This window comes from Streptomyces sp. NPDC051907, from assembly GCF_040681075.1.
Taxonomy (GTDB): domain Bacteria; phylum Actinomycetota; class Actinomycetes; order Streptomycetales; family Streptomycetaceae; genus Streptomyces.
Window position 1 is genome coordinate 1 of record NZ_JBFAYB010000066.1, and the last position, 50,970, is coordinate 50,970.

A 50,970-nucleotide genomic window follows, 5' to 3' on the forward strand; every position below is an offset into this window, starting at 1 on the left:
GTCCGCGACCTCGGCGGCCAGGGCCTCGTCGGGGGCGTCGACGGCCAGCGCCCGGTGCCGTACCGCCTCGACCGGATCGTCGACCGCGGCGGCGAGCGCGGCGTGGCCCGCCGAGCGGTCCGGCCACCCGGCGTCCGAGGCCAGCACGGCGGGCAGCACTCCGGCGGTGAACTCCACCGAGCCGTCCTCGCCGACGGTCACCAGGCCCGTCTGCTCGGCGGCGGCGAGCTCGGCCTCGGCGGCGGGCCGGCCGGCCCGCCGGAGCAGCGCCGTCGTGGGCCGGGCCGCGAGCGCGGCGAGCAGCAGGGTGCCGTGCGCGGGGGAGGGGGTCTCGGCCAGCAGCCGGCGGGCGACCTCGCGGGCCTGGCCCGACACCGGGAGCGTGGCGGCGTGGTGGACGGGCTCGCGCGCCTCGGCGAGCGAGCGGCCCAGGGCCAGGGCGAGGCGAGGGTTGCCGCCGCTGGCCCGGTGGATGCGGCCGGCCAGCCGGGACGGCAGACCGTGCCGTACGAGCAGCTCGGCCACCTCGTCGGCGTCCAGCGGCGGCACTGGGACCGGCTGCACGCCGGGCCCGCACAGGGCCTGGGCGGACAGCGCGCCGCACTGGACGTGCTCGGATGCCAGGACCCGGACGCCGGGCGGCGCCAGGCGCAGTGCGAAGCGGAACAGGTCGGCGCTCTCGTCGTCCAGCCACTGGGCGTTGTCCACGACCAGCAGGACGGGGTCCGTGGCGGCGAGCGCGCGCAGTATCTCCACCAGGGCGAGCCGCAGCGCGATGCGGTCCCATCCGTCGTCGGGGGCGTCCGTCTCGCGTCGGAACATGGCGACGGCGGTGCGCTGGGGCCCGGAGAGCGGGTCGAGGGCGGCGCGGGGCACGGAGGCGAGCAGCTCGGCGGCGGCCGCCCCGGGTATGCGCCGGTCGGCCGCCTCGGGGGCGACGTAGAGCACGGACTCCCCGCGGGACTCGGCGACCGCGGCGACGGCCGCGGCCACCGCCGTCTTGCCGACGCCCGCGGCGCCGGTGAGGACGGCGCGGCCACTGGCGCTCAGGGCGCGGTCGAGGAGGGCGATGAGCTCACCGCGCCCGACCGGCGCTTCGGTGTTCGCCGTCGTCCCCACGCACAGTCACCCGCCCCTCGGTCCCCGTCGCTGTGCATCTCTTGTGCCCGCGAGAATACGAGGTCGTCCGAGGAATGGCGCCCGAGTGTGACGCAGGCGTCAGTCCCCGGCCCCAGACGCCCGTCGGACCTGCCGAGATTCAGCATGTCGGCAGGTCCGCGGGGTCTTGGTCCGGACTTTTCGCTCCGTCTCAGAGGGTGAGACGTCCAGGGAGGCGGAGAGCTTGCGAGAACGTCTCGGAGAGCTGGTCAGACTCTCGCGAGGAGGGCTGAGCCGACTCTCGGGGCGAGCGCATCACAGCGCTCGGCGAGTCTCGGCAGACCGAGCCTCGGCAGACCGAGTCTCGGAAGTCTGAGCCTCGGCAGACCGAGTCTCGGAAGTCTGAGCCTCGGCAGACCGAGTCTCGGAAGTCCGAGTCCCGAAAGGCGTCTCGGACCGAGTCTCGGAGGCCCGAGTCTCAGAAGGTGAGGCTCCAGGCGTTGATGTAGCCGGCGTCGGCCGCGGCGACGTCCTGGACCCTGAGCTTCCAGGTCCCGTTGGCCGTCAGCGCCGAGGCGTCGACCGTGAAGGTGGTGACGAGGTCGTCGCCGGCGTCGTCGGACGAGCTCTGCAGCCGCTTGACGGCGCCGTCGGGGGCGACCAGGTCGACGACGAGGTCGCCGCGGTACGGGTGCTTGACGTCGACGGCGACCTTGAGGGCGGCCGGTGCCTTCCCGGCGACGCCCGTCACCGAGATCGACGAGGTGACCGCGGAGCCGGCGTCGGGGATGGCGACGTCGGAGGTGTTCTGGAACGTCTTGCCCCCAGTGCCGCCGCCCACGACCGCGGCGACGGTCGCGGCCGCGTCGGCGAGCCCGGCGCCGCAGCCGCCGGTGCACGTGCCGGCCAGCGGACGGGCGTTGGCCTTGATCGCCGACTCGATCTGGGCCGGGGTCAGCGGCTTGGCGGCCGCCAGCAGCGCGGCGAGCCCGGCGACGTGCGGGGCGGCCATGCTGGTGCCCTGGTAGGGCTTGTAGTTCTCGCTCGACGGGGTGGTCTTGCCGGCGTTCACCGTCGAGAGGATGCCGTTCTCCGGCGTGGTGATCGTGCCCGGGGTGTCCGTCGCGCGACGCGTCTCGCCGCCGGGGGCGGCGATGTCGATGATCGTGCCGTAGTTGGAGTAGAAGGCACGGTCGCCGCTGCGGCTGCTCGCCGCGACGTTGATCACGTTGTTGCAGCTGGCGGGGGAGTGGGCGGCCGCGTCCGCGTTGCTGTTGCCGGCGGCGACCACGACGGTGGTGCCCCGGCCGACGGCCGCGTTGATGGCGTTCTGGTAGCTGGTTCCGCAGGCGCCGGGACCGCCGAGGCTCATGTTGATGACCTTGGCGGGCGTCTGGTTGGCGGGCACGCCGGGGACCGAGCCGCCGGACGCCCAGGTGATGGCGTCGACGATGTCGGAGGTGGAGCCGCCGCACTTGCCGAGCACGCGCACCGGCTGGACCTTGGCGCCGTACGCGATGCCCGCGACGCCCTTGCTGTTGCCGGTCGCCGCGGCGATCGTCCCCGCGACGTGCGTGCCGTGCCACGAGGAGTCGCTCGCCTTGGAGCCGACGCCGCACTCGCCCGCCGCGGTCCAGTCGCCCTGGTCGGCGGGGTTGCTGTCACGGCCGTTGCCGTCGCGGGCGTAGCTGGCGCTGGAGATGAAGTCATAGCCGGCCACGACGTTGGACGCGAGGTCGGAGTGGGCGACGTAGCCGGTGTCGATCACGGCGACGGTCACGCCGGAACCGGTGGTGGTGTTCCACGCCCCGGGGACGTTCATGCCGGCGGTGGGCTCGAAGAGGTCCCACTGCTTGGCGTAGTCGGTGTCGTTGGGGCCGGCGAGCGCGTACGCCCGGGTGTCCGGCTCGACGTAGGCGACGTCGGGGTCGGCGCGGAACTGCGCCATGACGTCGGCGGCGTCGCCGGGGGCGAGCTTGCCGCCCAGGTCGACCAGAGCGGCGCCGGTGCCCAGGCGCCGCTCGAACTCGACGCTCTCGCCGGACTTGCGGCCCTTGGCCTCGGCGTCGTCGGAGGCGGCGGCGTTGGAACGGGCCTCGGTGGCAGAGGACTTGTAGCCGACGATCAGGTTCTCGACCGGCGCGGTGGGGGCCGGGGACGCCGTCGCAGATGCGGCGGGGCCCGCGGGAGCAGAAGGCTGGGCCGCGGCCACGGAGGTGGTGGCAGCGGCGCCGATGAGGGTGGCGGAGACTGCTACGGCGGATATCAGTCTTCGTCTAGAAGCGTGCAAGGTTCTCCCCTTCGAAAGCCGCGTCCGGACATGCCGGAGCGGCACTTGACGCACTTCATGAGCAGATGCGGCACTGCAGAGCTGCGAGAGAGAGGCGTTGCCATGCGGGCCGAGGACGTATGGGGGGCGTCCTCGGCCGACGCACGCCTGATGCGCCTCCGACGGGTCAGTGACGGAGGCAATTGGGGTGTTGCCGGGATCCGCCGTATTTGAGCGGATTCGCGCCACCTTGGGGACGCGAACGAGCCGTTCAAGGCTGGAAGATCGCCGGTGGGGAGACAGTAGGCAACGACCAGATGAAGCCGATACGGGGAAAACCCTTGTCTACGTCCTGCGGCCCCGCTGCGGGCCCTCGGACGACCGGTGCGCCCGCTCTCATCGGCTGACGGGGGGCGCGGAGGACGGGCCTTGCAAGGGGATCAATCTGGTGAAACCATGACAAGTAGAAATCGGCCTGTCTTACGCCCCGATGGGGCGGCTGGGTAGGTGCGGTATGCCGCTGGCCGAAACGGAATGGGATCTCGTCACCGGGTGGGCGCGGGAGTACCTTCTCGACACCCCGGAGCCGTACTCCCGGCTTGACCAGGCAGGATTCCCTCCGGATTTCGTACGCGGGCTGCGGCTGACGCCCCTGAGCGCACAGAACGCGCGCGTACTGGTTGATTCTTGTAGGAAGAGCGTCGACGGCCAGGAGCGACTGCTGGCGGCGCTGGCCGCCAGCCATGAGCTGCGCGAGGCGCCGCCGGAGGCTGCCAAGGCCGACGAGTTCCTCGGCAGGCTGCGCGAGGACATTCGGGCCTCCGCCTCGAAGGACGTCTTCCGCTCGTCGGTCGTCGGGGACGGAAGCGAGGTGTTCCTCGGCCGCGAGCGGCTGCGCCGGACGCTGCGGCGCATGGTCGCGGATCCCCAGATGTCGGTGCTGGCAGTCGACGGCGATCCGGGCAGCGGAAGGTCGTACACCTACCACCTCGTCCACCATGTCGGCCTGCACGTCGGATTCCAGTCGCCGCTGGTGACGCTGTCGGCGACCGCCACCGCCGAGAGCCTGATCCGGCAGCTGGCCGAGTTCGTGGCCGATCCCTCGACGGACGGCTCGCCCAGCGGGCCGCCGCGGTTGAGCGATCTCCCGCCGCGGCTCGACGACGCCCTGCGCTGGGTGGTGAGCAGGGCCACCGCCTCCGACGAACGATTCTGGTTCGTCCTCGACGAGTGCGACAGGGTCGGCCTGGGCTCCGATGTCTGGGACTGCATAGGGCGGTTGGCCCTGGCCGTCCATGGGCACGCCGTCGTCCGCCCGGAGGAGGCGCCCCGGCTGGTGCTGCTGGGCTACGGGCCCCAGCTGCCCCAACTCCCCTTCGAACTCAGGGGACATGTGTGCTGGGACACGGCCTCTCTTCCCGGCCCGGACGACCTCCGCGCCTTCTTCGAGCAGTACTTCCATGAGAGCCCGCCCCCCTCCGCCGCCGAGGTGACGCGGCCCGATGCCCGGACCGCCGAACTGGTGGAGGTGGCCGTGCAGGAAGTGCTCCTCGCGGCGGAGAGGGACACGGCCGACGGCCGGAGCTACATGGAGAAGATCGGCACTGCGGCGGAAGGAGCGATCCGTGTCATCCAGTCGCTCTAGAGCCGCTGACCTGTTCGCCGCGAGGCTGCGCGAGGAGCTGGGCACCCAGGACGTCTCGCCGCAGGCGGTCTCGGACAAGCGGCGGGCCTTCCGGGAGGCGGCCTGCCTCCTGACCCGGTTCGATCCCGGAGAGCTGCGGCGGCTGGGAGACGACACGCCCGGCGGCGCGTTCCTGGAACTGGTCGACGACTGCAAGCCGTTGAAAGTGAAGGGCAGATGCTTCTGGGTCCTCGAACCCGAGGTCAGGCAGGCAGCGCTGCGTGGGCTGGACGGTCCCGACGCCGCGCTGAGAGCCCTGGTCAGAAATGTCGCCGCCCTCCCCGCGGCCGGGCCGGAGCAGATCGCCCTGCTTCAGCTCACCGACAGGAACTCCCTCTCCGTTCCGCCGCCGCTGGAGGAGAGGCCGGTCCAGGAACTCGCCGACACGCTGCGAGCGGTCGAGTGGCTCTCCCAGATCCCGGGGATCGAGGGACTGCCCGACGTCCCACGCGTACTGCACGCACTGGAGCGGGCCAGGCTGCTGGAGCCGCTCGAGCAGCTGTTGAGGAACCCCTTCGAGGGGCGCGACGAGAAGGTGGCGGAACTGCTCGCCTACATCGCACCGGACGGCGACGAGGAGAGCACATCGCCGCTGCCCCCCATGCTCATCCATGGAAACGGGGGAGTCGGCAAGAGCACTCTGCTCGCCAAGGGCATCCTGGGCAGTCTCCACCGGCGGACGCCTGACATGCCCTTCGCCTACGTCGACTTCGATCGCCCCACGATCTCGATCACCGAACCGATCGGCCTCGTCGCGGAGACCGCCCGGCAGCTCTCCATCCAGTGCCCGGACTGCCGCGGCGAACTGGACGCGCTGGCGAGCGAGTGCGAGCAGGCCGCGCGCGACCTGCGTGAGGAGCAGGTCAAGGCGGTCGAGCTGCAACGGCTCGCCACGACTCGGCCGACGATGGGCCGTAAGGCGTCCCAGGAGTTCCACAGGCGAGCCACCGAGCGCGAGACCGATCTCGTGAAACGGGTCGCCGAAGTGGTGGTGGCGCGGACTCCGGCCGACGGGGGCCCGCCGCTGCTGATCGCCGTCGACTCCCTCGAGCCCGCCCAGTACGTCGGATCGCCTGTGGTCGGCAGACTGTGGTCCATTTTCGCAGCCCTCAAAGAGGTGTGCCCGCGGTTGCGGTTCATCGCCTGCGGCAGCGCCCCCGTGGGGCATCCCGGGGAGAAGGCGGCGACCCGCACGATCGAACTCGGCGATCTGGACATGGAGTCGGCTGTGAGCGTGCTGTCCCTGTGCGGGGTCACCGACCCGGACACGGCACGGAAGCTGGCGGACCGGGTGGGCGGCCATCCGCTGAGCCTGAGACTCGCCGCCAGGGCGGCCGAGCTGGCGGGGAACGAGCCCACCGCCATGGAAGCCCTGATCGACTGCCTGCCCCGCCGGCGCAAGGTCTTCTTCCGGAAGGTGGACCAACTGCGTGTCCAGGGCCTGCTGTACGACCGGATCCTCAGCCGCGTCCCGAACGAGGAGGTGCGCCGCCTGGCACGGCAGAGCCTGGTGCTCCGGACCATCACACCCGAGATCATCAAGGACGTCCTCGCGACGCACTGCGGGCTGAAGGCGGACTCCGTCGACGAAGCCCGTCACCTCTTCGACGAGCTCTCCCGCCTCGACCAGGTCGTGCCGACGGGACCCGGCGCCGTGGGGCTCCGCGCCGAGATCCGCGCCGTCATGCTGCATCTGTCGGACAGCGGCCGGGTCGCTGCCATGCGGACCATCGAGCAGAGCGCGGTGACGTACTACGCGGGCCAGGCCGGAGCGGAGGCGCGCGCGGAGGAGATCTACCACCGGCTGATGCTGAAGGAGAGCCCCCGAAAGGTCGAGGAGCGCTGGATGGACGGCGTCGAGCCCTTCCTGGTGGGGGCGAGCGAGGATATGACGCCCAACGCGGCCGCCTTCCTCACCGCCCATCTCGGCGGCGAGGCGCCGGAACGGGTCAAGGACGACGCGGACAAGGAGGACTGGGAGCAGATCACCGCCCGTGAGGTCGAGGACATGCTCGCGCAGGAATTTCCCGAGCAGGCGTACGTACTGCTCCAGGAGGGCCGGCCCTGGACGCCGTGCAGCCGCCTCTATCCGCTGCTGGTCGAGACCCTGGACCGGACCGACGCGCCGGAGAAGGCCAGAGCGGTCTGTGCGCACGCCGTCGAGTTGGCGCAGCAGAGGGGATGCGCCGAGCAGCAGTTGGAGCTGCTGATGCTCTCGGCCCGTCTCGCCGGGAAGGCAGGCGACGTGCAGAGCGCCGGCCAGGACTTCCGGGCAGTCGAGGAGATCGCGACCGGTCTGGGGCACTATCGCGCCGCGCTGGGCGCGCTGGCGGCCCGTGCCCGGATGGAGGAAGGCACGCCACAGGGCGCCGCGGCCGAGAGCGAGCTCGCCAGCAGCCTGCTGCGGCGGACCGGCGAGGAGTTGGCGGACGATCCGACGCTGGCGCGCGTCGCGGCGGCCGAGGCGGGCGCGCAGGATCCCGACGCGATCGCTCATACGCTGGACGCGGTGGGGCTTCCGCATGCCGACGACGGCGTCCTGTACGCGCTCGGCGACGCGATCGACCGGGCGGTCGACCAGCAGCCTCTTCTGCGCGTCACGGTGCGGAACTATCTGAACCACGCCGTTCCGCGACCACGTGCGGACGCGGAGGATCCCATCGCCTTCGACGTGCTGCGCGAGGCCCGGCGTCTGGGAATCCTGGACGACGTCGTACGAAGGCTGTTCCGTCTGCGGGACGCGAGCGGTGAGCTCCGGTCCGGCATTCGGCAGGCCATGGCCGCCAGCACAGGGCCTGGCGCCGAACAGCCGATGCGGTATCTCAGCAGCGAGGAGATCCGAAAGCTGCGAGACGCCGCGGTGGCGTCGGGACTGGACAGCCCCGATGCCCGACGCCTGCTGCTGAGCGACGTCCCGGCCGGATTCCGCAGCGACCTGCCGACCGCCCATTCGCCCCTTGGCCAGCTGTACTCGGACCTCGTCGCCATGAACGAAGCGCCGGGGCTGAAGGACGGCGCCGTGCCTCTGCGGAGCTGGCTCCACAGCGCCGTCGATCTGACGACCGTCGCCAAGCCGCTCGCCGTCTTCCAGCGGGCGCTCGACAAGGTCGCCCGCGCCGCCGAGGGGGAGCCGGACATCGCGGCCGACATGCCCGCGAGAGAGATCAGGGAGGAGATCGTCCACCGCGACGACACGGTGCCCTTCGACTTCCTCCGCGGCGGAGAGGTGGCTGGAACGGGGGTCGCCCGGATCACGGTGCCGTCCTATGAGGCGGGTGCGCCTCTCCCGGTGAACGGCGGCAGGCTGGCGGGGACGGGCTGGCTCATCGCCCCGGACCTGCTGATCACCAACCACCACATCGTGAACGCGAGACCCAAGAACAGCAGGCGGCCTCTCCACGTCCAGCCCGACGATCTGCAGACGCAGGCCCGGCATTCGAGGTCTCGTTTCGGCTTCGACGCCGACGACGCGGAGACCGACGACTCGACCGCCGGCGAGCTGGTCGCCTATGACGAGCACCTCGACTACGCGATCCTGCGGCTCACCGCCGAGCCGTGCAGACCCGTGCTCCAGGTCGCCACCGGGCCCTTGGCAGTGGCCGAGAACGACTATGTGGCGGTCAACATCATCCAGCACCCCGGCGGTCAGGCGAAGCGCGTCGCCCTCCGCAACAACCTCGTCTATCAGGCGGACGACGATGAGGTGCGCTACTTCACGGACACCAGAAGCGGCTCCTCCGGATCACCGGTGCTGACCGACGACTGGACAGTGGTCGCGCTCCACCGGGCCACGAAACGCGTCGAGAACGTCGCCTTCCACGGCAGGAGCGCCGCGTTCGTCAACGTCGCCACGCAGATGAGCAGCATCATGCGCCATATCCAGGAGCACCATCCGGCGATCTATCGGGAGATCAGCGCGGCGCAGGAAGATGTGCGGGCCGAGGCGGAGGCGAGGCAGCACACTCAGGCGGCTTGACGGGAGCGGACTCCAGGCGGCCTGAGGCGGCGCAGGCTCCAGGCGCCCTGAAGCGGCCGCAGGCTCCAGACATCCTGACGCAGAATCAGCCCGCCCTCGCCAATCGCGGAGTCACCCCGCCCCTGCCCCCGCCCTCGCCGTGCTCTCCCGTTCGATCAGCCCCGGCAGCGGAACCTGTACGGAACGGGCCCGGCCCCCGTCCAGCAGCGCGGTCAGCTCCTGCGCGGCGATCCGCCCGAACGCGACGGTGTCCCGCGACAGCGCCGTCAGCCAGGGGTGGACCATGCGGCACAGCACCGAGTCCTCCCACGAGACGATCGACACGTCGCCGGGGACTGAGCGGCCGAGCCCCGCGGTGACGGCCGCTCCCGCCGCGGCCATCACGTCGTTGTCGTAGATCAGCGCGGTCGGCGCGTCCGGCCCCTTCAGGACCCGGCGGGTCACCGCGGCGCCCTCCGTGTCGGAGTAGTCGGTGGTCACCGAGCGGACCTCTCTCAGCCCGCGTCGCTCCGCCTCGGCGTGCAGGGAGCGGATGCGCCGGTCGGTGTGGGCGAGCGAGGACAGGCCCGCGATGTGCACGATGCGCCGGTGGCCCAGCGCGTGCAGCCGGCCGACGATCGAGGCCATCGCCCCGGTGTCGTCGGCGTGCACCTGGGAGAGGTTGGGGTGGCGGTCGGGCAGCCCGCCGATGACCACGCCGGGCAGCCCGAGCTCGTCCAGCAGCGCGGGGCGCGGGTCGTGGGTGCGGGGGTCCACCACCAGGACGCCGTCCACCCGGTGCTCGGCCCACCATCGGCGGTAGACCCCGCACTCGGCCTCCACGTCCTCCACCACCTGGAAGAGCAGGCCCAGATGACGCTCCGCCAGGACCTCCTGGATCCCGGAGATCAGCTGGAGGAAGAACGAGTCCACGCCCAGCGTCGCCGCGGGCCGCGCCAGCACCAGCCCGACCGTCGCCGAGCCCTCGCCGGACAGCGCGCGAGCGGCCGTGCTCGGCCGCCAGCCCAGCTGCTCGGCGACGCGCCGGACGCGGTCGCGGGTGATCTCCGAGACGCCGGGGCGGTCGTTGAGCGCGAAGGAGACGGCGCTCTCCGACACGCCTGCCCGCCGGGCGATGTCCTTCATCGTCGGACGGCGCGCGGGGGCGCGCCTGGCCGGCGAGGCGTCCTGGCCGGACGGAGTATCGGCTGCCACGGGAGCCCCTTTCACTCCGCGCACTAATGCGCTTGAGCAGAAGAACTCTAAAGCGCATTAGTCGATCAGGGCAAGCAATCGTGCAGGGCGCTTCTGACCTGCACTAATGTTATGCGGATCGCATTAGTTGCGGCGAATCTATTGACTTTCTGAGCCGGCGACTTGCAATGTCTGCTGACGTAACGAGCCGGCGGCCCGCAGCTCCGGCTTTCCGTCCGTACGTCTGACGTGTGCCCGTCCGGTCCCCGCCTGCCCTGGGCCTCCGCGACGCCGTTGAGCTCCGCGCCTGCACCACGACCGCGCAGCCCGACAACCGCGCAGAGCGACAAGCGCACCGCCCGACGACCGCACCGTCCGACGTCCGCACGTCTGGTCCGAGCAAAGGAGCCGTTCACCGTGCGCATCCCGACAAGGGCAGTCGCCGCTGCCGCCGTCCTCGCCGCCGTTCTGCCGCTCAGCGCCTGCGGCGGCGGTTCGGACGCCGGCGCGTCCGACGCCTCAGGCAAGGTCGAAGGGAAGATCACCTTCCAGACCTGGAACCTGCAGGCCAACTTCAAGGACTACTTCAACGGCGTGATCGCCGCGTTCGAGAAGAAGTACCCCGGCGCCGACGTGAAGTGGGTCGACCGGCCCGCCGAGGGCTACGCCGACAAGATCAGCGCCGACGCCGCCGGCGGCACCCTGCCCGACGTCGTCAACGTCTCCCCGGACCTGGTCGCCCCGCTGGCCAAGGCCGGACTCGCGCTCGACCTCGACAAGGCGGCCGCCCAGTACAAGAAGGAGTACCTGCCCGGCGCCTGGCAGAGCCACGAGATACCGGGCATGGACGGCACGTACGCCTTCCCCTGGTACCTCAACACCGGCCCGCTGTTCTACAACAAGCGCCTCTTCACCGAGGCCGGACTCGACGCGGAGAAGCCGCCCACGACGTACGACGAGGTCTTCGCCTCCGGGCTGAAGCTCGCCGAGAAGAGCGACGGCAAGATCGCGACCCTGGCCAACGTGCCCACCGTCGAGGACTTCGGCCGCTACGGCGTCCGCCTGATGAACGACGAGGGCACGGGCTTCGCGTTCAACGAGGCCAAGGGCGTCGAACTGCTCACCCGCTACAAGGAGTTGTACGAGGCCAAGGCGCTGGACTCGCAGGCGCTGACCGCGACGCCCGAGTCCTCCGGCCACAAGTTCCTGACCGAGTCGGTGGCCATGAACCCGGGCAGCGCCCTGGACCTGGCCAACTTCAAGAAGCAGGCGCCCGGCCTGTACAAGAACATCGGCATCACCGACCAGGTCAGCAGCACGGGCAAGGCCAACATGTACGTCATGGGCGTGATGGTGAACGCGCAGACCAAGCAGAAGCCCGCCGCCGTCGCCTTCGCCCACTTCGTGACCGACGCGACACGGCAGATGGAGTTCGCGAAGAAGGTCGCCATCTTCCCCAGCACCGCGGGCTCCCTCGACGACCCGTACTTCACCAAGGAGGACGGCAGCGACGAGACCCGGGTGCGCATCGCCGCCGCCAAGTCGCTGAAGACCGCGGTCAACTACACGCCCGTGCTGTTCAGCGAGCAGATGAAGACCGAGCTGCGCAACGCGGTGGCCCGTGCGCTCCAGGGCAAGGAGAGCCCGCAGGAAGCGCTTGACAACGCTGTCAAGGCGTGTGACCGGCTGCTCCGGCAGAGCTGAGCCGAGTCCGCGATGAAGACCCCCACCGTCTCCCGGACGATCGCGCCGGCGGGCCCGGCGGCCCGGAGCCCCCGCTCCGAGCGCCGCCGGCCCGCCCGCGGGATCAGCCGCCATCTGCCCACGAGCCCCTGGCTGTTCGCGGCCCCCGGCCTGCTGATCGTCGGCGCGTTCAGCCTGTACCCGTTCGTCAGCACCCTGGTCAACGCCTTCACCGACCGGCGGACCCTGGTCGCCGGGAAGTACGTGGGCCTGGCCAACTTCGAGGAGCTCCTCCACGACGACATGTTCTGGATCGGGCTGCGCAACAGCACGCTGTACGTCCTCGGAGTCGTGCCCGCCCTGGTGATCCTGCCGCTGCTGCTGGCGATGCTCGTCCAGCGCCACATCCCCGGCATCACGTTCTTCCGCTCGGCCTTCTACACCCCCGTCGTCGCCTCCATCGTCGTGGTCGGCCTGATCTGGGTGTGGATGCTCGACGACCGGGGGCTGGTCAACGCGGTGCTGGAGGCGGTGGGCGTCGGCAAGGTCGGCTTCCTCAGCGACCAGTGGCTGCTGCTCGGCAGCGCCATGGCGGTCACGGTCTGGAAGGGCCTCGGCTACTACATGATCATTTATCTGGCCGCGCTGGCCAACGTCCCGCGCGAGCTCCACGAGGCCGCCGCGGTCGACGGGGCGGGAGCCGTACGCCGGTTCTTCACCGTCACCGTCCCCGCGGTCCGCTCCACCATGGTCCTCGTCGGCGCGCTCTCCTCGGTCGCCGCCTTCAAGGTCTTCTCCGAGGTCTATCTGATGGCCGGCCCCAGCGGCGGCCCGGCGGGCGAGGACACCACGCTGGTGATGCTCGTCCAGCGCGTCGGCACCGGGCTGACCGGCCGGGTGGGATACGCCTCCGCCATCTCGGTGGTCGTCTTCGTCGTCACCGTCGCGCTGATGCTGCTGGTGCTGCGCGCCGACCGCAAGGAGGACGCGTGAGCGTCGTCAACGTCGCCGACGACAACGGCAGGCGCATCCCCGGCTGGCAGCTCGCCCTGCGGTACGCGCTGCTGCTCGCCGTGCTCGCGCTGACCGTCGGGCCGTTCCTGTGGCAGCTGTCCACCTCGCTCAAGGGCCCGCACGAGGACATCTTCAGCTCCCCGCCGAAGTTCCTGCCGAGCGATCCGACGCTCGACAACTACACGCGCGTCGCCGAGACCATCCCCGTCTGGGACTACGCTCTGAACTCCCTCAAGGTCGCCGTCGCCAACGTGCTGACCAACTGCGTCGGCGCGGCGCTGGCCGGCTACGCCCTGGCCAGAATGCGCTACCGCGGACGCCGGGCCGCCACGCTGGCGTTCATCCTGGCGATGCTCGTCCCCGTCGAGGGCATCATCATCGCCCAGTTCACCACCATGCGGGACCTCGGCCTGAACAACACCCTGCTCGGCGTGCTGCTGCCGGGCTGCGTCGGCGCCATGAACGTGCTGCTGATGCGCAACGCCTTCCTCAACCTGCCGCAGGAGGTGGAGGAGGCGGCCTTCGTCGACGGCGCCAACGCCTGGCAGCGGTTCCTGCGGATCTCCCTGCCCTCCGTCAAGGGCACCCTCGCCGTCGTCGCGATCTTCGCCTTCATGGGGGCCTGGGACGACTTCCTGTGGCCGCTGATCGTCCTGAGCGATCCGGAGAACTTCACTCTGACCATCGGACTGAACTATCTGCACGGCACCTTCGCCAACGACGAACGCCTCGTCGCCGCCGGCACGATCATCGCCGTCCTCCCGCTGATCGTCCTCTTCGCCTGCCTCCAGCGCTTCTTCTTCCGCGGCGTCGGCGAAGGCGCAGTCAAGGGCTGAAACCCGGCCGCCCCGCACCCGAGAACAAGGACCCCCTTCCCGTATGAGCTCTCCCGCGCCCCGCTCGGCAGCCGCGTCCGGAACCCCCGACCGGCCCCGCTTCGGCGTCAACTACACGCCCAGCCAGGGGTGGTTCCACCACTGGCTGGACTTCGACCTCGACGCCGTGCGCGCCGACCTGGACTCGATCGCCGCCCTCGGCCTCGACCACGTCCGGGTCTTCCCGCTGTGGCCGCTCTTCCAGCCCAACCGCACCCTGATCCGCCCCCGCGCCGTCGAACAGCTCGTGGCGCTGGCCGACGCGGCGGCCGAGCGGGGACTCGACGTCAACGTCGACGGGCTGCAAGGACATCTGTCGAGCTTCGACTTCCTGCCGTCCTGGACGCAGACCTGGCACCGGCGCAACATCTTCGCCGACCCCGACGTCGTCGCCGGGCAGGCCGCGTACCTGCGCACGCTCGCCGCCGCCCTCGCCGACCGGCCGAACTTCATCGGCATGACCGTCGGCAACGAGGTCAACCAGTTCGCGAGCGGCCCGCACCCCGATCCGGACCGCGTCACCCCCGACCAGGCGGGCGACTGGCTGCGGCGGCTGCTGGCCGCCTGCGAGGAGGGCGCGCCCGGCAGGCTCCATCTGCACGCCGAGTACGACGCCGCGTGGTACCAGGACGACCAGCCCTTCACGCCCGCCCACTGCGCCCGCATCGGCGCGGTCACCGCCGTGCACTCCTGGGTCTTCAACGGCACCGCCCAGCGCCATGGGCGGACCGGCACGGCGACCGAGCACCACGCCGCGTATCTGATCGAGCTCTCCAAGGCCTGGGCGCTCGACCCGGGCCGGCCGGTCTGGCTCCAGGAGGTCGGCGCCCCCGCGCCCGTCATCCCCGCCGAGCACGCCGCCGCCTTCACCGAGGCGACCGTGGCGGGCGCCCTGGACTGCCAGGACGTCTGGGGCGTCACCTGGTGGTGCTCCCACGACGTGTCCCGCTCGCTCGCCGACTTCCCCGAACTCGAGTACAGCCTCGGCCTGCTGACCAACGACCGGCAGCTCAAGCCGGCCGGCCGCGCCATCGCCCGCGTCGTCGCCGAGCAGCGCGAGCGCGAGCACCGCCCCGCCCCGCGCACCACCGCGCTCGTCGTCGACGCCGGAGACGAGGAGACCGCGCCCGGCCGCTCGACGTGCGCGCCCGGCGGCCCCTTCTTCGAGGCCTTCGCCCGGCTCACCGCCGACGGCGTGCGCCCCGCCGCCGTCCTCGCGAGCCGCGCGGACGACAAGCAGCACCTCGCCGACCGAGGCATCACCGAGACGATCCACCCCGACCAGGTCCCGTAAGCCGTCCCCGAACGAATACGGAGCACACCGTGAGCCAGCACACCGCCCCCCGCCCCACCAGGCGCGCCGTCGTCCTGGCCACGGCGGCCGCCGCCCTGGCCCCCGCACTGCCGGCCGCGGCCGGCGAGCAGGCCGCCGGGAGGGGCCCCGGGAGCGTCGCCGGGAGCCTTCAGCCGTACGCCTCCTACTGGTACCCCGACTCGCTGCCGCCCGGGACGCCCGGCGAGGGCATCGCCTGGCGCAGCCTCAAGACCTGGCGCGCCGCCGACGACGCGGACCTGCCCTTCAACACCTCGACCGTGCCGCTCGCCGAGCGCTTCACGCCCACGCCCGCGAACACCGCCGCCCGCGCCGGCCAGGCCCGCATCGCCTCCCTCGTCTCCTTCGGCAGCACCGCCGGCAACCCCTCCCAGGGCGCGGCCGTCGCCGACTACTACACCCTGGCCCACTGGGCGTACATCGACGAGCTGGTCTTCTGGGGCGGCTCCGCGGGCGAGGGCCTGATCCTCGCCCCCAACGCGCCCATCGTGGACGCGGCCCACCGCAACGGCGTCCGCGTCCTCGGCAACGTCTTCCTGCCGCCCGTCCACTGGGGCGGCGACCTCCAGTGGACCCGCGACCTGATACAGCGCGACACGCTCGGCCGCTTCCCGCTCGCCGCCCGGCTCGTCGAGGTCGCCACCGCCTACGGCTTCGACGGCTGGTTCGTCAACGCCGAGACCGAGGGCGGCGACGCGGCGCTCGCCGCCGAGATGCTCGCCTTCGTCAAGGAGCTGAAGTCGCGCAGCGAGTCCGCCGGGCTGCGCGTCACCTGGTACGACGCGCTGACCGTGGGCGGCCAGGTCGGCTGGCAGGGCGCGCTCAACGAGCAGAACAAGGCGTTCTACCTCGGCGCCGACTCGATGTTCGTCGACTTCCGCTGGTCGCCCCAGAAGCTCGCCTCCTCGGGCGCGCTCGCCGAGCGGCTCGACCGCAGCCGCTACGAGCTCTGGGCGGGCGTCGACGTCGAGGCGGGCGGCTGGAACAAGAGCGTCGACTGGGACGCGATCATCCCGACCGGCCGGCCCCATGTGCTCTCCTACGGCTTCTACCGGCCCGAGTGGACCCGCAACCACCTGCCCGCCGGCCGTACGCCCGCGCAGTTCCACGCGGCCGACGACCGGTTCTGGACCGGCCACTCCCTCGACCCGGCCAAACCGGACCTCGCCGGCAGCTGGCGCGCGCCCGCCGCCGCCGTGGCCGACCGGTCCACGGTCGCCGCCCTGCCGTTCGCCACGACCTTCAACACCGGCCACGGCCTGCGCTGGTACGAAGGCGGCAAGACGACCTCCACCGCCGAGTGGAACCATCTGAGCCTCCAGGACCGGCTGCCCGGCCGCCGCTGGGTCGTGCGCACCCAGGGCCGGCGCCCGTCCGTGGCCTTCGACTTCGCCGACGCCTGGCGGGGCGGCAGCAGCGTCCTCGTCTCCGGCGACCTCGACGCCCCGGTGACGCTCGACCTGTACCAGACCCGGCTGCCGCTGACGAAGAACACCGTCGTCGAGCTCGCCCACCGCAGCGACCAGGGCTCCGGGCGGATCGCCGTCGAACTGGCCGTCGCGCTGCGCGAGCCGGACAGGGCCGGGGACCCGATCCCGTACGCCTACCTGCCTGCGGGCGCCCTGCGCGCCGGAGGCGCCGGCTGGACCACGGCTGCTCTGCGGCTGGGCGCCCTCGCGGGGACCGTGCGCGCACTGGGCGTACGGCTCACCGCGACCGGGACCGCCAGATGGCGGCTCGGCGGGCTCGCCGTCCGCGACGCCGTCGTCAAGCCCGCGGCCCCGGCCGCCCTGCGCATCACCGACGCGGCCGTCGGCGCGGACGGCACGGCGCTGCGCCTGGCCTGGAGCCGCGCCGCCGGGGCCGTACGCCACTACGAGCTGCACCGGGTGCTGCCCGACGGCAGCCGGCGCTTCCTCGGCGGCACCTGCTCCCACGCCTTCTTCGTCTCCCGGCTCCGCCCGGAACAGGGCGAGGGCGCCGCACGCTTCGAGGTGCGCGCCGTCGGGGAGCTTTATACGACGTCCGGCGCGGCCTCGGCCGTGCACCGCTGGTAACCCCTACCGACACACACAACGGAGCTGCCCCTCATGCATGACGACCGCAGCCTGGTCGAGGCCCGTCTCAAGCGCGTGCTCGACGAGCGCATCCGCCCGGCCGTGTACCCCGAGTCCGTGCCGCTTAAGACGGCGGTGTGGAACGCGCCCGGCGAGCCCGTCCCGGTCGCCGAAGGACTCGCCGGCGTCCCCTCGCCGATCGCGGTGGGGGACATGTGGGGCGCTCCGTGGGGGACCAGCTGGTTCCGCGTCACCGGCACGGTCCCCGCCGCGTGGGCCGGCAGGACCGTCGAGGCGGTCTTGGACATCGGGTTCGACGAGAACATGCCGGGCTTCCAGTGCGAGGGCCTCGTCTACCGCCCCGACGGCACGCCCGTGAAGGGCCTCAACCCGCGCAACCAGTGGGTCCGTATCGGCGCGCCCGTCGCGGGCGGCGAAGAGGTGCGGCTGCACATCGAGGCCGCCTCCAACCCGGTGATCCTCGACTACCACCCCTTCCTGCCGACCCGGCTCGGCGACAGGGAGACGGCGGGCACGGCTCCCCAGTACCGGCTGACCCGGATGGACCTCGCCGTCTTCGACGAGACCGTGTGGCAGCTGGTGCTCGACCTGGAGGTGCTGGGCGAGCTGATGCAGGAGCTGCCCGTCGACAGCGCGCGCCGCTGGGACGTGCTGCGCGCCGTCGGCCGGGCGCTGGACGCCGTCGACCTCCAGAACGTCAACAAGAGTGCGGCCGCGGCCCGTTCCCGCCTCGAAGAGGTCCTCGCCACGCCCGCCGGGCCGACCGCGCACCGGATCAGCGCGGTCGGGCACGCCCATATCGACTCCGCCTGGCTGTGGCCGCTGCGGGAGACCGTGCGCAAGGTCGCGCGAACGACCTCGAACATGACGGCGCTGCTGGAGGACGAGCCGGACTTCGTCTTCGCGATGTCCCAGGCGCAGCAGTTCGCCTGGATCAAGGAGCACCGTCCCGAGGTCTACGCCAAGGTCAAGAAGGCGGTGTCGGAAGGCCGGTTCGTGCCGGCCGGCGGGATGTGGGTCGAGTCCGACACCAATATGCCGGGCTCGGAGGCGATGGCCCGCCAGTTCGTCCACGGCAAGCGCTTCTTCCTAGACGAGTTCGGCGTCGAGAACGACGAGGCGTGGCTGCCCGACACCTTCGGCTTCGCCGCCGGACTGCCGCAGATCATCAAGGCGGCGGGCGCCAAATGGCTGCTGACGCAGAAGATCTCGTGGTCGCAGACGAACACGTTCCCGCACCACACCTTCCAGTGGGAGGGCATCGACGGCACCCGGATCTTCACCCACTTCCCGCCCGTCGACACCTACAACTGCTCGATGAAGGGCAGCGAGATCGCCCACGCGGCGCGGAACTTCAAGGACAAGGGCGCAGCCCGGCACTCCCTCGCCCCGACCGGCTGGGGCGACGGAGGCGGCGGGACCACCCGCGAGATGATCGCCAAGGCGGCGCGGCTGCGCAGCCTCGACGGGTCGGCGACCGTCCAGTGGGAGACGCCCGCCGCCTTCTTCGCCAAGGCCGAGGCGGAGTACGCGAATCCGCCGGTGTGGGTCGGCGAGCTCTATCTGGAGCTGCACCGCGCCACCCTCACCAGCCAGGCGGGCACCAAGCAGGGCAATCGCCGCAGCGAGCACCTGCTGCGCGAGGCCGAGCTGTGGGCCGCGACCGCGGCCGTGCGCACCGGACTCCCCTATCCGTACGAGCAGTTGGACCGGATCTGGAAGACGGTGCTGCTCCACCAGTTCCACGACATCCTGCCCGGATCGTCCATCGCCTGGGTGCACCGCGAGGCGGAGAAGACGTACGCGGCCGTGGCGCGGGAGCTCGGCGACCTCGTCGACGCGGCCCAGCGCGCCCTCGCCGGCGACCCGTCGGCAGGCGTCCAGCTCGTCTTCAACGCCGCCCCCCACGAGCGCCACGGCGTCGCCGCCGGCGGCGCGGCCGTGCGCAGCGCCGGCGGCAGCGCCCGGCTGTCCCCGCGCGACGGCGGCGGCTACGTCCTCGACAACGGGCTCCTCCAGGTCGAGGTCGACGGCCGCGGGCTGGTCGTCTCGGCGTACGACGTCGGCGCGGAGCGCGAGACCGTGGCCCCCGGCCAGGCGGCGAACCTGCTGCAGATCCACCCCGACTTCCCGAACATGTGGGACGCCTGGGACGTGGACGAGTTCTACCGGAACACCGTCACCGATCTGACGGACGCCGACGAGGTCGCCCCGGTCGTCGGCGAGGACTTCGCCGCGGTGCGGGTCGTGCGCACATTCGGCGACTCGAAGGCCGTCCAACTGCTGACCCTGGCCGCGGGCGCCAAGCGCCTCGACATCGACACGGAGGTCGACTGGCACGAGACGGAGAAGTTCCTCAAGTCGGCCTTCCCGCTGGACGTCCACGCCGAGCGGTACGCGTCGGAGACCCAGTTCGGGCACTTTCACCGGCCCACGCACACCAACACCAGCTGGGAGGCCGCCAAGTTCGAGGCCTGCAACCACCGCTTCGTCCACTTCGAGGAGCCGGGCTGGGGCGTGGCGCTGGTCACCGACTCGACGTACGGCCACGATGTGACCCGCACGGTCCGCGCCGACTCCGGCACGACGACCACGCTGCGCGTGTCGCTGCTGCGGGCCCCCCGCTTCCCCGACCCGGAGACCGACCAGGGCGTGCACCGCTTCCGTCACTCCCTCGTGCCGGGCGCGCAGATCGGCGACGCGGTGCGCGAGGGCTTCCGCGTCAACCTGCCCGAGCGGCTGGTGCCCGGGGACGCGGAGAGGGTGGCGCCGCTGGTGGAGGTCGACGACGACGCGGTCGTCGTCAGCGCGGTGAAACTCGCGGACGACGAGAGCGGCGACGTGGTCGTACGCCTCTACGAGTCCAGGGGCGGACGGGCCCGCGCCCGGGTCGCCTTCGGGTTCGAGGCGGCCGGCGCGGTCGCGACGGACCTGCTGGAGCGGCCGCTGGCCGACGCGGCCGCCGTCGAACTGGCCGACGGCGCGGTACGGCTCAGCCTGCGGCCCTTCGAACTGGTCACGCTGCGCCTGACGCGGGCGTGACCGGCGGGCCCCTGCCGCCCCTTCCCGGGAGGCGGCAGGGGACGCACCGCCCGCCGGTCAGCCGGCCGGTTCAGCCGGCCGGGGCGGGCCGGCTCACGCCGCCGGGATGCGGGCGAAGCGGCCCGCGATCCGGAGGTCGGACTCGATCCGCTCGGCCGTGGCCCGCAGCTGCGGCAGCACCTCGCGCAGGCACTCCTGCGTCGTGCGGCGGCTGGTGTGCATCGCCACGTTGACCGCCGCCACCGCCCGCCCGCTCCGGTCGCGCACCGGCACGGCGATCGAGCGCAGCCCCTCCTCGAGCTCCTCGTCGACCAGCGCGTACCCCTCGCGCGCCACACGCTCGAGCGACGCGGCCAGCTCGGCGGGCCGGGTGATCGTACGAGCGGTCAGCGCGGGCAGCTCGGCGCGGGCCAGCAGCGCCGAGCGCTCGTCGGCCGGCAGCTCCGCCAGCAGGACGCGGCCCATGGACGTCGCGTACGCCGAGAGCCGTGTGCCGACGGTGATGTTGACGCTCATGATGCGGCTGGTGGCGACCCGCGCGGTGTACCGCACCTGATCCCCGTCCAGCACCGCCAGCGACGCCGACTCGTGCACCCCCTTCACCAGCGAGACCAGCGAGGGCTCCGCGATCTCGGGGAGCGTCGTGCGGGAGAGCGGCGGATAGCCGAGCGCGAGGACCTGAGGGGTGAGGCGGAAGCTCCGCTCCCGTGCGCCCGAGGAGACGTATCCGAGGTGTTCGAGGGTGATCAGTGCCCGCCGGGCGGTGGCCCGGGCGAGGCCGGTCGCCTCGGCCACGGCGGAGAGCGGCAGTTCGGCCCGGCCCTCGCCGAAGGCGGTGAGCACGGTCAGGCCCCGCGCCAGGGACTCCACGAACTCCGCGCCCAGCTCCTGCTTGGAGGCCGACGTCCAGTCGGCGAGCCCGGCCGCGCGCGCGTGCGTCGGCTGAGGCTGCGGCGGGGGACTCTGCCGCAGCCGCTCCTCCATGGCGGCGACGGCCCTGCGCACCCCGGGAAGCAGCGACCGGCTCAGCGACCGGGCGCTGTGCCGGCTGGTGTGGCTGACCACGCTCACCGCGCAGGCGGGCTGCCCGTCCGGCGCGCGCACCAGCAGGGCCAGCGCGATCAGACCGGGCTCGATGAGCTGGTCGTCCACGCCCCAGCCCGTCCTCCGCGACGCGGCGATCCGGGCCCGGAAGCTCTCCTCGTCGACGCCTCCCTGCGGCAGCGGGGGGATGGCGGCCCACTCGGCGAAGTCGCCCGCCCGGCGCGTACGCCACCTCGCCCACTCCTGCTCGCTCCAGTCGGCGGCGAACAGCGGCCCGGGCGCGGTGCGTTCGGCGGGCAGCAGGTCGCCAATGCGGAAGGTGAGCGACATGGCGCGCCGCCGTGTCGTCTGGTGGATGAACCGGATGCCGTCGCGGTCGGGCACGGCGAGGGACACCGACTCGTCCAGCTCCTCCGCGAGGCGCTCGGCAAGCGGACCGAGCGGATCGGACAGCTGGATGGCGCCCAGATAGGCGTTGCCCAGCTCCATCAGCCGGGGGGCGAGCACGGCGGCGTGGCCGTCGAGACGGAGATAGCCCATGCGGGCCAGGGTCGCGGTGACCCGGTCGACGGTGGAGCGGGCCAGTCCGGTCGAGCGGACCAGCTCGCTGACGCCCATGCGCCCGCCCGCCTCGCTGACATCGCGCAGCACGGCGATGCCGCGTATCAGCGGGCCCACCGCCTCGGCGGGAGTCCCGGTGTCGTTCGGCGTGCTGACGGCCATCGGCTCTCCGGTGTAGGTGTTCTGGCAGCAGGGCGTTGACAGGCCCGTCGGGTGTCCGCACACTCAGGCGCGCAGTGATGTGAACTGTAGTTCATCTGGCGAACATGTCCATCCCCTGTTCACCGCCTCACAGCCTCAGCAAGGAGGAACCACCCGATGCACACCACCGTCGGCATCATCGGCGGCGGCCCCGCGGGCCTGCTGCTGGCCCGGCTGCTGCACAACGCCGGCATCGACAGCGTGGTCCTGGAGAGCCGCGACCGCGCCTACGTCGAGCGGCGCCAGCGGGCCGGGATCCTTGAGCAGGCCACCGTGGACGCCCTGCGCGCCGCCGGAGCGGGCGAGCGCATGGACCGCGAGGGCATGGTCCACGACGGGATCGAGCTGCGCTTCGACCGCCGCTCCCACCGCGTCGACTTCCCCGCCCTCACCGGCGGCCGGAGCGTCATGGTGTACGCGCAGACCGAGGTGGTCAAGGACCTGATAGCCCTTCAACGCGCTGACGGCGGACCGCTGCTGTTCGGCGCCGAGGTCCGCGCGGTGACGGGCGCCGACGCCGACCGCCCCGTCGTCCACTACCTCCTCGACGGCCGCGAACAGACGCTGACCTGCGACTACGTCATCGGCTGCGACGGCTTCCACGGGGTGGCCAAGAACGCCGTCCCCGAGTCCGTGCGGACGTCGTACGAGCGGACCTATCCGTACTCCTGGCTCGGCATCCTCGCCGAGGCCCCGCCGGCGTACGAGGAGTTGGTCTACGCGCACTCCGAGCGCGGCTTCGCCCTGGCGAGCATGCGCTCGCCGTCCGTCAGCCGCCTCTACCTCCAGGTCCCCAACGGGACCGACCCGGCCGACTGGTCCGACGACCGGATCTGGGACGAGCTGGACGCCCGTCTGGCCACCGACGCCGACCCGGGCTGGAAGCTGGAGCGCGGCCCGGTCGTCTCCAAGGCCGTCCTCCCGATGCGCAGCCAGGTCACCGAGCCCATGCGCTACGGCCGGGTCCTCCTCGCGGGCGACGCCGCCCATATCGTCCCGCCGACCGGGGCCAAGGGCCTCAACCTCGCCGCCGCGGACGTCGTCGTGCTCGCCCGCGCGCTGATCAGCCTGCGCGACACCGGCTCGGTCGAGCTGCTCGACGCCTACTCCGACACCTGTCTGCGCCGGGTGTGGCGGGCCGAGCACTTCTCGTACTCCATGACGACCCTGCTCCACGCCGACCCCGGCCAGACGCCGTTCGAGACCCGCCTCCAGCTCTCCCAGCTCGACCGCATCGCGACCTCGCCGCACGCCGCGGCCGAACTGGCGGAGAACTACACGGGGCTTCCGCTGCCGCGCTGACCGCCTCGACCGCGGTCGCGCGGTGGCGCGGCGGCGTGGGTCAGCCGAGTTCGAGACTGGTGACGCCGAAGAGCCCGGACTGGTCGATCGCCGGGACGGGCCCGGTGTACATGCGCGCCGTCTCGAAGGACGGCGCCAGGCCCAGCTCCTCCACCAGGCGCACGGCCGCCGTGTTCACGTCCGGCACGTCGACCGCCATGGGCGTGCCCGGCGCGCTCGCCGCGAGAGCGCCCAGCAGCGCGGAGGCCACCTCGGCCGAGTCGGCGTACAGCGGCCCGACGCGCGAGGCCGTGCTGCCCGCGCGCAGCACGGAGAATCCGCACAGCTCTCCGTCGCGCACCGCGGCCAGGGCGGTGCGCTGGGGCAGGGAGATCCAGGAGGCGAGGAAGCCGTCGCGGGCCTCCGGGAAGAAGCGGCGGTCGTACGCGGCGAGCCGGTCGAACGGCAGCGTGCGCGCGTCGACGAGCGAGACGCCGTCGGGCGCCGCGCCGGCGCCGGCCGGCACGCCCTCGTAGCGGATGTTGTTCCAGGCCGAATGGAAGCCGGACTTGCGGTAGTTGTCCTGCTGCTCGACCACCCCGTCCAGGCCGACGTTGCGGCCCTCAAGCCGGGCCATTCCGGCGCGCCAGACCTGAATGCCGTAGCCCTGGCCGCGCAGTTGAGGGCGGGTGATGTAGAAGCCCAGGAAGGCGAAGCCGGCGCCGTACCGCACGACCGAGATACAGGCGGCGGGCTCGCCGTCGAGCCGGCCGATCAGAAAGCCGTGCGGGTCGGCGGCGAAGAAGGCCGTGCCGTCGGTCCGGCCGGGATTCCAGCCCTCGGCATCGGCCCACTCTCCCAACAGCCGGATGTCGTCGGCGCTTGCGACCGTGATCTCAAATGCGGGCACTTCTCACTCCTGGGGTGCTGTGCGTCGGGAGAGGGTCGGGTACGTGTCTACCCCAGGAGTGATCGTTGTGTGCCGCGTATTTCGGCCATGCGCTCCGCCGGTCCTGCCGGGCGGAGCTCCGTCTGCCGGTCGGGGCCCCGAGGTGCTGGGGCGGGCCGCCTGGCGCACTCTGGAGACATGCCCGGACACGCGCCTGTGATCGTGCTTCCGCCCCTGACCACCGGAGGGCGGAGAGTGACGATCCATGGCCAGATCGCGGGGCTGGCGCACGGGCGCGGAGACGTGGCGGAGCTTGTGCGCAGGGCGGGGCTCGGGTCCGAGGGCGCGGTCATAGACCTGCTGGACACGGCGCTCGTGGAGTGGCGGGGCGGCGGCGTCGACGACTGGCCCGCGCCGGCCGCCTGACCCGGCGCGGGCGCCTCACGTCGTACGGGATGTCGTCGGCGTGGTCGTCCGCGGCCGTCCGCGCGTCGTGCGCGACGAGCGCCTTCCTGCTGTGTGCGTGTGCGTGTGCGTGTGCGCGTGCCGGGCGCCGTGTGCCTCGTGGCGAACCGACGGCCGGACGGGCCGGGGCGTCGGGGGAGTGCGTCGCAAGGGTCCTCGGGGGAGTGCTCAGCGCCGGCAGGGCCCCGAGCGCACGTGCCGGGCGCTGAGCTGTCCCGCGGTGGACCCTTCGAGCGACGGGCCCCGCGCTCACTCGCCGACGCGCTGCGCGGCCACCGCCGGCGGCCCGGTCGGACTCGCCGGCCCCACCACGCCCTGGAAGTACGCGGGCATGACGATCTCCGCCGCCACCACGCTGCCGGCCTCCAGCCTCCGCGTGCTGGTCGTGGTCGCGAACGCGTCGACCAGGCGCAGCCCGTGGCCGCAGTCGGCGTGCGCGTCCAGCGGCTCCTTGCGGCGCGCCGGGCGGTGCTTCCACACGCCGCCGTCCCTGACCTCCGCGATCAGCGTGTTGCCGCGGACCTTGATGGCCACGGCGACCCAGGGGCTGCCGCTGTGCAGCACCACATTGCTCACCAGTTCGGTGACGATCACGGAGAGCGCCTCATGGTGGTCGTCGTTCAGCCTCCAACGCTGTGCCACGGCACGGGCGAAGTGCCTCACCGTGCGCGCGGCCTCTGGCGTCGCCGCCATCGCGCACTGTGCCAATCCCGAGGTACCGCCCCATGGCCCAGGGGTCGTGGGCATGGGGCGGGCAGACTCCTCTGATGCGATCACTTCGGCTCCTTCGGCTCGGGCCACACCCGAGCAGCTGTCCCGGCGGTCTCGGGCCCCCGGCCCGCCGCCAAAACCTGGGGGCGGGCGTTCAGCCCACCTCCGGCAGCACAACACTCACGCCGGGAGGTGACCGGCGCAATCAGGGAGACTGAAGTACGGATACGCAAAGAAATGAAATGTAGGTAAATGTCTAAGAGGGTGATCCGGTGAGCACGCTCAGTGACGCGACGTGGGAGAGGTGGCTCAAGCAGTCGCTGGCCCACGCCGGCCAGCAGCCCGCTCTGCTGCTGGTCGAAGGGGTGGCGGGGGTCGGCAAGAGCCGGCTGGTACAGCGGCTGCTCGAGGCCGCCGAGGCCGGGTCGCGGCCGAGTGTTCTCCTCACGTTCGCCTCCGCCGGCGTCACGCTCGCCCACCGGCCCGCCCCCGAGGCGGCGCGCCCCGCCGCGGCCTCCCCGGCCGCCCGCGTCGGCCGCGTCACTCCGCCCCCGCCGCCGCGCGTCCACAGCGACGCCGTCGCCCTCGCCGAGGACCTCGCGCCGCTCCTGGAGGCCGGCGGCCCGGTGCTGCTGGTCGCCGAGGACGTCCACCGGGCCGACGGCGACAGCCGGGAGCTGCTGCGCCGCCTGCTGGAGCAGCCGCCCGCCGGGCTCGCGACCGTGCTCGCCTACCGCCCCGAGGAGCTGCCCGAGCCCGGACTCGTGCTGGGCGGGACCGTGCACTACCCCGCCCGGCTGTCCGTGCTGCGTCTGCGGCTGGCGCCCCTGGACCCGCAGGAGGTGCGCGAGCTGGTGGAGGAGCGCCTGGGCGCGGAGGCCTGTCCGCCCGAGCTGGTCGCCCGGATCCACGAGCGCTCCGGCGGCGTGCCCCAGGTCGTGGTCGACCTGGTGCGGCAGCTGGAGGACGTCTGCGGTCCCAGGGAGCGCTACACCGCCAAGGACGTGGACGCCACCGGCCCTCCCGTGCGCCTCGCCGAGCTGGTGCTCGGCCGCCTCGCCGCGCTCGCCGACGACGGGCGGGCCGTCGTCGCGGCGGCCGCGGTCCTGGACGAGCCCGCCGCGGCCGAGGATCTGTACGCGGTGGCCTCGCTGCCCCCCGACTACGGACGCCAGGCCCTCGTCGCCGCCCTGGCCGGGGCCGTCCTGCAGGAGCGGGGCCAGGATCTGTACGGCTTCCCCGCACCGCTCGCCGGGGACGCCGTCTACCGCGAGCTGCCCGGACCGCTGCGGCAGGCCATGCACCGCAGGGCCGGCGACGTGCTCGCCCACCGGCAGCCCGTGCCCTACCCGCGGCTCGCCGCGCACCGCCGCCACGCCGGACAGCTGCGCGGCTGGCTGCGAGCGGTCGAGCAGGCGGCGCAGCAGTGCGCGGAGGCGGGCGAGCACCAGAGCGCGATCGACCTGCTGGAACAGGCGCTCTCCCACCCCGCGGTCCCGCAGCAGATGCGCGCCCGGCTCGCCCCGCTGCTCGCGCACAGCGCGGTGCTCGCCCTCCACACCGAGCAGACCGTGCAGGTGCTCCGCCAGATCCTCGACGACGAGTCGCTGCCCGAGGCCGTCCGCGGGCAGATCAGGCTCGACCTGGGGCTGGTGCTGTACAACCAGGCGGGGATGGGCCTGCAGGGCTGGGTGGAGCTGGAGCAGGCCGTCGACGAGCTGGCCGAGCGGCCGCCGCTGGCCGCCCGCGCGATGTCGGCGCTCGCCATGCCCGTCATGTCCTCCGTCCCGCTGGAGCGCAATCTGTACTGGCTGGAGCGGGCCCGCAGCACCGCCGCGGCCAGCGGCGACGCCGAGGTGCGCGCCGCGGTCGCCGCGAACTGCATCGCCGTGCTGCTGGAGACCGGCGACCCCGAGGCCTGGGACGTGCTGGAGGAGCTCCGCGCCGACACCGCCGACCCCGACCGCCTCCAGCATGTGGCCCGCGGCCTGGTGAACGCCGCGGACGCCGTCCTGTGGCTGGGCTACCTCCCGCGCGTGGGGGACCTGCTGGAGGAGGGGCTCGAGCTCGCGGCCCGCAGCGGCGCCTCCTATGTCGAGCAGGACGGCCGGGGCTCCAGCCTGATGCTGGACTGGGTGAGCGGGCGGTGGGAGGGCCTGGCCGCCCGGGCCCGGGCCTTCGTCGCCGAGACCGCAGTCATGCCGGGACCGGCCGCCGACGCCCGGGTCGTGCTGGGGCTGCTCTCGCTGGCCCAGGGGGAGTGGCAGCAGATGGCGGCGTGGCTCGCGGGCGAGGGGCGACCGCTCTCGCACGTCGCCCCGCTGCCGCACGCGGCGACGGCCTCGGGCGCGCTGATCAGGACCGCGCTGGCCCGCGACGACCTGGAGACCGCGGCGGCCGAGGCGGCGGCGGCCTGGGACCGGCTCCGCGACAAGGGCGTCTGGGCGTGGGCGGCGGAGCTCGCCCCCTGGGCGGTGGAGGCGACCGCCCGCGCGGGCCGCCGCCCGGCGGCCGAGGAGATGATCGCCGAGTACGAGGCCGGGCTCAAGGGACGCATGGGCCCGGCCGCCGAGGCCGCGCTGCACTGGAGCCGCGGGGTGCTGGCCGACGCGGAGGAGGACCACGCCCAGGCGGCCGAGCACTACCGCCGGGCGAACGCGCTCTACGCCGAGATGCCCCGCCCCTACGCGCAGATCCTCACCTCCGAGGCCGCCGCCGAGGCTGCGCTGGCCTCAGGCGACGACGTGGAGGCCGCCGTGGAGGAGCTCGTCGGGTGCGTCCAGCTGCTGAGCGACCTCGGCGCGGGCTGGGACGCCGCGCGGGTGCGGGCGACACTCCGTGCCCATCAGCCCGCCGAGACACAGCGCCCGCGGGGCCGTCCGAGCTACGGCGACCAGCTCTCCCCGCGCGAGCAGGAGGTGATCGATCTGGCGTCCTCGGGGCTCACCAACCGAGAGATCGCGACCACGCTCCACCTCTCGCCGCGCACCGTCGAGCAGCATGTCGCCCGGGCCCGGCGCAAGCTCGAGTCGCAGTCCCGGCAGGAGCTCAGCAGGGGCCGAACCGGCCGCGCCCGCTGATTGATTACGTATCCGTAGGTCACAGCTCTCCGAAGCCCCTCATGCTCAGAGCGCGCACGGCGTCCGCCGTACCCGGGTCACGCACGGTCACGATCTATAGGCCGTCTCGACGTCCTCGACGCGAGGCCGCCTGCTCCGTGCGCGGGGGTCGAGGAGCAGGCGCGAGAACGCTGCTTCTCGCCGTGCTCGCAGACAGCTCGGCAGGGCGGCACCCCGTGCATCGCGGACGCCAGGGGCCCGCAGATCCGGCGTCCGGGCCGGCCGCCATGGCCCCGTCGGCCGCCCCCTGCGTTGAACGCCGCCCCGGCCTCGTCCGTATACCTGGGCGGCTCGCGCGCACCCGTGCGGGCTGTCCAGGCTGGGGAGGCACGTCTATGGCCGGCAGCAATGTCACCGCACTCTTCCGCGCGTCCACCGCGCACAGCCCGTCGTTCTTCACGTTGAGCCGGGCAGGCGGTGGCGCAGCAGGCCAGATCACCGATTTCTGCATCCCCTGCAACCCCTACTTCCCCACCCCCGGCATGTTCGACCAGCTCGGATCCCAGCTCCGCGAGATCCTCACCTACTACCCGAGCAGCGCCGACACCATCACCGCCGAGCTCTGCCAGGTGCTGGGCCTCAACCCGCAGACCGTCGCCATGGGCAACGGCTCCACCGAGCTGATCACCTGGATCGACCACCTGCTGGTCCGCGAGTCGCTGGCCGTCCCCGTCCCCACCTTCGGCCGGTGGACCGACCAGCCGATGGAGACCGGCAAGCGCGTCGACATGCTCCTGCTGCCGGAGGCCCACGGCTTCGGCCTCGACCCGGAGGCATTCGTACGGTTCGTACGCAGCCGCGGCTCGCGCGCCGCCGTGATCTGCAACCCCAACAACCCCGACGGCGGGCTGCTGCCCAAGCAGCAGGTACTCGCCTTGATCGACTCGCTCCAGGACCTGGACCTGGTGGTCGTCGACGAGTCGTTCCTCGACTTCGCCGACGCCGAGCAGGAGCCGAGCGTCGCGGCCGAGGCGGTGCTGCGCACCAATGTCATCGTGCTGCGCAGCCTCGGCAAGAACTTCGGACTCCACGGCGTGCGCTTCGGCTACCTCGTCTCGAATCCGGGCATCGCCGGGAAGATCCGGGCGGCGCTGCCCAAGTGGAACCTCAACTCCTTCGCCGAGACCGTGGTGTTCATGCTCAAGGAACACCGCGAGGAGTACGCCGAGAGCCTCCAGCAGGCGCGCCGCGACCGGCAGGAGATGACCTACCGCCTCTCACAGCTGCCGGGGCTGACGGTCTATCCCTCGCAGGGCAACTTCCTCTATGTGCGCCTGCCGGAGGGCGTCGACGGCGCGATCCTGCGCGACCGGCTGCTCGAGGAGCACGGGGTGCTCGTCCGCGAGTGCGGCAACAAGATCGGCAGCTCCAGCCGCTTCCTGCGCCTTGTGGTCCGTCCCCAGCAGGACGTGCTGCGGCTGACGGCCGGAATGGAGCAGGTGCTGTACGGCCAGCAGGTCCCCGCGCCCCAGCCGGTCGCGCAGCCGCTGCCGCCGATGCTCGCCCAGGTCCCCTCGCAGCAGCAGTTCCCCTCGCCCCAGCAGTTCGCGGCCGCGCCGCAGCGGATTCCCGCGCCGCAGCAGATCCCTGCGGCCCAGCAGATGCCCGCACCTCAGCAGATCCCCTCGCCCCAGCGGCAGCCGCTCCCGCAGGCGCAGGGCCCGGCGCTCACCCTGGCGCAGGAGCCCGTCTCCGCCCGCGGCCTGGGCCCGGTCCCCGCCCCGGAGCGACCCACGGCGGCGGCCGCCGCGCTGCGCGGCGCCATGGCCCGCGGCTACTCGTCGGGAACGGCGGCCGTGGACCGGCTGATCGCAGGCGCCTAGAAGACGCCGGTGGCCGGCGTCCTGAGACGCCGGCCACCGTCCGCTCCGCGGCTGACGCGCCGGGGGCCGAACCCGGCCAGGCGGCTCATCGAGCCGACGCGAAGGCGGGCAGGCCGTTCTTGAGGAGCGCGGCGACCACGCTCAGGGCGATCACGATGCCGAGGAACCAGAGCACGAACCGGCCGACCGTCTGATAGGCGCCGTACTCCGGGATCCTGCGGTCCGTCGTGGCGTGGGCGAAGACCAGGAGGGCGCCGATCGCCGCGATCGAGACCTGGAACAGGACCCACGCCCAGGCGTAGAGGTGCATGTCCCACAGCGCGGCCTCGGGCCCCGCCGCGCCGGGCGGCAGCTGCTGCAGGGTCTGCCGCCATGCGGCGAAGGACCCGCCGGCGCAGGCGACCAGGGCCAGGCCCCAGCCCATCATGTAGTCGCGCCGGGCGATCGCGCCGTTGAGGCCTTGGCGCACGATATGGCTCGCGCCGATGCACGCGAGCGCCATGAACATCCGCTGGACGACGCAGAGCGGGCACGGGTACTGCGCGCGCGTGTACTGGAAGTAGAGCCCGCCGCAGAGCACGCCGGCCCAGCCGGCGACGAAGAGACAGGCGGCCCAGTACTGGATCCGGCCGCGGACACCGTTCCGCGTGGCTTGTGGCAGTGTGCTGCTCAGAGGGGCCATCGGTCAGAAGCTCAGCTTCAGGCTGGGGCCGGCGGCGATGTGGTGGGTCATCAGCAGGAACACGATGATCAGCATGCTCCACCACACGCCGAGCACGACGGTCCGGGACGCGCGCCGGCACACCGCCAGCATGGTGGCCAGCAGCCCGCCGAAGATGAGGGTGTCCATGGGCCCGGACAGTACAGAGACCAGCGCCGATGCCGGACGAATGCGGACCGGACGCGCCCGAGGTCCGCGAGAAGGGAGCAATCGCGCGGCCTGTCGGGCGTGCCGAAGGGGCCGGCCAGCGGGCGTCAGGGGTTGGTGAGCGACTGGTTCCGCTTCGCCCGGCGGCTGAGGACGCGGTGCCGGCGGTGGTGCGCCTGGTCCAGCAGCTCGTGGATCTGCGCCCCGGCCTGGTCGGCGTCGTCGATGGGGGAGGGGAAGGGCAGGCGTACGTCCTGGTGGCCGACGGGGCGCTCGATGCGCAGCGTGATGCCGTACCGGTCGATGGCGAGCGGCATCACCCGGCTCGCCCCCCGCAGCAGCCGCCCGTCCACGAGCTCCACGAGCAGCCCCACCACGTCCTGGTGGTCGTCGACCAGATGGGTGAGCATGCTCGCCTCGCAGGAGGCCAGCGGATCCTCCGGCGCCGCCGTCAACTCGTCGAGCTCGACCAGGACTTCGCCGTCCGCCGTCTCCAGGACGGCGTGGGAGAACTCGAGGCACTGGTCGGTGTCGGTGGCGCTCTCGCCGGACGCGGCCAGCCACCCGGACACCGTGAGCCGGGCGCGCACCCGGTCGCGGACGGCGGTCGGCGCGATGTCGGTGAACTCCAGCCGGGCGGCGACGCACGCCCACGGCGGCGGGCCGTCGGCCCCGTCGTCCGCTCCGTCGGGGAGCGCGTCCCGCCGTGCGGACGCCGAGGCGCAGAGGTGGATCCGCCCTCGTGCGCCGGTCCCGGCCGTTCTCGAGACCTCGGTGCGGCCGTCGTCGGTGACCACGGTCATCGACTGGGCGGCGGCGAGGATCGTGCGAACGCGTTCGCCGCTCGTCGGCTCGGTGGGAGGCACGTCGAAGAGGGCCATACGGAACTCCACATTCACGAGGTTAGGTGTGCCTAACCTAACCTGAATCGTGGGCGGCGCGCCAGACGGGCGCGCCCACGACGGGAGAGGGGCGGGCGCCCACGGCGGGAGCAGGCGGCAGGAGAGCGCGGCGGGAGGGTGCGGCGGAGTGCGCGGCAGGGGCCTCGGCGAGCGGCGAGGCGACGGACAGTCAGCGCGGCGCGTGTCGCCCCTCGTCGGTCGCCGCTCGGCGAGCCGCGGCACAGCCCGGCCGAGCGGCTGGCGCCCGTCGCCGCCCGAAGGCGTGCGGGCGCCGGCCTGCTTCTTCAGCCGGGCTGTGCGGTGTCCGGAAGAGTCGCGCTGCCAGAGGTCAGGGCTGCGGAGGCCGGTTCTGGTCCGGGTTGGAGCGGTACTGCTCCTTCATCTTCTCCTGGGCGGTGTCGACCTGACCGCTGTGCTTGGACTGGGTCTTGTCGTCGGCGTAGTCGCCGGCCCTGTCCACGCCCTTGTCGGCCTGGGACTCGTGGCCCTTCAGCATCTGCTTGAGCTTGTCCATTACGGACATGTTCGTCCTCCTGCTCTCGTTCCCCCTCCCCTCCAGGGTCCTCGCACATCGAGCGATGCGCATCTGCGGGCGGGCGGGGCCGTGGGAGGGCGCCCCGAGGGCGCCGCGGGTCACTCCAGCAGGGGTTTCGGGGCGCAGAGCAGCTGCTCGCCGGGGACCGGGGCGCCCTCGACGCTGCTGCGGTCGTAGACGACCCTGGCGACTCGGCCGCCCTGCGTGCCGACCGCCACATCGAAGACCGATCCGTGCCCGGCGACGGCCTTGAGCCGGGCGTCGGGCAGCGCGGCGGCGACGGCCGATGCGCTCCGTTCCCAGTACGGGTCGTAGGTGACGACCGTGGGCCCCTTCGGGCGGACGGCGTCCTTGCCGCCCGAGGCGTCCGTCGCGACGAAGCCGCTCGCCCGCAGGCCCTCGGCCACCGCCGCGTCCGTGACCCGCAGACGGACCGTGGCCGGGTCCACCTCCACGGGCACGTCCTTGCTGGGGCGGATCAGGGGGTCGTCGATGATCGACCGGTCCTCCTTGAGCGCGGCCCACAGGGCGGCGGACCGCTCCTTGTGCCACAGCAGGGTGGACCCCCACTCCGGCACGCGGTGGTCGAACTCCGACAACGGCACCGTCGCGAACTCCGTCTGATGCGCCTTCAGCCGTCCCAGCCGGGTGCCCAGGCTCATCAGGTCGACCAGGGTGGTGTCCGCGTCGGTGCGCACGGAGGCGAGCAGCTTGCGGGCCGTCAGCACCGAGGCGGCGGGCTTCGCGAACGCGCCCTGCGCGCTCAGCCGCGCCATCATGCCGACGAGCAGCCGCTGCTGACGGCGGACCCGCCCGAGGTCGCCGGGCGGGCTGACCTTGCGGGCGCGGACGTAGCGCAGGGACTTGTCGCCGTTCAGCAGATGTGTGCCGGCGGCGAGCTTCAGCCCGGAGTTCACGTCGAGCAGCGGCTTGTCCGTGCAGACGTCCGCGCCGCCGAGGCGGTCGACGGTGGAGACGAAGCCGGTGAAGTCCGCCTCAAGATAGTGGTCGACGCGCAGACCCGTCGCCTTCTCCACGGTCCGCACGGCGAGGTCGCCGCCGCCGTGCTTGAACGCGCTGTTGATCTTCCCCCAGTGGCTCGGATGGGCGTGGTCGGCGAACTCCACGTACGAGTCCCGGGGGATGGAGACCACGCTGAGGCGCCGCTCGTCCTCGGAGAGGTGCGCGAGCAGCATCACGTCGGTGCAGTCGCACGCCTGCCCGTTGACGTGCAGACGATCGCGCTCCGCCCGGGAGATGCCCGCGCGGCTGTCGATGCCGACGAGGAGGATGTTGGTGCCGTCCGTGCCCTCGGCGTCGGAGAGCGGCCAGGACGACGTGCCGGCGGCGATGGCCCCGCCGGCCGCCAGCGAGACCACCAGCGCGGCCGTCACGGCGAACGTGAACCTGTGCACAGGGCGCCTCCGACATCCGAGCTCAGCCGTTGCACCGACGGAACCACGGATGCCGTCCGGCGGCCCGCCATGACGCGCAATCGGCGTACCCGGCCCCGGGACCCGCCCCCCAGGTCCCCGCCCCCAGGTCCCCGCCCCCGCAGGTCCTCGCTCGCCTCAGGAGCCGAAGCCCGCGATGCCGTACCCCTCCTTGGCCTGGGCCTGCCGCATCCACTCCACACAGGACTCGACGGCCGCCAGCACCTCGGGGTCGAGCGCCGCACGCTGCTCCTGAGCGCTCGCCTCCCACTGGGCGAGCCCCTCCCGGCACTGCTCCGCGCTCCACTCGCCGTACCCCGGCAGCTCCGAGGAGGGCAGCGGGGCGGGCGCCGAGCCGTACATGAAGTCGGTGACGGCGACCGCCTTGACGCCGAGCTCGGCCATGCCCTTGTCCACGTCGTCGAGCCAGGAGCCGCGGAAGGGGGAGAAGTGGTTGTTGAAGAGGAAGCGGCCGTGGAACTCGCAGACCATCTTGTACGCGTAGCCGTACTGGAAGCCGTGCGCCGCGTCGAAGGGGCCGCCGTCTATGACCGCGCGCAGCGCCTCGTAGCGGGTCGGCGCGCCGTTCGCGATCTCGTCCGCGAAGTAATCGTCGTCGCGGGCGAGGTCGCGCTTGAACCTGCCGCCCATCATCCGGCGCAGCTTCTCGTCGCCTGAGGCGATGGCGCCCCGCACGGCGGCCAGGTCGACGAGGTAGAGACTCAGTCCGTAACTCATGCACGCAGCGTAGGCGCGGCCACTGACAACGCCCCCAACGCCCGCGGCGGGCCCGACCCTGACCGCGTCAGGCCCGCGGTGCGAAGGCGCAGCGGCGGGCGTGGGCGCGGGAGTAGGGCAGAGGCGGCGATTCGGACAGGAGTTCAGGAAAACCGGCAGCGTCTTGAACGCCTCGCGGCCGGATTCCGTACCACTCGGCGCATCAGTTCCCGTGCCGAGACCCTGAGGTTCAGCCATGAACGAGCACATAGACGTCCCCCTGCAAGCCCTCCCCGACGGGCAGGCGGAACTTCGCCTGGTGGTCCGTCTCGCGTGGGCCGATGTCGCCGCACTCGGCCAGGAGGCCGGCCGGCTGGCCAGCCAGATGCAGCGGCCCGTCAGCCTCGACGAGGCCGCCAGCCACCGGCTCGCCACCCGAGCGGCCGCCCACGCCGCGTCGACGCCCGAACGGAGCAGCGCCCCCCAGCCGGCCGCCGTCTCCTCTCTCACCGGCCGCTCGCCCGGGGAACATGCCAGGCAGGCCATAGAGAAGATCACCGGGCCGGCGGGCGCGACGGCCGCTCCGAGCCACGCGCTGGGGGCGACTCAGACGCAGACATCCGCGTGAGTCCGCTTTTTGCTGTGGTCGAAGCATCCCTTTGCCGTGTAGCGTCAGTTCCAGCTGTCATGGTTCCGAAGTACCGTTCGCCCGTGAGCGCGAGTTCACGGGCGTTTTGCTGTTCAGAGTCTCTGAGGGCCAGGGCGATCACCTCCGGCTCCCGCACGGTGCGGGCTGCCGACTACGAGTCCCCTTGGAGGACAAATGGCCAGCGGAACCGTCAAGTGGTTCAACTCGGAAAAGGGCTTCGGCTTCATCGAGCAGGAGGGCGGCGGCCCCGACGTCTTCGCCCACTACTCCAACATCGCCACCTCTGGCTACCGTGAGCTGCACGAGGGCCAGAAGGTGACGTTCGAGGTCACGCAGGGCCAGAAGGGCCCGCAGGCGGAGAACATCCTCCCCGCCTGAGGCTTGAACCGCACAGCGCCCGCACTCCCAGGGGGTGCGGGCGCGCCGCGTGTTCCCACTCCGCTCGCCGAGGGCCTCGCCGCGTGGGCGCACGCCGCTCGGGCCCCGCTGCGCCGCGTGGGCGCACGCCCAGGGCTCAGCGGTCGCCCTCGCCCTCCGTGTCCACGTGCGGCAGGATCCGGTCCAGCCACCTCGGGGTCCACCAGGCCGACTTCCCCAGCAGCGTCATCACCGCAGGCACCAGCAGCAGCCGCACCACGGTGGCGTCGATGAGCACGCTCACCGCCAGGCCCAGGCCCAGCATCTTCACCACGATGTTGTCGCTGATGATGAACGCCGCGAAGACGCTCACCATGATGAGTGCGGCACAGGTGATGACCCGGGCGGTGATCTCCAGGGCGTGCGCGACGCTCGCCTTCGGATCGCCGGTGCGCAGCCAGGCCTCATGGACGCGGGAGAGCAGGAAGATCTCGTAGTCCATGCTCAGGCCGAAGACGATGGCGAACATCATCATCGGGACATAGCTCTCAATAGGGACGTCTCCCGAGACTCCCAGCGCCGGGCCGCCCCAGCCCCATTGGAAGACGGCGACCACGACGCCGTACGAGGCCGCGATGGACAGCACGTTCAGCACGGCCGCCTTCACCGCGACCAGCAGTCCGCGGAACACGATCAGGATGATGACGAAGGCGAGCGCGACCACCACGGCGATGATCAGGGGCAGTCGGCTGGCGACGATGTCCAGGAAGTCGACCTGCGCGGCCGTCGTGCCCGTCACATAGCCCTTGGCCGAGGTGCCGGAGACGGCCTGCGGAAGCACGTCGTCGACCAGCCGGTTGGTGAGCTCGGTGGTCACCTCGTCCTGCGGCGCCTGCTGCGAGTACGCCGTGGCGATCAGCACGTCGCCGTCCGACGTGGGCTTCAGCGGAGTGATCACCGCGGCGCCGGGCACGTCGGTGAGCGCCTTCTGCGCCGCGGAGGACAGCGCCGACCGGTCGGCCGACGGCACCGAGGTCTGGTCGATGACAAGGGTCAACGGCCCGTTCGAACCCGGCCCGAAAGCCTCGGACATCAGGTCGTAGGCCCGCCGGTCGGTGAAGGACTTGGGGTCCGCGCCGTCCCCGATGTGCCCCAGCTGGATGGAGAAGAGCGGGATGGCGAGCACCACGATCACCGTCACCCCGGCGGCCAGGAACTGCCATGGCCGCCGCTCCACCCGCATCGCGTACCGGTGCCAGCTGCCCTGGGCGGGCTGGCCCGGCTCGGCGTCGGTCTCCGCGATCGGCTTGCGGACCCGGTACTTGTCGATGCGGCGGCCGACCAGACCCAGCAGGGCGGGCACCAGCGTGAGCGCGGCGACGACCGCGGAGACCACGGTGACCCCGGCGGCCACGCCGAGCTTGGCGATGAAGCTGACCCCGGAGACCGACAGTCCGGCCAGGGCGATGATGACCGTGCAGCCGGACACGAGGACGGCACGGCCGCTGGTGGCCACCGCCTTGCCGGCGGCCACCACAGGATCCGCGCCGTCCATGAGGTTCTGCCGGTGGCGGGTGATCAGGAACAGCGCGTAGTCGATGCCCACGCCGAGCCCGATCATCGTGGCGAGCGTGGGGGAGACGGTGGCGAAGAGGGTCGCGGCGGCGAGCAGCCCGAGGCAGGCCAGCCCGCAGATCACGCCGATCAGCGCCGTCACCAGCGGCAGGCCGGCGGCGATCACACTGCCGAAGCCGATCAGCAGCACCACGATCGCCACGGCGAAGCCGATCGCCTCGCTGAGCTTGTCGTTGGGAGCGGGCCGGGCCAGCTCGCCGAGCGGACCGCCGTACTCCACGTCCACTCCGGCGGAGCGCAGCGGCTGGACGGCCGTGTCCACGCCGTCGAGGTAGGACTCCTCCAGCGTGGACGGCTGTACGTTGAAGCGGACGGTGATGTACGCGGTCTCGCCGTCGGTGGACAGCGGGCCGACGTTCTGGCCGGACGGCGGCGCGGGGGGCTGGGAGCCCGGCGGCGGCAGCGGGTTCTGCGCCGACAGGACGTGGTCCAGCTTCTTGATGTTCCCGATCACCGTGTTCATCTGCGAGCTCAGGTCGGTGAGCGGCTTCGAGGCGTCGTGCAGCACGATCTGGCTGCTGTAGCCGCCCGCCGACGGCTCGTGCGCCTGGAGCACGTCCAGGCCCTCCTGGGACTGGGTGCCGGGCAGCGAGAAGTCGTCGGAGTACTCGCCGCCGAAGGTGTGGTGGAGCACCTGCAGACCCGCGAGGGCCACCAGCCAGGCCACGATGACGATCACACAGCGGCGCGCGCACCATTCGCCGAGCCTGCGCAGTAAGCCCTTGGGGGCCGCCGTCCCGGCTTCACGGGATCTCGGCGGCGGCTGGTCCATCGACATACGTGTCTCCCGGTGAGAGCCGGATGGGCTGCGGGCGGCTGGCGCCTTGGCGGGGCCGCTACTCCAGCGGCGCCTCTTCCTGCGGAGCGGTGGCGGTGAGCTCGGGCGCGTCCGGCTCCGGGGCGGGCGGCTGGACCGGTTGCTCCACGGTGGTGGGCGGGTCCGGCGGGTCCTCCGGCGGGTTCGGGGGGTCCTCCGGCGGGTCCTCCGGCGGGTTCGGCGGGTCCGGCGGGTCCTCCGGCTTGGTCGTCGTCGTCTCAGGATCGGGCTCCGCCGGCTTGGTCGTCTCCGACCGCGGCTTGCGGGTCGTCGTCGGGGGGCACTTGTCCGCGTCCTTGTGCGGCGGCGGACAGACCGACGTCGGCGGCTTCGTGCTCGGCGGCTTCTTGGTCGGCGACTTCGTGTGCGAGGGCGACTTGCCGGATTCCGTCGAGGTGGGCGAGGGCTCGCGCGTGGGCGGCGGCGCGATCTTCTTGTCATGGCGGCCGTGGTCGCCGGGCTTGCGCTCGAACCAGTCGCCGCGGTGGGGGTCGCGGACCTTGAAGACCTTCACGACCTTGACGGAGCGCTCCACCTCTACGACCTTGGACGGCGCGAAGCCGGACCACGTCGGGCCCGTCAGCCTGGGGTTCTCGACCTTCGAGGGCTCCTTGAGCGGATTGCCGCAGGCGCAGCGCACCCGGGGCACGGCGTACGCGTCCACGAGGACCGCCGTGCCGGCCTGGAGCACCGACTGGTACGGGTAGGCGGCGCCGTCCCGGTAGCCGTGGTTGGTGACGCGGGTGTCGTAGCTCAGCCGAAGCGGAGTCAGCGACCGCAGATAGCCCGGCACCTCGCCGGAGGTCATGTCCAGGGCCGAGGCGAAGGCAGCCTTCTTGTCCTGGGCGGCGTCGAGGTAGCGGATCTGCTTCTCCACGTCGCAGCTGGCCCGCTGCTTGGATCCGCCGTACGTGCCGGCCTCCGCTCCGCTGACGTTCTGCGCGGGCGGCTGGGGCGTCGTGGGCGGCTCCTCGCCCGGCGCCGCGGTGTCCGTGCGGGGCGTGAAGGGGTGCGCGCCCGCCGAGTTGACGGGGTCTCGGTAGATCTCCTCGGCCGCCGCCGATCCGCCGCCCCCGGGACGGGTGAACACCACGACCAGCACCACGGCGGCGACCAGCGCGATCGCGGCCGTCGCGATCTTGGGCACGGACCGCCACCAGGGCTCGCCCGGCCCCTCCCCGCCTCCCTTGCCCGGCCCGCCGCCTCCGCCCGACCCACCGGATCCCTCGCCGCCGTGTGGGCCGGACGGGGGACCTTGGGGGGTGCCGGGCAGCGTGGGCGGCTGGGACGGAGGACCCGGCTGCGAGGGCCCCGAGAGCGGGCCCGAGGGGGGTCCTGTGGGAGGTCCTGTCGGCGGTCCTGTGGGGCGGCCGTCCGGCGGCGGTTGGGTGCTCACGGGCTCTTCTTCCAGCCGAGGAATCGCTTCAGCGCAGAAACGCGGACGCGTGAAGCACGCGGCAAACGCAGAAACGCGACACAGAAATGTCAGTGAAATAGGCGAATATGAAACATTTCTGTTTTCTTCCCTGCCGTGCCTATTGTGTGCTCCGTACCCGTGCGGCTCGCAAGCCGACGGGATCGCCGCCCCCCAGAACGCGGTCGGCCCACCCGGCAAGCGGAACGCATCAGCCCTGCTTAGCGTGGCAGCGTGAGCCAGCGGCCGAAGAGCGACCCGGGCGGCAGGGCGCGCGCCGCCCACGGCTGGCCGCAGGCCCTGGTCGCCGTCCTCGCCGGACTGCTCGCCATGCTCGTCACCGCCGCCCTCGGACTCTGGGCGGCGGGCGCGCCCGACCTGCCCGGCAATGCCTTCCCGAGCATCGTCGCGGCCGTCGTCGTCATGGCCGTCGGCGGCGTCGTGGACCTCTCCGGAGGAGCCGGCGCCATCGCCGAGACCCGCGCGGGCCTGACGGCGATGCCGCTGTCGGTCACCCTCGCCGGAGCGCTGGCCGTCGCCGCCGGATTCCTGCGGCCCCTGCGTCGCCGGGCCGTCGCCGACACTGCCGAACTCGCGGGCTGGGCGGCCAGGGTGGCCCTGCTGTGGGCGCTGGGGCTCATCGCCCTGGCGGCGCTGGCCCGCCACACCTTCGACATCCCCGTCGAGGACCCGACGGGCGGCCTCATCGAGGACGTCTTCGACGCGTCGCCCCAGGTCGGATTCCGCGCCGACGTCCTGTGGAGCGTCGTCCTCGGCCTGCTCTGGCTGGCCGGCCTGATGGCGCTGGCCCTCCTCGTCTCCCGCGGCGCTCCGCTGCCCGGCCGACTGCTGCGCTTCCAGGAGTCGGTGCGCCCGGCCGCCTTCGCCATGGCGGCCCTGCTGCTCGCCTGCGTGGCGGTGGGCCTGGTCGTCGGCCTCGTCGTCGCCGCCACCCGCGGCCATCCCGCCGAGACCTTCGCCGTGATCCTCCTCGGGCTGCCCAACGTCTGCTGGCCGGCCTTCACGCTCGGCCTCGGCGCCTCCTGGGAGGGCAGAGTGGAAGGCCCGTTCGGGCTGCCCATGCCCCGACTGCTGGACCAGGTGCTGCGCACTCCCGACGTATCCACCCTGAACCTCGGCTCACTGGCCGAGCACGACGCGCGGGCCTGGTGGCTGGCGGTCGTGTCCGCCGTGCTGCTGCTGGCCGCGGCCTTCGTCATGGCCGTCCGCTCGCCGGCCCGGACGCGGCCTTGGCAGCACGCCGTGCACCTGGCCGTCGCGCTCGCCCTCACCGTGCTGACGATCTGTCTGACCGCAAGCGTCTTCGCGCACTACGGGCTGTCGCTGCTGGGCATCGGAGACCTCGGGGGCGGCCTCGGCGGCGAGGTCTACCTGCGCCCGCAGGTGTGGCCCGCGCTCGGGCTGGCGCTGCTGTGGGGGCTGATCGCCGGGTTCCTCGGGGCGCTGCTCGCCGCGCGGGTGCGCCGCCGCGGCGAGGTCTGAGCCGGCTCCCGGCCGTCGCCGCCGAGCCTCTCCGTCTCGCGGGAGCCCTCAGCGCCGCGCGTCCGAGCCCTTGAAGACCGGCCGCGCCCACCGCGGCGGCGGCGGAGGCGGCGGCATCGTCCCCTGCTCGCTCCCCGCGCCCCGCAGCGCCGCCACGAACTGCAGACAGCCGTCGTAGCGCTCGTCGGGCGACTTGGCGAGCGCCTTGGCCAGCACGGCGTCGACGGCGTCCGGCAGATCGGGGCGGAGCTCGCTCACCGGCGGCGGCGCGTCGAACTGGTGGGCCCACAGCACCGCCATGTCGTCGTCCCGCTCGAAGGGCGTGGTCCCGGTGAGGGACTCGTACGCGACGCAGGCCAGGCTGTAGACATCGCATCTGCCGTCCACCGGGCGGCCCGCGATCTGCTCCGGCGACACATAGCCCACCGTCCCGACGAACTGGTTCGCCTGGGTGATCCCGGTCAGCGACAGCGACTTCTTCGTCAGGCCGAAGTCCGTGAGATAGACGTGCTCGGGGTGGTCGCTGTCCGTTCCCTGCGCCACCAGGATGTTGGCGGGCTTGACGTCGCGGTGCACCAGACCGTGGTCGTGGGCGGCGTCGAGCGCGGACGCCACCTGCGCCGTGATACGGACCACGGCCTCGACCGACAGCGGCCCCTGACGGTCCAGCAGGGCGCGCAGATCCTGCCCGGAGACGTACGTCATGGCGATGTACAGGACGCCGTCGGCCTCGCCTGCCTCGAAGATCGGCACGATGTGCGGGTGGTCGATCGCGGCGGCCACCCGCGACTCATGGGTGAAGCGCCGCCGGAAGGTGTCGTTGCGGGCGAGCTCCGGCGGCAGGAGCTTGAGCGCCACCGTGCGCTCCAGCCGCAGGTCCTTGGCGCGGTAGACGACCGCCTGGCCGCCCCGGCCGATCTCGCGCTCGATCCGGTAGCCCGCGATCTCCGTGCCGCGCAGGTCGGTCAGCCGCTCGGCGGGCCACCCCGCGTCGTGCGCCGAGCCGGCCATCACACATCACCCGGCGGCGCCTGCGAGGGGGCGACCCCGGCGGCGCCCGGGGGGCCGGCGGGGCCCGCCGGCGGGGCCGCCCCGCCTCCGGACGGCGCCTGCGCCGGCGCGGCCGACTGCCCGCTCCCCGACGGCGTCGCCGTGCTGAGGGCCGGGCCCGACACCGTGGCGTACGTCGTCACCCGCGTGCCGTCGCAGTACGCCCAGCGCTCCTGCTCGACGTCGTACAGCCAGACCGCCTCGCCGTCGACGACCAGCCCCGCCCGCAGCCCCTGGGTGTCCCGGTGGAAGGTCTCCCCGTCGATCCGTCCGGCCGCCAGCTCCTCGGCCGCGCGCCGGTACTGGTCCAGCGCCTCGGCGGTCTGGGCCATCAGCGGCCAGGGGTCCGTCGTGTTGGCCAGCTGCGCTCCGGACTCGGGCGGGCCCTGCGGCACGGAGACCAGCAGCCGGCCGTCCACCCACGCCGCCCAGCCGTTGGCGCACAGGATGTGTCCCCAGTCGCCCCGCCGTTCGAGCAGCTGCACGGGCAGCAGCGGGTCCAGCGGCGCGGTCCGCCGCAGGCCGTCCGGAGCCTCCCAGGCGGGCAGCCCGTCCCGGGGCACCACATGGGTCGGCAGGAAGCCGGGTGTGGGAGTGACCATGAGTCCTCTACTTCCGCATGATGGCGGGTTCATGGCGGCGCAGCATCCGTGCGACCGCGTAGCCGAAGACGGCCGAGAGCACCGCCAGCATCCCCAGGTCGAGCAGCCACACTCCCCTCTCGTGGGCGAACAGCGGGTCCCCGGTCAGCTCTCCCGGCACGATCCGGCCGAGATCGATGGTCGCGGCCATCGCCGCCAGCGCCCACCGCGCGGGCACGAGCCACGCCAGCTGCTCGATCCCCGGAACCCCGCTGAGCTTCAGCAGCGCGCCGCAGAACACGACCTGGACGATGGTCAGGAGGACCAGCAGCGGCATGGTGACCTCCTCCTTGGTCACCACCGCCGACACCAGCAGGCCCAGGGTCATCGCCGTGCACGACAGCAGCACCACCGCCAGCGTGATCTCGACGAGCGGCGGCAGCAGCACGCCCTCGCCGCCCGGCGCGCCGAGATCGACGCCGAGGAGGGCGACCAGGGTCAGCACCACCGCCTGCACCGCCGTCACCGTGCCCAGCACCACCGCCTTGGACGCGAGATAGGCCGAGCGGGACAGGCCCACGGCCCGCTCCCGCCGGTAGATGGCCCGCTCCTTGACCAGCTCGCGCACGGCGTTGGCCGCGCCCGTCAGCACGCCGCCCACGCACAGGACGAGCAGCACGTTCAGCGCCGACTCCCGGTCCAGGCGGCTGCCGGCCATCGCGCGCGCCATGGCGCCCATCACGAACGGCAGCGCGATCATGATCACCAGGAAGGTCCGGTCGGCGCTCAGCGCCGCCGCGTACCGCCGCACCAGGGTGCGCAGTTGCGCCCCCCAGCTCTGCCCCTTCGGCGGCGCGGCGACAGGGGCCCCGGCGGCGTGGGGACGGCGCGGCTGGGCCGTGGCGTCGACGATGTAGCGCCGGTGGAAGGGGGAGTCGCGGTAGGCGCCCGCCCAGTCGCGGCCGCCCTCGGTCTCGAACGCCTCGAACGCCTCCGGCCACTGCGCGAAGCCGAAGAAGGGGAGCGTGTCCCCGGGCGGGCCGTAGTAGGCGATCCTGCCGCCGGGCGCGAGCACCAGCAGCCGGTCGCACACGTCGAGGCTGAGCACGCTGTGGGTGACCACCACGACCGTGCGGCCGTCGTCGGCGAGACCGCGCAGCATATGCATGACCGAGCGGTCCATGCCGGGGTCCAGCCCGGACGTCGGCTCGTCGAGGAAGAGGAGCGACGGCTTGGTCAGCAGCTCCAGGGCGACGCTCACCCGTTTGCGCTGGCCGCCCGACAGGCTGTGGATCGGCTGCTGGGCCCGCTGCTCCAGGCCCAGCTCGCCCACCACCTCGGCGACCCGGTCCCGGCGTTCGGACCGGACGGTGTCCTGCGGGAAGCGGAGCTCGGCGGCGTACGACAGGGCCCGGCGGACGGTCAGCTGGGAGTGCAGGATGTCGTCCTGCGGGACGAGGCCGATGCGCTGGCGCAGCTCGGCGTAGTCCCGGTACAGGTCGCGGCCGTCGTACAGGACCGTGCCCCGGTCGGCGGGGCGGAGCCCGGTCAGCGCGTTGAGGAGCGTGGACTTGCCGGCGCCGCTCGGACCCACCACGGCGAGCAGGCACTTCTGGCCGACGGGGAAGGAGACGCCGTCCAGCAGCGTCTTGCGGCCCTTGTCCACCGTGACCGCGAGCCCCTGGACGTCGAGCGAGACCTCCCCGGAGTCGACGTACTCCTGGAGCTCGTCGCCGACCAGGCAGAACGACGAGTGGCCGACGCCGACGATGTCGCCGGCGAGCACGGGAGCACGGTCGACGGGCTGGCCGTTGAGGTAGGTGCCGTTGTGGCTGGAGAGGTCGACGATCTCGTACGTCCCGGCGGGGTGGGCCCGCAGCTCGGCGTGCCGGCGCGAGACGACCAGGTCGTCGACGACGAGGTCGTTGTCGAGGGCGCGGCCGATGCGCACGGTGCGGGTGGGCCGCGGGCGCACGGCGCTCGGCCGCCGGAAGGTTCCGGTGGCCGAGGGCACGGAGACCAGGGACGGGCGACCCGGCGCGGGGGGCGGACGGTCACGGCTCATCGGCCTCAGCACGGCGCGCGGGCCGTCGGAGGGGTTGCCGAAACGGATGACGCTGCCCGGGCCGACGCCCCACTCCTGGACGCGGGCGCCGTCGGCGAAGGTGCCGTTGGTGCTGTGCTCGTCCTCCAGGAGCCACTGGCCCGCCCGGGGACGGAGCACCGCGTGGTGCCACGACACCCGGATGTCGTCGAGGACGATGTCGCTCAAGGGGTCGCGCCCGACGCGGTAGTCCCGGCTCGGACTCATCACCGTGGAGCCCGAGTCGGTTTCGAGGACGAGTTCGGGCGCAGTCGGTGCGACAGGCCGCTCTCCCATGTCCGAATTCTAACTATTGGTCCAGTGGGACGCCCGGCAGTGGCGGGCCCGCGCGCGGACCCGCCATCGCCTGGATTCAGCCGGTCGTCGACGCGGGCACGCCGAACGCGGCCATGTCGAGGGCCGGCATGTCGAGGGCCCCCATGCCGAGGGCGGCCCCCATGCCGAGGGCGCCCGTGTCGAGGGTCGCCGTGTCGAAGGCCCCCATGTCCAGGGCGGGCATGTCGAGGGCGGGGACGTCGAGCGCCGGCGTGTCGAGAGCGGGTGTGTCCAGGGCAGGGGTGTCGAGGGCGGGCGTGTCGAGGGGGACGTCGATCGGAGGGATCTCGATGGGGGGGATCTCGATGGGCGGCAGCACAGGCAGTTCGACAGGAGGCAGGACGGGCAGTTCGATCCCGCCGAGGATCGAGGCGAGCAGCTCGTCGACGTAGGTCTGCAGGTCGTCCCTGAGGTCGGCCGCTGCGGGCGTGTCGCGGGACTGGGTGACGGGGGCCGGGGGGTCCTGGGCGGAGGTCGCCGCGGTGGCGGAGCCGATCGTCCCGAACAGGACGGCGGCGCACGCCGCGGACGGGACGAGGACGCGGGTCACCGATGTGAGGCGCATGCGGATTCCTTCCGTGGGTGGAGCAGCTGTCACCCACGGTGTGAAACGCCTTTACGCAGCGCAACCGCACGATACGCCTCCTAGATGCTATAGAGAGTGGATCAACCCCGTCTGACCAGCCACTTCTCTTCGAGTGGCGGATCTGCTGCGTCCGTGTGAGGGCATACGCCCAGGCCGCTGGCCATGATCGCGGCAGGGGTCGCCGCTCAGCCCAGGTTCTTCTCGAGGTTCGCCAGATACGCCGTCATCGAGTGGTCGCGCAGGCCGTCGGACGCGGGGGCGAACATGTCGGCGGTGTAGCCCTTCGCCTTGTCCCGCAGGCCGTCCAGCAGAGGCGGCCGGTCCTGGAGCCTCCCGGCGGCGTCGAAGTACTTGACGGTGTCCACATGGGTGAAGACGGGCTCGCTCGGTACCTGCGCGACGATGTCGTTGTTGTTGACGAACCGATAGGTGCGGTTCTTGAGCGCGGAGTTGTACGCCATGGCGAGCGTGCGGTCGCAGGTACGGGGCTGGCCGAAGGTGTAGACGCCGTCGGCGAGGATGCGGGGCTCCTCGAAGTACAGCCGCGATCCGGCGAGCATCGCCAGCGCGCCGCCGAGGCTGTGGCCGGTGATCCAGACGCTCTGGCCGTCCGTGCGGAACTTCTGTGCGGCGTCGCGGACTTCGGGGAACACGTCGGCGAGAGCCTGGTGGAAGCCGAAGTGGACGTAGCCCTTGCCGCCGGGGGCCGGGGCCGGGGGAGTGGTGACGTCGGTCAGCCAGTCGCGGATCTGGGCCGGCTCCGTGCCGCGGAAGGCGGCGATGATCATCTTGTCGCTGGCCGCGACGTACGCCTGGGTGTCCGAGAGCGGGAACGGGGCGGTGTGCGCGGTCTTGACGTGCCGGAACTCCTCGAACCCCCAGTCCGCCAGCGCCGCCCGGGCGGTGTCCTCTTCGAGGTACGCCGCCTGCGCGGCCTTGGCGAGCCAGTACGCGGTCTCGAGCCGGTATCCGGTCGTGCGGTGGTCGAGCGGGGCGACGGGCACGGCGAGCCTCCAGCGGAAGGGGGCGGGCGATCCTTCGGGAATGGATCTCTGCAAGGGTTCCTTCGGCACTTCCGGCCGTCGTCTCGCAGGCCGCGTTCACTCGATCGGGGGGCGCGCAGGGTTGCGACGGGCGTACGAGGCGGTACTCGCGGCGCGTTAAGGCGGTGTGCGATGCCTGAAGCGGATTTTCGGTTCACTCATAGCGTCAGCGAATAGAGTTGGCTTTGTCACCGCTGTCGAGAGCTGCTCCGGCGTGCTCGTTTGCCTAGTCTCGGATTGGTGAGCCGTACTGCCTTTGATCGTGATCCGTTCTTCGACAACGCGAAATTCCTGCTGATCGCCCTTGTCGCCCTAGGCCATAGCTGGGAGCAGGTCATCGGGGGAACGCACACGCTCAGAGCCGTGCACACCGTCGTCTACGCCTTCCATATGCCGGCGTTCATCCTGCTCTCCGGCTACTTCTCCCGGAGCTTCACCGGCCGCCCCGACCAGATGCGACGGCTGGTCAGCGGGGTGCTCCTGCCGTATCTGATCTTCGAGGTCCTCTACACGGCGGTCTACCACTGGACCCGGGACGAGCCCTTCTCGATCACGCCCACCGCGCCGTCGTACATCTGCTGGTTCATGATCGCGCTGTTCGTGTGGCGGCTGAGCGCCCCGATCTGGCGGGCCGTCCGCTTCGCTGTGCCCATCGCCGTCCTCGTCTCGCTCGCCGCCGGGATGACGGTGATGGGCGGGGACCTGGCGCTGCCGCGCGTCCTGATGTTCCTGCCGTGGTTCGTCCTCGGCCTCAAGCTCCGCCCCGAGCACTTCGCGCTGGTGCGCACGCGCCTCGCCCGCCGCCTCGCGGCGCCCGTGTTCGTGGTCGCCGGGGTCGTCGCCTACCGGATCGCTCCCGAGCCGGACGACCACTGGCTCTCCATGGACGCGGGCTACGGCCTGCTCCAGGTCTCGCCCAGCCGCTATCTGGTGCTGCGTCTGCTGGTCTTCCTGGCGAGCGCGGCGCTCGTGGCCGCGTTCCTCGCACTGGTCCCCGGCCGCCGCACCTGGTTCACCGCGCTGGGCGCGGTCACCCTCTACCCGTATCTGCTGCACGGGATCGCGATCCGCACGGTCGAGTACTTCGGCGGTTTCGCCGCCGCGAAGAGCTGGGGCCTGCCCGGCGAGCTGCTGCTCAGCGTGGGCGCGGTGACCGCCGTCGTCCTGCTGTCCCTGCCGCTGGTGCGGACCCTGGCGCGTCCGCTCATCGAGCCCCGCTTCCCACGGCTGCTGGTGCCGGCGGAGGAGAAGAGCTCACAGGCGGTCAAGAGCCCGCAGGCGGTCGAGAGTCCACAAGACGTCGAGAGCCCGCTCGGGGAGAGGGAGACGTCGCGAGCGAAGAGCCCGCAGCCCGCCGAACGGTGAGGGCGGTTTGCCCGCGACGGGCGGATGGAACAGTGGCCCCATGGACCATGTCGCCCATTTCCACCGCGAGATCCTGGCGTTCGAGGCCGCAGCGCGAGCGGCGGGCGGCGCCGACGCGGCGCCCCTCGTGCTGTCCTGCCCCGGCTGGTCGGTCCCCGACCTGGTGCTGCACCTGGGCATCGTGCACCGCTATGTGGCGCGGCTGATCAGGGAGGAGCTGACGGCGCCGCCGGACGTCACGGACCGCGCCTACCTCGGTCTGCCAGACGACCTCGACGGCTGGCCCTCGCCCGAGCGGACGCCGTACGAGGGCCCGGTGGCCGAGGGGCTGACCGACTGGTTCTCGCAGGGGGCCGCCCAGTTGGAGGCGCTGTTCCGCGTCAGCGATCCCGCTCTGCGGGTGTGGACCTGGTCGCGTGAGCAGAGCGGCGCGTTCTGGCTGCGGATCCAGGCCATCGAGGCGGCCGTGCACCGCTGGGACGCCGAGTCCGCGATCGGGGTTCCCCAGCCCATGGACGCCGCGCTGGCGGCGGACGCCGTGCCGCAGACCATCGAGGTCATGGCGCCGGCGCGACGGGCGTGGACCAAGGCCCCGGCGGGATCGGGGGAGCGGTACCGCTTCCGGCAGACGGACGGCCCCGGCGACTGGACGGCGCACTTCGACGGCGACGAGGTCCGGCTCCTCGGAGACGGTCGGGCAGACGGCGCATCAGACGGCGCTAGAGACGCCGACGGCCGGCGAGACGCCGACGCGGGGGCGTACGACGTCGAACTCGCGGGCACGGCATCGGATCTGATGCTGTTCCTCTGGCGGCGGATCCCGGCGGACAGGCTCCAGGTGACGGGGGACCGGGCGGTGCTGGACCGCTACTTCACCCTCGTGCCGCCCGTCTAGGCGGTCGGCGCCCGACCCTCCCTGGCTACGTACCGTAGCGAGTGACTGCGTACAGTAATCTTCCTCGCGTTCGCAGACGTCGCCGATCGAGGGACGAGGACACGAGGATGCGGTCTTACGGAGTACGGATCGGCGGCGTCGAGGAGCCCGGAGCGCGCTGGGCGCACTGGCCGCGCGGCGGCGAGTCGCTCCCGGCGCCGCGTGCGACCCGGGAGCTCGAAGCCCGGCTGGAGCGCGGCGAGTCGCCGCCGGACGCCGAGCGGGTCATGGCCGGCCGGGTCGCCTTGTCGACTTCCGAGCAGGGAGTGCGGGCGCTGGCCGCGGCTCGGGCGGCCCAGCCCGCGTGGGCGCGCACGCCGCTCGCCGACCGGCTCGAGTTCATGCGCTCGGTCTACGAAGAGGTGACGGACCGCCATGACGAGATCCTGGACGTGCTGGTGGCCGAGGGGCATCCGGTGCGGCTGGCGCGCTGGGAGCTGGCGAGCGTCGCGTGCGCGTTCCATCCCGAGTCGGTGGCGGCCCTCGCGGCTCAGCTGCACGAGGAGCGGACGCTGGGCGGCCGCCGCACCCGTCTGGTGCGCAGGCCCGACGGCGTCGTCTGCCTCAGCCCGCCCGGCCGCGCGCCGACCTCCCGCTCCTTCGCCGGGGCGCTGGTCCTGGCCGCGGGAAACGCCCTCGTGGTCAACGCCCCGCCCACCGCGCCGCTGGGCGTCGCCTACGTCTACGCGGAGATCGTCGGCCCGCTGCTGGCACGGCACGGGGCGCCGCCGGGCGTCCTGAGCGTGGTCTGCGCTCCCGTCCGCACGGCGCTGCGCCAGTGGCTGGAGAGCCCCGACTGCGACGACGTCTACTTCTTCGGGTCCTCGGACCAGGGGCTGCGGCTGGAGCGCGAGTGCGTGCTCGCGGGGAAGAAACCGGTCCTGGAGACGTCCGGCGCCGACGGGGTCCTCGTCTGGCGCGACGCCGAGGCGGACCTGGCGGCCCGAGCGCTGGCGGAGCGCTTCTACGGCTCCGGGCAGCTGCCCTCGACCCCCGCGTACGCCGTGGTCCATCCTGCGGTCGCGGACCGGCTGCTCAAGGAGCTGGCCGAGTCGGCGCGGGCCATCCGGCCGGGGCCGCCCGAGGACCCCGAGACCGTGCTGACGCCGGTGGCGGAGCGGGGCGAGTTCACGGCCCTGGTGCGGGAAGCGGTGGACGGCGGCGCGGAGCTGGTCGTGGGCGGCGAGCTCGTCGACCTGCACGGCGAGGGCTGCGCCGCGGGCCCCTTCGCGCAGCCGACCGTGGTGCGCGTACACGGGCTGGCAGCGGCCGAGCGGCTCCGAGCCGTGCGCGAGGAGACCTGCGCTCCGCTGCTGTGCGTCGTCGTCCCCGAGGCGGACGCGGACGACCGGACGCTGCTCGACGAGACGCTCGCCTTCCTCGACCGCGCCGGTCACGGCGTGCGCAACTCCCTGTGGGCGCGGGACGATCAGGTGATCGACCGGTTCTGCGACGAGGTCGGCGGCTGCGCCGCGCTCAGGGTCAACGACTCGCACCTCGGCCCGCTGCCCGTGCTGCCGGTCGGCGGCGGACTCGGCGGCGCCGGCGGGATCCTGGGCGAGGCCGGCCACCCGGCCGTGCGCACCTCCCGCCTCCAGACGGTCAGCCTCGCCACCGGTGTGGCGCCGCGCGCCCGGGTCTTCGACCACGCGTCGTCCGCATGGCCGGGAGCGGCGCGAGGACGATGAGGGGGAGCGCGGCCCCCGGGCGGATCGCTCCGCCGCCGGCGCTCCCCGCGTCCCGGGTAAATCGCTCCGCCGCCGGCGCTCCCCGCGTCCCGGGTAAATCGCTCCGCCGCCGGCGCTCCCCGCGTCCCGGGTAAATCGCTCCGCCGCCGGCGCTC

The 50,970-nt window shown here is 72.6% G+C and carries 37 protein-coding genes; 18 read left to right on the forward strand and 19 right to left on the reverse strand.

All coding sequences use genetic code 11. The annotated features are described in order from the left end of the window. Together AB0M39_RS28320 and AB0M39_RS28325 are read right to left on the reverse strand one after the other, a co-directional pair. Positions 1–1,119, reverse strand: a 1,119-nt coding sequence (locus tag AB0M39_RS28320) for an ATP-binding protein (protein WP_365368764.1), incomplete at its 3' end; no start/stop codon positions are given. Between the two features lie 457 nt (positions 1,120–1,576). Next, entirely contained in the window at positions 1,577–3,388 is a 1,812-nt protein-coding gene (locus AB0M39_RS28325; protein ID WP_365368765.1) for a S8 family serine peptidase, read from the reverse strand. A 493-nt stretch (positions 3,389–3,881) separates the two neighbouring features. Between AB0M39_RS28325 and AB0M39_RS28330 the strand changes: the two genes are divergently transcribed. Together AB0M39_RS28330 and AB0M39_RS28335 are read left to right on the forward strand one after the other, a co-directional pair. After that, on the forward strand, positions 3,882–5,012 hold the full coding sequence (locus AB0M39_RS28330) for a hypothetical protein (RefSeq protein WP_365368766.1): 1,131 nt from the start codon (positions 3,882–3,884) through the stop codon (positions 5,010–5,012). After that, the gene (locus tag AB0M39_RS28335) at positions 4,993–9,027 is read left to right on the forward strand and encodes a trypsin-like peptidase domain-containing protein (protein WP_365368767.1); all 4,035 of its coding nucleotides are present in this window, start codon (positions 4,993–4,995) and stop codon (positions 9,025–9,027) included. The genes AB0M39_RS28330 and AB0M39_RS28335 overlap by 20 nt, the downstream gene beginning before the upstream one ends. Before the next feature lie 111 nt (positions 9,028–9,138). Here AB0M39_RS28335 and AB0M39_RS28340 read toward each other — a convergent pair whose 3' ends face one another. Beyond that, positions 9,139–10,152 carry a LacI family DNA-binding transcriptional regulator gene (locus tag AB0M39_RS28340; RefSeq protein WP_365368799.1) on the reverse strand — a complete coding sequence of 338 codons (1,014 nt, stop codon included), beginning with the start codon at positions 10,150–10,152 and terminating at the stop codon, positions 9,139–9,141. Between the two features lie 465 nt (positions 10,153–10,617). Between AB0M39_RS28340 and AB0M39_RS28345 the strand changes: the two genes are divergently transcribed. Genes AB0M39_RS28345 through AB0M39_RS28370 form a run of 6 tightly spaced genes read left to right on the forward strand, consistent with a single transcriptional unit; the run spans position 10,618 to position 20,225 of the window. Further along, positions 10,618–11,904: a sugar ABC transporter substrate-binding protein gene (locus AB0M39_RS28345; protein WP_365368768.1), complete on the forward strand. Its 1,287-nt coding sequence runs from the start codon at positions 10,618–10,620 to the stop codon at positions 11,902–11,904. 12 nt (positions 11,905–11,916) lie between these two features. Continuing rightward, entirely contained in the window at positions 11,917–12,876 is a 960-nt protein-coding gene (locus tag AB0M39_RS28350) for a sugar ABC transporter permease (protein WP_365368769.1), read from the forward strand. Continuing rightward, positions 12,873–13,733, forward strand: a complete 861-nt coding sequence (locus AB0M39_RS28355) for a carbohydrate ABC transporter permease (protein ID WP_365368770.1) — start codon at positions 12,873–12,875, stop codon at positions 13,731–13,733. The genes AB0M39_RS28350 and AB0M39_RS28355 overlap by 4 nt, the downstream gene beginning before the upstream one ends. Positions 13,734–13,776: 43 nt before the next feature. Continuing rightward, positions 13,777–15,066 carry a glycosyl hydrolase gene (locus AB0M39_RS28360; protein WP_365368772.1) on the forward strand — a complete coding sequence of 430 codons (1,290 nt, stop codon included), beginning with the start codon at positions 13,777–13,779 and terminating at the stop codon, positions 15,064–15,066. Positions 15,067–15,095: 29 nt separating this feature from the next. After that, positions 15,096–17,162: an endo-beta-N-acetylglucosaminidase gene (locus AB0M39_RS28365; protein ID WP_365368773.1), complete on the forward strand. Its 2,067-nt coding sequence runs from the start codon at positions 15,096–15,098 to the stop codon at positions 17,160–17,162. Between the two features lie 33 nt (positions 17,163–17,195). Then, entirely contained in the window at positions 17,196–20,225 is a 3,030-nt protein-coding gene (locus AB0M39_RS28370) for a glycoside hydrolase family 38 C-terminal domain-containing protein (protein ID WP_365368774.1), read from the forward strand. A 93-nt stretch (positions 20,226–20,318) separates the two neighbouring features. Here AB0M39_RS28370 and AB0M39_RS28375 read toward each other — a convergent pair whose 3' ends face one another. After that, positions 20,319–21,992, reverse strand: coding sequence for an IclR family transcriptional regulator C-terminal domain-containing protein (locus tag AB0M39_RS28375; protein ID WP_365368775.1), 1,674 nt, complete (start codon positions 21,990–21,992; stop codon positions 20,319–20,321). A gap of 156 nt (positions 21,993–22,148) precedes the next feature. Between AB0M39_RS28375 and AB0M39_RS28380 the strand changes: the two genes are divergently transcribed. Next, complete coding sequence (locus tag AB0M39_RS28380) at positions 22,149–23,333, forward strand: 4-hydroxybenzoate 3-monooxygenase (RefSeq protein ID WP_365368776.1); 1,185 nt, start codon at positions 22,149–22,151, stop codon at positions 23,331–23,333. 40 nt (positions 23,334–23,373) lie between these two features. Here the strand turns inward: AB0M39_RS28380 and AB0M39_RS28385 are convergent, their stop codons facing one another. Beyond that, a complete protein-coding gene (locus tag AB0M39_RS28385; protein ID WP_365368777.1) occupies positions 23,374–24,222 on the reverse strand; it encodes a GNAT family N-acetyltransferase in 849 nt (282 codons plus the stop codon). Positions 24,223–24,399: 177 nt separating this feature from the next. On the opposite strand from AB0M39_RS28385, the gene AB0M39_RS28390 reads away from it, so the two are divergent. Continuing rightward, entirely contained in the window at positions 24,400–24,627 is a 228-nt protein-coding gene (locus AB0M39_RS28390; RefSeq protein ID WP_365368778.1) for a hypothetical protein, read from the forward strand. Between the two features lie 288 nt (positions 24,628–24,915). Here the strand turns inward: AB0M39_RS28390 and AB0M39_RS28395 are convergent, their stop codons facing one another. After that, entirely contained in the window at positions 24,916–25,413 is a 498-nt protein-coding gene (locus AB0M39_RS28395; protein WP_365368779.1) for an ATP-binding protein, read from the reverse strand. 236 nt (positions 25,414–25,649) lie between these two features. On the opposite strand from AB0M39_RS28395, the gene AB0M39_RS28400 reads away from it, so the two are divergent. Both AB0M39_RS28400 and AB0M39_RS28405 read left to right on the forward strand, forming a co-directional pair. After that, positions 25,650–28,457 (forward strand): LuxR C-terminal-related transcriptional regulator, encoded by a 2,808-nt coding sequence (locus tag AB0M39_RS28400; RefSeq protein WP_365368780.1) that lies wholly within the window; start codon positions 25,650–25,652, stop codon positions 28,455–28,457. A 374-nt stretch (positions 28,458–28,831) separates the two neighbouring features. Continuing rightward, positions 28,832–30,319 (forward strand): aminotransferase class I/II-fold pyridoxal phosphate-dependent enzyme, encoded by a 1,488-nt coding sequence (locus tag AB0M39_RS28405; RefSeq protein WP_365368781.1) that lies wholly within the window; start codon positions 28,832–28,834, stop codon positions 30,317–30,319. 85 nt (positions 30,320–30,404) lie between these two features. On the opposite strand, the gene AB0M39_RS28410 is transcribed toward AB0M39_RS28405, so the two are convergent. The 6 genes from AB0M39_RS28410 to AB0M39_RS28435 all read right to left on the reverse strand — a co-directional run bounded on the left by AB0M39_RS28410 (position 30,405) and on the right by AB0M39_RS28435 (position 34,795). Next, the gene (locus AB0M39_RS28410) at positions 30,405–31,001 is read right to left on the reverse strand and encodes a disulfide bond formation protein B (RefSeq protein ID WP_365368782.1); all 597 of its coding nucleotides are present in this window, start codon (positions 30,999–31,001) and stop codon (positions 30,405–30,407) included. A gap of 3 nt (positions 31,002–31,004) precedes the next feature. Continuing rightward, complete coding sequence (locus AB0M39_RS28415) at positions 31,005–31,169, reverse strand: DUF5993 family protein (RefSeq protein WP_365368783.1); 165 nt, start codon at positions 31,167–31,169, stop codon at positions 31,005–31,007. A gap of 125 nt (positions 31,170–31,294) precedes the next feature. After that, positions 31,295–32,068: a DUF2470 domain-containing protein gene (locus AB0M39_RS28420; RefSeq protein WP_365368801.1), complete on the reverse strand. Its 774-nt coding sequence runs from the start codon at positions 32,066–32,068 to the stop codon at positions 31,295–31,297. A 349-nt stretch (positions 32,069–32,417) separates the two neighbouring features. Then, a complete protein-coding gene (locus AB0M39_RS28425; protein WP_365368784.1) occupies positions 32,418–32,612 on the reverse strand; it encodes an antitoxin in 195 nt (64 codons plus the stop codon). A 110-nt stretch (positions 32,613–32,722) separates the two neighbouring features. Continuing rightward, positions 32,723–34,039, reverse strand: a complete 1,317-nt coding sequence (locus tag AB0M39_RS28430; RefSeq protein WP_365368785.1) for an LCP family protein — start codon at positions 34,037–34,039, stop codon at positions 32,723–32,725. Positions 34,040–34,195: 156 nt separating this feature from the next. Continuing rightward, positions 34,196–34,795, reverse strand: coding sequence for a hypothetical protein (locus AB0M39_RS28435; protein WP_365368786.1), 600 nt, complete (start codon positions 34,793–34,795; stop codon positions 34,196–34,198). A gap of 235 nt (positions 34,796–35,030) precedes the next feature. Between AB0M39_RS28435 and AB0M39_RS28440 the strand changes: the two genes are divergently transcribed. After that, positions 35,031–35,402, forward strand: a complete 372-nt coding sequence (locus tag AB0M39_RS28440) for a hypothetical protein (RefSeq protein WP_365368787.1) — start codon at positions 35,031–35,033, stop codon at positions 35,400–35,402. 195 nt (positions 35,403–35,597) lie between these two features. Then, positions 35,598–35,801 (forward strand): cold-shock protein, encoded by a 204-nt coding sequence (locus AB0M39_RS28445; RefSeq protein WP_365368788.1) that lies wholly within the window; start codon positions 35,598–35,600, stop codon positions 35,799–35,801. 136 nt (positions 35,802–35,937) lie between these two features. Here the strand turns inward: AB0M39_RS28445 and AB0M39_RS28450 are convergent, their stop codons facing one another. After that, positions 35,938–38,193, reverse strand: coding sequence for an MMPL family transporter (locus AB0M39_RS28450; RefSeq protein WP_365368789.1), 2,256 nt, complete (start codon positions 38,191–38,193; stop codon positions 35,938–35,940). Between the two features lie 58 nt (positions 38,194–38,251). Continuing rightward, positions 38,252–39,379, reverse strand: coding sequence for a DUF6777 domain-containing protein (locus AB0M39_RS28455; protein ID WP_365368790.1), 1,128 nt, complete (start codon positions 39,377–39,379; stop codon positions 38,252–38,254). Between the two features lie 501 nt (positions 39,380–39,880). On the opposite strand from AB0M39_RS28455, the gene AB0M39_RS28460 reads away from it, so the two are divergent. After that, on the forward strand, positions 39,881–41,149 hold the full coding sequence (locus tag AB0M39_RS28460; protein ID WP_365368791.1) for a streptophobe family protein: 1,269 nt from the start codon (positions 39,881–39,883) through the stop codon (positions 41,147–41,149). A gap of 48 nt (positions 41,150–41,197) precedes the next feature. Here AB0M39_RS28460 and AB0M39_RS28465 read toward each other — a convergent pair whose 3' ends face one another. From AB0M39_RS28465 to AB0M39_RS28485, 5 genes are all read right to left on the reverse strand, one after another. After that, the gene (locus AB0M39_RS28465; protein WP_365368792.1) at positions 41,198–42,160 is read right to left on the reverse strand and encodes a serine/threonine-protein kinase; all 963 of its coding nucleotides are present in this window, start codon (positions 42,158–42,160) and stop codon (positions 41,198–41,200) included. Beyond that, positions 42,160–42,801: a hypothetical protein gene (locus AB0M39_RS28470; RefSeq protein WP_365368793.1), complete on the reverse strand. Its 642-nt coding sequence runs from the start codon at positions 42,799–42,801 to the stop codon at positions 42,160–42,162. Before AB0M39_RS28470 ends, AB0M39_RS28465 begins: the two co-directional genes overlap by 1 nt. A 7-nt stretch (positions 42,802–42,808) precedes the next feature. After that, positions 42,809–45,160 carry an FHA domain-containing protein gene (locus AB0M39_RS28475; protein WP_365368794.1) on the reverse strand — a complete coding sequence of 784 codons (2,352 nt, stop codon included), beginning with the start codon at positions 45,158–45,160 and terminating at the stop codon, positions 42,809–42,811. Positions 45,161–45,236: 76 nt separating this feature from the next. Continuing rightward, entirely contained in the window at positions 45,237–45,764 is a 528-nt protein-coding gene (locus AB0M39_RS28480; RefSeq protein ID WP_365368795.1) for a hypothetical protein, read from the reverse strand. A 206-nt stretch (positions 45,765–45,970) separates the two neighbouring features. After that, positions 45,971–46,789 (reverse strand): lipase family protein, encoded by an 819-nt coding sequence (locus tag AB0M39_RS28485; protein ID WP_365368802.1) that lies wholly within the window; start codon positions 46,787–46,789, stop codon positions 45,971–45,973. 279 nt (positions 46,790–47,068) lie between these two features. Here AB0M39_RS28485 and AB0M39_RS28490 point away from each other — a divergent pair, with 279 nt between their 5' ends. The 3 genes from AB0M39_RS28490 to AB0M39_RS28500 all read left to right on the forward strand — a co-directional run bounded on the left by AB0M39_RS28490 (position 47,069) and on the right by AB0M39_RS28500 (position 50,815). Further along, positions 47,069–48,193, forward strand: a complete 1,125-nt coding sequence (locus AB0M39_RS28490; protein ID WP_365368796.1) for an acyltransferase family protein — start codon at positions 47,069–47,071, stop codon at positions 48,191–48,193. Between the two features lie 40 nt (positions 48,194–48,233). Then, positions 48,234–49,088, forward strand: a complete 855-nt coding sequence (locus AB0M39_RS28495; RefSeq protein WP_365368797.1) for a maleylpyruvate isomerase N-terminal domain-containing protein — start codon at positions 48,234–48,236, stop codon at positions 49,086–49,088. Positions 49,089–49,195: 107 nt separating this feature from the next. After that, a complete protein-coding gene (locus tag AB0M39_RS28500) occupies positions 49,196–50,815 on the forward strand; it encodes an aldehyde dehydrogenase (protein ID WP_365368798.1) in 1,620 nt (539 codons plus the stop codon). The last annotated feature ends 155 nt before the right edge of the window (positions 50,816–50,970 follow it).

What these genes read in the sequence shown, in the direction of transcription:
- AB0M39_RS28360 (WP_365368772.1), top strand. Translation starts at nt 13,777, where the DNA reads ATGAGCTCTCCCGCGCCCCGCTCGGCAGCCGCGTCCGGAACCCCCGAC.
- AB0M39_RS28405 (WP_365368781.1), top strand. Translation starts at nt 28,832, where the DNA reads ATGGCCGGCAGCAATGTCACCGCACTCTTCCGCGCGTCCACCGCGCAC.
- AB0M39_RS28330 (WP_365368766.1), top strand. Translation starts at nt 3,882, where the DNA reads ATGCCGCTGGCCGAAACGGAATGGGATCTCGTCACCGGGTGGGCGCGG.
- AB0M39_RS28470 (WP_365368793.1), bottom strand. Translation starts at nt 42,801, where the DNA reads ATGGTCACTCCCACACCCGGCTTCCTGCCGACCCATGTGGTGCCCCGG.
- AB0M39_RS28340 (WP_365368799.1), bottom strand. Translation starts at nt 10,152, where the DNA reads ATGAAGGACATCGCCCGGCGGGCAGGCGTGTCGGAGAGCGCCGTCTCC.
- AB0M39_RS28445 (WP_365368788.1), top strand. Translation starts at nt 35,598, where the DNA reads ATGGCCAGCGGAACCGTCAAGTGGTTCAACTCGGAAAAGGGCTTCGGC.
- AB0M39_RS28410 (WP_365368782.1), bottom strand. Translation starts at nt 31,001, where the DNA reads ATGGCCCCTCTGAGCAGCACACTGCCACAAGCCACGCGGAACGGTGTC.
- AB0M39_RS28370 (WP_365368774.1), top strand. Translation starts at nt 17,196, where the DNA reads ATGCATGACGACCGCAGCCTGGTCGAGGCCCGTCTCAAGCGCGTGCTC.
- AB0M39_RS28350 (WP_365368769.1), top strand. Translation starts at nt 11,917, where the DNA reads ATGAAGACCCCCACCGTCTCCCGGACGATCGCGCCGGCGGGCCCGGCG.
- AB0M39_RS28495 (WP_365368797.1), top strand. Translation starts at nt 48,234, where the DNA reads ATGGACCATGTCGCCCATTTCCACCGCGAGATCCTGGCGTTCGAGGCC.
- AB0M39_RS28380 (WP_365368776.1), top strand. Translation starts at nt 22,149, where the DNA reads ATGCACACCACCGTCGGCATCATCGGCGGCGGCCCCGCGGGCCTGCTG.
- AB0M39_RS28435 (WP_365368786.1), bottom strand. Translation starts at nt 34,795, where the DNA reads ATGAGTTACGGACTGAGTCTCTACCTCGTCGACCTGGCCGCCGTGCGG.
- AB0M39_RS28500 (WP_365368798.1), top strand. Translation starts at nt 49,196, where the DNA reads ATGCGGTCTTACGGAGTACGGATCGGCGGCGTCGAGGAGCCCGGAGCG.
- AB0M39_RS28420 (WP_365368801.1), bottom strand. Translation starts at nt 32,068, where the DNA reads ATGGCCCTCTTCGACGTGCCTCCCACCGAGCCGACGAGCGGCGAACGC.
- AB0M39_RS28475 (WP_365368794.1), bottom strand. Translation starts at nt 45,160, where the DNA reads ATGGGAGAGCGGCCTGTCGCACCGACTGCGCCCGAACTCGTCCTCGAA.
- AB0M39_RS28415 (WP_365368783.1), bottom strand. Translation starts at nt 31,169, where the DNA reads ATGGACACCCTCATCTTCGGCGGGCTGCTGGCCACCATGCTGGCGGTG.
- AB0M39_RS28440 (WP_365368787.1), top strand. Translation starts at nt 35,031, where the DNA reads ATGAACGAGCACATAGACGTCCCCCTGCAAGCCCTCCCCGACGGGCAG.
- AB0M39_RS28395 (WP_365368779.1), bottom strand. Translation starts at nt 25,413, where the DNA reads ATGCCCACGACCCCTGGGCCATGGGGCGGTACCTCGGGATTGGCACAG.
- AB0M39_RS28390 (WP_365368778.1), top strand. Translation starts at nt 24,400, where the DNA reads ATGCCCGGACACGCGCCTGTGATCGTGCTTCCGCCCCTGACCACCGGA.
- AB0M39_RS28450 (WP_365368789.1), bottom strand. Translation starts at nt 38,193, where the DNA reads ATGTCGATGGACCAGCCGCCGCCGAGATCCCGTGAAGCCGGGACGGCG.
- AB0M39_RS28465 (WP_365368792.1), bottom strand. Translation starts at nt 42,160, where the DNA reads ATGGCCGGCTCGGCGCACGACGCGGGGTGGCCCGCCGAGCGGCTGACC.
- AB0M39_RS28375 (WP_365368775.1), bottom strand. Translation starts at nt 21,992, where the DNA reads ATGGCCGTCAGCACGCCGAACGACACCGGGACTCCCGCCGAGGCGGTG.
- AB0M39_RS28425 (WP_365368784.1), bottom strand. Translation starts at nt 32,612, where the DNA reads ATGTCCGTAATGGACAAGCTCAAGCAGATGCTGAAGGGCCACGAGTCC.
- AB0M39_RS28480 (WP_365368795.1), bottom strand. Translation starts at nt 45,764, where the DNA reads ATGCGCCTCACATCGGTGACCCGCGTCCTCGTCCCGTCCGCGGCGTGC.